This window comes from Streptomyces sp. CoH27 (assembly GCF_020181035.1).
GTDB classification, from domain to species: domain Bacteria; phylum Actinomycetota; class Actinomycetes; order Streptomycetales; family Streptomycetaceae; genus Streptomyces; species Streptomyces camelliae.
Genome location: NZ_JAIQYY010000006.1, coordinates 208909 through 264934, shown reverse-complemented (window position 1 = coordinate 264934; position 56026 = coordinate 208909). Strand labels below are relative to the sequence as shown.

Below are 56026 nucleotides of genomic sequence, written 5' to 3'. Positions count from 1 at the left end.
CCAAGACGCTCGATCTGGACCCCGCGCGGGTCGTCTGGATGAACCAGGTGCACGGCGCCGACGTGGCCGTCGTGGACGGGCCCTGGGGCGAGGACCCGGTGCCCGAGGTCGACGCGATCGTCACCGCCCGCCGCGGGCTCGCCCTCGCCGTCCTCACCGCCGACTGCGTGCCGGTGCTGCTGGCCGACCCGGTCGCCGGGATCGTCGCCGCGGCACACGCGGGCCGACCCGGCATGGTCAAGAGGGTCGTCCCCGCCGCCGTACGGGCCATGGCCGAACTCGGTGCCGAGCCGGGCCGGATCGTCGCCCGCACCGGGCCGGCCGTGTGCGGCCGGTGTTACGAGGTGCCGGAGGCGATGCGCGCCGAGGTGGCCGCCGTCGAGCCGGCGGCGCACGCCGAGACGAGCTGGGGTACACCGGCGGTCGACGTGAGCGCCGGGGTGCACGCGCAGCTCGACCGGCTCGGGGTGTGCGACCGGGCGCAGTCGCCGGTGTGCACGCTGGAGTCGGGGGATCACTTCTCGTACCGCCGTGACCGCACCACCGGGCGGCTCGCGGGCTATGTCTGGCTGGACTGATGGGGCATGACTGACCGTAAGACCGAACTCACCGCAAATCTGGCGCAAGTGGAGCAGCGCATCACCGCCGCGTGCGTCGCGGCCGGGCGTGAGCGGGAGGAGGTGACCCTGATCGTGGTCACCAAGACCTACCCGGCGAGCGATGTGCGGATCCTGTCGGAACTCGGTGTGCGCCATGTCGCCGAGAACCGCGACCAGGACGCGGCACCGAAGGCCGCCGCATGTGCGGATCTGCCCTTGAAATGGCATTTTGTCGGTCAGTTGCAGACCAACAAGGTGCGTTCCGTGGTCGGTTACGCCGATGTCGTGCAGTCCGTGGACCGTTCCCGGCTCGTCACGGCTCTGTCGAAGGAGGCGGTGCGGTCGGGGCGCGAGGTGGGCTGTCTGATCCAGGTCGCGCTGGACGCGGGCGCGAGCGGGCGGGGCGAGCGCGGCGGCGTGGCCCCGGAGGGAATCGAAGAGTTGGCCGACCTCGTCGCGGCGTCTCCAGGGCTGCGGCTCGACGGACTGATGACCGTTGCTCCGCTCACCGGGGAGTACGCGGGACGCGAACAGGCGGCGTTCGAGCGGCTCATGGATTTGTCGACCGACCTGCGCCGAGCTCATCCGGCTGCAACCATGGTGTCGGCAGGGATGAGTGCGGACCTCGAACAGGCCGTGGCAGCCGGGGCGACACACGTGCGCGTCGGCACCGCGGTACTCGGAGTCCGCCCCAGGCTCGGGTAACGTCGCCAGGAAGTCGGACCACAGCAGAAAATATGGTCAATGCCCGCGAAGGCGAGCACAACGACCGCGTGGATCGCGGGCACTTGGCAGTCGTCAGCCGATCCACCACAGAGCGGAGGACTCAGAGCATGGCCGGCGCGATGCGCAAGATGGCGGTCTACCTCGGCCTCGTGGAGGACGATGGGTACGACGGCCGCGGATTCGACCCCGACGACGACTTCGAGCCCGAGTTGGACCCGGAGCCCGAGCGGGATCACCGACGGCATGAATCGCCACATCAGTCGCACAGTGCACATCAGTCCCAAAGGGATGAAGAGGTGCGAATCGTCCAACCGCCCGCACCCCGCGAGCCGGTGGCCCGATCGACTTCGCTCGCCGCGGAATCCGGACGTCCGGCGCGCATCGCGCCCGTGGCATCCATCACACAAGAACGTCAGTCCCTGGAGAAGAACGCACCGGTGATCATGCCCAAGGTCGTGTCGGAACGAGAGCCTTACCGGATCACCACGCTTCACCCGCGGACCTACAACGAAGCCCGTACCATCGGGGAACACTTCCGTGAGGGCACCCCGGTGATCATGAATCTGACTGAGATGGATGACACAGACGCGAAGCGACTTGTCGACTTTGCGGCCGGTTTGGTGTTTGGTCTTCACGGCAGCATCGAGCGGGTGACGCAGAAGGTGTTCCTGTTGTCTCCTGCTAACGTCGATGTCACGGCGGAGGACAAGGCCCGCATCGCAGAGGGCGGGTTCTTCAACCAGAGCTGAGACGCACAACCAGATCGACGTTCGGAAGAGCACGGAACAGGGGAGAGGGAAGCGCAGGCCATGAGCGTGTTCGCACAGGTGGTCCACATCGCGCTATTGCTGTTTCTCGCCGTGCTCATCTTCCGGCTCGTCATGGATTACGTGTTCCAGTTCGCCCGCTCGTGGCAACCCGGCAAGGCGATGGTGGTCGTACTGGAGGCCACCTACACTGTCACCGATCCACCGCTGAAGCTTCTGCGGCGGTTCATCCCGCCGCTGCGTCTCGGGGGCGTGGCGCTCGACCTGTCCTTCTTCGTACTGATGATCATCGTCTACATCCTCATCTCCATCACGGGGAGCTTCGTGTAATGAGGGTGGACGATACGGTCTTGCCGACTGCCGATGACTACGCTGAGGTGAAGAGATGCCGTTGACCCCCGAGGACGTGCGGAACAAGCAGTTCACGACCGTCCGCCTCCGAGAAGGCTATGACGAGGACGAGGTCGATGCCTTCCTCGACGAGGTCGAAGCCGAACTGACCCGTCTGCTCCGCGAGAACGAGGACCTGCGTGCCAAGCTGGCCGCGGCGACCCGTGCGGCCGCGCAGAACCAGCAGAACATGCGCAAGGGCCCGCCGGAGCAGGATCAGCAGCATCCGCAGCAGCAGGGGATGCCTCAGCAGGGCATGCCTCAGCAGGGCATGCGAGGCCCCGGCGCGCCGGTGCCCGCCGGCATATCGGGCCCGCCGCAGCAGCAGATGGGCGGCCCCATGGGAGGCCCGCCCCAGCTGCCGAGCGGTGCCCCGCAGCTGCCCGCCGGCCCCGGCGGTCAGGGTGGCCCGCAGGGTCCCGGCCCGATGGGCCAGGGTCCGATGGGCCAGGGCCCCATGGGTCAGGGTCCGATGGGTCAGGGCCCGATGGGCGGCCAGCCCATGCAGCAGCAGATGGGTGGCCCCATGGGCGGTCCGATGGGCGGCCCCGGCATGCCCGGTCAGGGCCCCGGCGGCGACAGTGCCGCCCGTGTCCTCTCGCTGGCCCAGCAGACCGCCGACCAGGCGATCGCCGAGGCCCGCTCCGAGGCCAACAAGATCGTCGGCGAGGCCCGCAGCCGCGCCGAGGGTCTGGAGCGTGACGCCCGTGCCAAGGCCGACGCCCTGGAGCGGGACGCGCAGGAGAAGCACCGCGTCGCCATGGGCTCCCTGGAGTCCGCCCGCGCCACGCTGGAGCGCAAGGTCGAGGACCTGCGCGGCTTCGAGCGCGAGTACCGCACGCGCCTGAAGTCGTACCTTGAGTCCCAGCTGCGCCAGCTGGAGACCCAGGCCGACGACTCCCTGGCCCCGCCGCGCGCCTCGTCCGCCCCGTCCCTGCCCCCGTCCCCGGCGCCCTCCATGGCCCCGGCCGGCGCGAGCGCCCCGTCCTACGGCGGCAACCAGACGATGGGCGGCAACCCCGCTCCGTCCGCCCCGTCCTACGGCGGCCAGCAGCAGATGACCCCGGCCATGACCCAGCCCATGGCTCCGGTCCGCCCGCAGGGCCCGTCCCCGATGGGCCAGGCTCCCTCGCCGATGCGTGGGTTCCTGATCGACGAGGACGACAACTGAGCACCGGGCACGGTGGGTAGTACGCCGTAGGCGTCGGCAGCGTTCAAGGGCGCGGCTCTGGACTTCGGTCCGGGGCCGCGCCCTTTTTACGCGGGTTGCGGAGAACTCTTACGCGGGTTGCGGAGAACCGCGTACCGTACTCAGGCCGACCGAGCCAATGAAGAAGGGCCCGGCCTCCTGCGTGGAGACCGGGCCCTTCTCAGACCACTCGGCGCTTACGCCTTCCGCAGCCGGAACGTGAGAGACAGCCCCTCATCGGTGAACGCCTCGCCGTAGGTGCCGTCGGCCTCACCCTGGCCGAAGTCGGTCGACAAGACCTCGTCGGCGATCAGCTCGGCATGCTCAGCCAGCGCAGCGACCACCGTGGCATCCGTCGACACCCACCGCAGAGCGATCCGGTCGGCCACATCCAGCCCACTGTTCTTGCGGGCCTCCTGGATCAGCCGGATCGCGTCACGGGCCAGACCCGCCTGCCGCAGCTCCTCGGTGATCTCCAGGTCCAGCGCCACCGTGGCACCGGAGTCGGACGCCACCGACCAGCCCTCGCGCGGGGTCTCGGTGATGATCACCTCGTCCGGGGCGAGCGTGACCGTCTCGCCGTCGACGTCCACGGAGGCCGTGCCCGCACGCAGCGCCAGCGACAGCGCGGCGGCGTCGGCGTTCGCGATCGCCTTGGCCACGTCCTGCACCCGCTTGCCGAACCGCTTGCCCAGCGCCCGGAAGTTGGCCTTCGCGGTGGTGTCCACCAGCGAGCCGCCCACCTCGGAGAGCGAGGCCAGCGAGGAGACGTTCAGCTCCTCCGTGATCTGGGTGTGCAGCTCCGGGTCCAGCGTCTCGAAACCGGTCGCCGCGATCAGCGCGCGGGACAGCGGCTGACGCGTCTTGACGCCCGACTCCGCGCGCGTGGCACGGCCCAGCTCCACCAGCCGGCGCACCAGCACCATCTGCCTTGACAGCTCCGGGTCGATCGCCGACAGGTCCGCCTCCGGCCAGGCCGCCAGGTGCACGGACTCCGGGGCACCGGGGGTCACCGGCACGACCAGGTCCTGCCACACCCGCTCGGTGATGAACGGGACGATCGGCGCCAGCAGCCGGGTGACCGTCTCCAGCACCTCGTGCAGCGTGCGCAGCGCCGCCTTGTCGCCCTGCCAGAACCGGCGGCGCGAGCGGCGGACGTACCAGTTGGACAGGTCGTCGACGAACGCGGACAGCAGCTTGCCGGCGCGCTGGGTGTCGTACGCCTCCATCGCCTGCGTCACCTGGTCGGTGAGGGCGTGCAGTTCGGACAGCAGCCAGCGGTCGATCAGCGGGCGCTCGGCCGGGGCCGGGTCCGCCGCGCTCGGCGCCCACTGGGACGTACGGGCATACAGCGCCTGGAAGGCGACCGTGTTCCAGTACGTCAGCAGGGTCTTGCGGACAACCTCCTGGATGGTGCCGTGACCGACGCGGCGCGCCGCCCACGGGGAGCCGCCGGCCGCCATGAACCAGCGCACCGCGTCCGCGCCGTTGGCGTCCATGAGCGGGATCGGCTGCAGGATGTTGCCCAGGTGCTTGGACATCTTGCGGCCGTCCTCGGCCAGGATGTGGCCGAGGCAGACGACGTTCTCGTACGACGACTTGTCGAAGACCAGCGTGCCGACGGCCATCAGCGTGTAGAACCAGCCGCGGGTCTGGTCGATCGCCTCGGAGATGAACTGCGCCGGGTACCGGCTCTCGAACAGCTCCTTGTTCTTGTACGGGTAGCCCCACTGCGCGAACGGCATCGAACCCGAGTCGTACCAGGCGTCGATGACCTCGGGCACGCGCGTGGCCGTCTTGCCGCAGCCCTCGTGCGTGCAGGCGAAGGTGACCTCGTCGATGTACGGCCGGTGCGGGTCCAGGTCCGACTGGTCGGTGCCCGACAGCGCGGTCAGCTCCGCGCGGGAGCCGACGCAAGTGAGGTGGTCGTCCTCACAGCGCCAGATCGGCAGCGGGGTGCCCCAGTAGCGGTTGCGGGACAGCGCCCAGTCGATGTTGTTGTTCAGCCAGTCGCCGTAGCGGCCGTGCTTGACCGTCTCCGGGAACCAGTTGGTCTTCTCGTTCTCCTGGATCAGGCGGTCCTTGATCGCCGTCGTGCGGATGTACCAGGAGGGCTGTGCGTAGTACAGCAGCGCCGTGTGGCAGCGCCAGCAGTGCGGGTAGCTGTGCTCGTACGCCACGTGCTTGAAGAGGAGGCCGCGCTGCTGGAGGTCCTCGGTGAGCTTTTCGTCCGCCTTCTTGAAGAAGACGCCGCCGACCAGCGGGACGTCCTCCTCGAAGGTGCCGTCCGGGCGGACCGGGTTCACGACGGGCAGGCCGTAGGCGCGGCAGACTTTGAGGTCGTCCTCACCGAAGGCGGGGGACTGGTGGACCAGACCCGTACCGTCCTCGGTCGTGACGTAGTCCGCGTTCACCACGAAGTGCGCCGGAGCCGGGAACTCCACGAGCTCGAACGGACGTTGGTAGGTCCAGCGCTCCATCTCGGCGCCGGTGAAGGTCTGGCCCGTGGTCTCCCAGCCCTCGCCGAGCGCCTTGGCGACGAGCGGCTCGGCGACGACGAGCTTCTCCTCGCCGTTGGTGGCGACGACGTAGGTGACCTCCGGGTGCGCGGCGACCGCCGTGTTGGACACCAGGGTCCAGGGGGTCGTCGTCCACACCAGGAGCGCGGCCTCGCCGGCGAGCGGACCGGAGGTGAGCGGGAAACGGACGTACACGGACGGGTCGACGACCGTCTCGTAGCCCTGCGCCAGCTCATGGTCGGACAGGCCGGTGCCGCAGCGCGGGCACCAGGGGGCGACCCGGTGGTCCTGGACCAGCAGGCCCTTGTTGAAGATCTCCTTCAGCGACCACCACACGGACTCCACGTACTCGGGGTCCATGGTGCGGTAGGCGTCGTCCAGGTCGACCCAGTAGCCCATGCGGGTCGTCAGCTCGGCGAAGGCGTCGGTGTGCCGGGTCACGGACTCACGGCACTTGGCGTTGAACTCGGCGATGCCGTACGCCTCGATGTCCTGCTTGCCGGAGAAGCCCAGCTCCTTCTCGACGGCCAGCTCCACGGGCAGGCCGTGGCAGTCCCAGCCGGCCTTGCGGGCCACGTGATAGCCGCGCATCGTGCGGAAGCGGGGGAAGACGTCCTTGAAGACGCGGGCCTCGATGTGGTGGGCGCCGGGCATGCCGTTGGCGGTGGGCGGGCCCTCGTAGAACACCCATTCCGGGCGGCCCTCGGACTGCTCCAGGCTCTTGGCGAAGATCTTCTGCTCGCGCCAGAAGTCGAGCACGGCGTGCTCAAGAGCGGGCAGGTCGACCTGTGCGGGCACCTGGCGGTACGTCGGCGCTGTCATCTGCGAGCATCCTCCAACGGACTTGCTGCCTTCCGTCGGAGGGACGAGAGCCTTCGATCCTGTCTACGCCGTGTGCGGCGCGCTCCCGCGGTACCACCCTCCTTGGCTCTCCGGTGCGCCCTGTGCTCCGGTGAGCCCCCTCATTGGGGTCGCGAAGCCGGTTCTACTCGCCCGGTGCGGGCTTTCTTCCGGCGGCTCCGGGGTGATCTTCACGTCGCGCTCGCCCCCGGGCTCCCACCGTCCCCGGGTCGCTCTGGGCTGCGTACGCCGCTACTCGTCCCCATCCACGCTTCTCGCTCCGCCCAGTGTACGGCGCCGCGCGGACAGTGGCTGACCGGTTTTCTCCGGACCCGTGGTCCGCGGGGTGCCGCCGTGCGCCGGGCGACCGGGCGGGCTGACCCGAATGGCGAGGGCACGCGCGCGTGTGTCCGGCGGGGTCTGCCGGGGCGGATTACCCGGCGGGGAGCTGGGCACAACGGATGCAGGCCCGCTGCTCGGGGGGTGCGGGCGGGCGAATCGGGCGGTGTGCCCCGTTGCCGCGGGACTCAAGTCGATTTATCGTCCCAGCACGATTCGCGAGCAAGATCACAATATGTGAAGGGGCCGCGGCCATGGTGGCGAAAAAGACCGCCGTAGAGCATCCGGCGACCGGCCGGGCCAGGGGCGCGGCCGCCAAGAAGACGACTGCGAAGAAGACGACTGCGAAGAAGACGGCCACCGAGAAGACGGCCACCGAGAAGACGGCCACCAAGACGGCAGCCACCAAGAAGGCGGCCGCCAAGGAGACGGCCGCGAAGAAGACGGCTGTGCGGAAGGTCGACGCGAAGACCGCGACGAAGGCCGCGGACGCCAGGAAGCCGGCCGAGAAGGCAGCCAAGACGCCTGCCGAGAAGCCTGCCGGGAAGAAGACGGTGGCCAGGAAGCCGGCGGCCGGGAAGAAGGCGGCGGTGAAGGGGGTGGCGGTGGACAAGGCGGCCGTCAAGGCGGCTGCCGCCGGCGTCTCCTCGGAGACGGCCGGCAAGAGCACGGCCAAGAAAGCGGGCGCGGCGCGGGCCGCGAAGCAGACGGGAGCCACGACAGTGGTTGCGAAGAAGACTCCTGGCACGGCCACGGCCGCACAGACCGCCGTTCCCAAGGCACGGATCGCCGCGGCGGAGCCCGGCGAGCTGGCGGTGCGTCCCGGAGAGGAGCCCTGGACGCCGGAAGAGGTCGCGGAGGCCCGCGCCGAGCTGCTGTCCGAGGTGGAGCGGCTGCGCACCGAGATCAGCTCCGCCGAGGCCTCCCTCGTGGGCCTGATGCGCGACTCCGGGGACGGTGCGGGCGACGACCAGGCCGACACCGGGACGAAGAACATCACGCGCGAGCACGAGCTGGCGCTGGCCGCCAACGCGCGCGAGATGCTGATCCAGAACGAGCACGCCCTGGAACGGCTGGACGCGGGCACCTACGGTCTGTGCGAGAACTGCGGCAACCCCATCGGCAAAGCCCGGATGCAGGCCTTCCCGCGGGCCACCCTGTGCGTGGAGTGCAAACAGAAGCAGGAACGTCGCTCCTGAGCGTGAGGGGCCGGGCGGGCGTGCCGTAGTCTCGTCCTCAGTCAGGCACCTAGGTTGAGGGACTCACGTGGCAGAGGCGGAACGCATCATCGGTACGCCGGACACCCCGGACGACAGCGGCGAGCACACGGCGGCGGCCGGAGCACGGCAGGCCCCGGCGCAGGCGCGCGCCGGCCGGGGGCGCCGGATCGCCGTGCTGTTCGCGGTGGCCGCGTTCGCGTACGCCCTCGACCTGATCAGCAAGACGCTCGTGGTCGCCAAGCTGGAGGGCCACGAGCCGATCAAGCTGGTCGGGGACCTGCTGGAGCTGCACGCCATCCGCAACCCCGGCGCCGCCTTCGGCTTCGGGGGCGCGTTCACGGTGATCTTCACCCTGATCGCGGCGGCGGTGATCGTGGTGATCATGCGCCTGGCCCGCAAGCTGTACAGCTTCCCCTGGGCGGTCGCCCTCGGCCTGCTGCTCGGCGGCGCGCTCGGCAACCTGACCGACCGGATCTTCCGGGCCCCCGGGGTCTTCGAGGGCCAGGTCGTGGACTTCATCGCACCGAAGGGCTTCGCGGTGTTCAACCTGGCCGACTCGGCGATCGTGTGCGGCGGCATCCTGATCGTGCTGCTGTCCTTCCGCGGCCTGGACCCGGACGGCACGGTCCACAAGGACTGACCGCCCGGGGGTTCTCCCGAGTTGTCCACAGGCCCGTGCGGGGGCGTCCGGCCGGTCCGGCATACTCGACGGGTGAGCACGATTCCCGAGATCCGTACCCTGCCCGTGCCCGACGGCCTGGAGGGTGAGCGCGTCGACGCCGCCATCTCCCGGATGTTCGGCTTCTCCCGCACGAAGGCGGCCGAGCTGGCCGCGGCCGGCAAGGTGCAGGTCGACGGCGCGGTGGTCGGCAAGTCCGAGCGGGTGCGCGGCGGCGCCTGGCTGGAGGTCGAGATGCCGCAGGCGCCCGCGCCGGTGCAGGTGGTCGCCGAGCCGGTCGAGGGCATGGAGATCGTGTACGACGACGATGACGTGGTCGTGATCGTCAAGCCGGTCGGCGTGGCCGCGCACCCCTCGCCGGGCTGGAGCGGCCCCACCGTCATCGGCGGCCTCGCCGCGGCCGGCTACCGGATCTCCACCTCCGGTGCCGCCGAGCGCCAGGGCATCGTGCACCGCCTCGACGTCGGCACCTCGGGCCTGATGGTGGTCGCCAAGTCGGAGCGGGCGTACACCTCGCTCAAGCGCCAGTTCAAGGAGCGCACGGTCGACAAGCGCTACCACACACTGGTCCAGGGCCACCCGGACCCGACGAGCGGCACGATCGACGCCCCGATCGGCCGCCACCCCAACCACGACTACAAGTGGGCGGTCACGGCCGACGGCAAGCCCTCCGTGACCCACTACGACCTCATCGAGGCCTTCCGCGCCGCCTCGCTGCTGGACGTGAAGCTGGAGACCGGCCGCACCCACCAGATCCGCGTCCACATGTCCGCCCACCGCCACCCCTGCGTCGGCGACCTCACCTACGGCGCCGACCCGACCCTCGCCAAGCGGCTGCGCCTGACCCGCCAGTGGCTGCACGCCGTGCGGCTCGGCTTCGAGCACCCCGCGGACGGGCAGTGGGTGGAGTTCCGCAGCGACTACCCCGAGGACCTGCAGAAGGCCCTCGACCAGGTCCGTGAGGAGTCGTACGCGTGAGCGTGCCGCCGTACACCCTCCGGGTCGCCGAGGATCCCGCCGACCGCGAGGCCTGCTTCGCGGTCCGCAAGGAGGTCTTCGTCGTCGAGCAGGGCGTCGCCGAGGATCTGGAGTACGACGTCTACGACGCGGGCGCCGTGCATGTGCTCGCGGTCCGCGAGGACGGCGTGCCGCTCGGCACCGGGAGGCTGCTGCACGGCGCGGCGGCCCTGGCGAAGACCGGCGCGGACGCCTCGGTGGGCTCCCTGGGGCGGCTCGCCGTCTCCCGGGCGGCGCGTGGGCTCGGGGTCGGTGTGGCCCTGGTCCGGGCCATCGAGGACGCGGCACGCGCGCGTGGTCTCACCGCGATCGACCTGCACGCACAGACCCATGCGCTGGGTTTCTACGAGCGCCTCGGGTACGTGGTGTATGGCCCGGAGTTCCCGGACGCCGGGATACCCCACCGGGCGATGCGCCGCGCCCTGTAGCGCGGCGCGCGCTCCCGGCGGGCGGATGGCAGGCTTGAGGTCTGCCGTGTGAGCGTCGACCCCGGAGCGCCGGCCGTGGATCAGTTGGCCCTGCTGTTCATCCTGCTGCTCGGGGCCCTGGTGAGCGTGCCGGTGGGGGACAGGTTCGGGGTGCCGGCGCCGGTGCTGATGACGCTGTTCGGCGGGGCCCTCGCGGTGGCCGACTTCGTGCCGAACGTGAACATCCCGCCCGAGCTGATCCTGCCCGGGCTGCTGCCCCCGCTGCTCTACGCCGCCGTGCGCCGCACCTCCTGGCGGCAGTTCGCGGCCAACATCCGGCCGATCCTCCTGCTGGCCGTCGCCCTGGTCTTCGTGACGACGGTGTGCGTGGCGTACGTCGCCAACGCGATCGTGCCCGGGCTGTCGATCGCCGCCGCCGTCACCCTGGGCGCGCTGATCGCCCCGCCCGACCCGGTCGCCGCGACCAGCGTCGCCGGACAGCTCGGGCTGCCGCGCCGACTGGTGTCGATCCTGGAGGGCGAGGGGCTCTTCAACGACGTCACGGCCATCGTGCTGTACCACGTGGCCGTCGCCGCGGCGGTGAGCGGCAACTTCTCGGCCTGGGAGGCCGGGCTGGACCTGGTGCTGTCCGGCGTGGTCGCGGTGGTCGTCGGGTTGTTGCTCGGCTGGGGCGCGAACAAGCTGATGGACCTGCTGGGCGATCCGACCCTGCAGATCGGCATGACCCTGCTGGTGCCGTACGCCTCCTACGTGCTCGCGGAGAAGCTGCACGGTTCCGGGGTGCTCGCGGTGCTCACCACGGCGCTCTTCCTCTCCGAGTACGCCACCGGCGCCGACGACGTGATGACCCGGCTGGCCGGGCACACCTTCTGGGACATCATCGACACCCTCGTCACGGGGGTCGCCTTCGGGCTCATCGGTCTGGAGCTGCACAACGCCATCCGTACCGCCCAGGGCCGCTGGGGCGAACTGCTCGGCTGGGCCGCCGCCGTCGTGGGCGTGGTGATCGTCGTCCGGCTGGTGTGGCTGCTGCCCGCGACCTGGCTGACCAAACGGCTGCACGCCAGGCGGGACTACGACGAGGAGATCCCGGTCAGCTGGCGGGAGACCGTCGTGATGTGGTGGTCCGGGATGCGCGGGGTGGCCTCGGTGGCGCTGGCGCTGGCCATCCCGCTGAAGACCGACGACGGCTCGCCCTTTCCCGACCGTGACGAGATCATCTTCATCGCCTTCGGGGTCATCATCGTCACGCTGGTGCTCCAGGGACTCACCCTGCCGTCGCTGGTGAAGGGGCTCGGGGTGCGGGCCGACTCCGAGCGGGAGAAGGAGTTCGAGAAGGAACTGGCGGTGCGCGCGGCGAAGGCGGCGAAGCGCAGGCTGCGGGAGATCGAGCAGGTGGAGGACCTGCCCGAGGACCTGGCGGAGCAGATGCTGCGGCGCGCCTTCGACATCGGCATCCGGATCAGCCCGGACATGGGCGAGGAGGAACGGCGGGAGGCACAGCACCAGCGGGCCAAGCGGCTCAAGCGGATCCGGCGCATCCAGAACGAGATGATGAGCGCGGCCCGGCACGAGGTACTGGCGGCGCGCAGCGAGCCGGGGGCGGATCCGGAGATCGTCGACCGGGTGCTGCGGCATCTGGACGTACGGAGCCTGCGGTGAGCCGTTCCGAGTCCGAGGACAGCGGGCGCAAGCGCCTGCGCGCAGGGGTGGCGTATTCGTCGTACGAATGTGTGGCGCCTGTGGAAAACCCCGGCACCGCCCGGCGAGGCGTGCCTACTCTCGGATCATGACGCGCAACATCGTGATCAGCGGGGGCGGCACGGGCATCGGGCTGGCGACCGCCCAGGCCTTCGCGGCGGACGGGGACCGGGTGCTGATGCTCGGGCGGCGGGCCGAGGTGCTGGAGAAGGCAGGGGTGCCCGGTGCGCTCACGTATGCGGCTGACCTCTCCGAGCCCGATCAGGTCCGCGGGGTGGCCCGGTTCGTGGCAGCGGAGCTGGGCACGGTCGACGTCCTGGTGCACGGCGCGGGCGGCGCCGGACAGCTGGAGCCGCCGGCGGGCAGCGACGACCCCCTGGACCGCGTGGCCCATGACTGGACGGTCAACTTCAGACAGAACGCCCTGACGGCCGCGCTGCTCACCGAGGCTCTGAAGAGCCGGCTCGCCGAGCCCGGCGGACGGGTGCTGTTCGTCAGCTCCATCGCCGCCTACCGCGGTTCGGGCACCGGCGCCTACGCGGCGGCCAAGGCCGGGCTGCATCCGTACGCCCACGACCTGGCCCGGGAGCTGGGCCCGCGCGGCATCACCGTGAACGTGGTCGCGCCGGGCTATGTGGAGGACACCGAGTTCTTCGGGGACACCATGGACGAGGCCCGGCGGGCGCGGCTCATCGGTGACACGCTGACCGGCCGGGCCGGGAGACCGGGAGACGTGGTTTCGACCCTGCACTGGCTGGCCTCGCCCGGCGCCGGGCACGTCACCTCACAGGTGATCCAGGTCAACGGAGGCGCGGAGCGCGGGCACTGACGCGGCGCGGGCCCGGTGGGTACGGCGGCGCGGAGCAGGGGGCTGAGGCGGCTCGGGCGCGGTCGCACCGGCACCGGCTGGCACCATGGCCTCATGAACATCATGCTCTTTCATTCGACCTACGGTCTCAGGCCCGCGGTGCGCGAGGCCGCGGACCGGCTGCGCGCGGCGGGCCACGAGGTGTGGACGCCGGACCTCTTCGAGGGGCGCACGTTCGACACCGTCGAGGAGGGCATGGCGTACCGGGAGGAGATCGGCAAGGACGAGCTGCTGAAGCGGGCCGTGCTGGCGGCGGCGCCGTACTCCGAGCGCGGGCTCGTGTACGCGGGCTTCTCGCTCGGCGCCTCGATCGCCCAGACCCTGGCTCTCGGCGACGACAAGGCGCGCGGGCTGCTGCTCCTGCACGGCACGTCGGACATCGCGCCGAACGCGCAGGCGGACGAGCTGCCGGTGCAGCTGCACGTGGCGGAGCCGGACCCGTTCGAGACGGACGACTGGCTGAGCGCCTGGTATCTCCAGATGGGCCGGACCGGCGCGGACGTGGAGGTCTACCGGTACGCCGGCGCCGGGCACCTGTACACCGACCCCGAGCTGCCGGACTACGACGCCGAGGCCGCCGAGGCCACCTGGCGGGTGGCGCTCGGCTTCCTCGACAGCCTGGAGAACGCGTAGGGGATCACGCGTAGGGGATCACGCGTAGGCGTACGGCCCTACACGGGGTCGTAGGTCCGCTCGACCTTCTGGGTGCCGCTGCGGGTGCGGTACGAACGCTCCCACGCCGAGGTCGCGTCGGGGTCGGTGCGGTCGGACAGCACGTAGTAGTCCATCTGCGCGCGGTCGGCGGTGATGTCCAGCACGCCGTAGCCGTGCCGGTCGGTGTCGACCCAGTGGACGTGGCGGTTGGCCACCTCGATGAGCGGCGCGGCGACCGCGGAGACCGTGCCCTCGGGGACCTTGGCGATGTCGTCGAGGTTGTCGGAGGTCACCGAGGTGATCACGAACTCGGTGGCCGCCGACGGCGACAGCGGGTAGGTGCCCGCGTCCACCGGCACGTCGTTGGCCCAGGACATGTGGATGTCACCGGTCAGGAAGACGGTGTTGCCGATGGCGTTCGAGCGGAGGTGGTCGAGGAGTTCGCGGCGGTCGTGGGTGTAGCCGTCCCACTGGTCGGTGTTGACGCCTATGCCGTCCTGCGGCAGGCCGAGCAGCTTGGCGAGCGGCTTGAGGAGGTCGCCGGTGAGGGAGCCGACGACGAAGGGGGCGATCATCACCGAGTTGCCGACCAGCCGCCACTTCGTGTCGGAGGCCTTCAGACCCGCCTTCAGCCAGTCGAGCTGGGCGCGCCCGGTGATGGTCCGGTCCGGGTCGTCCACCGAGCCGCTGCCCGTGGACGCCTGCTGGGAGCGGAAGGAGCGCAGGTCCAGCAGGGACAGCTCGGCGAGCTTGCCGAAGTGCAGCCGCCGGTAGGTGGTGCCCTCGACGGCGGGGCGGACCGGCATCCACTCGAAGTAGGCCTGCTTGGCGGCCGCCTTGCGGGCGGTCCAGGTGCCCTCGGCGCCCTCGGTGTGGTTGACCGCGCCGCCCGACCAGGCGTTGTCCGCGAACTCATGGTCGTCCCAGATCGCGATGACCGGCGCCTTCAGATGCAGGGCCTGCAGATCGGGGTCGGTCTTGTACTCGCCGTGCCGCATCCGGTAGTCGGCGAGTGTGATGATCTCGTGGGCGGGTGCGTGCGGGCGGACGACCGTGCCGCGGGCCGCGTACTCGCCGGTCTTGTACTCGTAGATGTAGTCGCCGAGGTGCAGCCAGGCGTCCAGGTCGCTGCGGGCGGCGAGGTGGCGGTAGGCGGTGAAGTAGCCGGCCTCCCAGTTGGCGCAGGTGACCACGCCGAGCCGCAGCCCGGACACGGCCGCGTGCGCCGCCGGGGCGGTGCGGGTGCGGGCCACCGGGGAGTCGGTGCCGCCGGCCGAGAAGCGGAACCAGTAGTCGGTCGCCGGCTCCAGGCCGCGGATGTCGGCCTTCACGGTGTGGTCGCCGGCGGCGGTCGCCGTGACGGACCCCTTGGCGACGACGGCCGTCAGCGCCTGGTCCCTGGCGACGACCCAGCTCACCTCGGTGTCCGGACCGAGCCCGGAGCCCGGTACCGCCTCCGGGCTCGGGGTGACCCGGGTCCACAGCAGGATGCCGTCGGGCAGGGGGTCACCGGAGGCGACGCCGTGCAGGAAGGCGGGGGCCCGGTCGGCGGCGCGCGCCGGGAGGGCGGCGGCGAGCGGGCCGGCCAGCACAGCGGACGCCGCCGCGGCCTTGACGACCGTACGGCGGCGGGGAGAGCGGGAGCCGAGGCCTTCGGCGGCCGGAAATGATCTTGATCGACTGGTCACGACCGATCAGGTTACTGACCGGTATGAACGGCGGAGCGGGCGAACTCCCGATGTTCGCCCGCTCTTCATGTGAATGCCGGATTCCGCCCGGACGTCAGCCCTTGAGGGCTGCGTCGAGCGCCTTGTTGAACTCGGCCACGGTCATGGGCGGGTTCTTGCCGTCGGAGCCCGTCAGCGTCTTGCCGTCCATCTTCAGGGTCGGGGTGCCCTGGATGCCGTCCTTGTCGAAGATCTTGGACTCCTCCAGCGCCCACCGGTCGTAGGTGCCGTCCTTCACGTCCTTCTGGAACGCCGCGTTGCCCTTCAGGGCAGGCACCGTGTCGGCGATCTTGATCAGATAGGCGTCGTCCTTGAACTTGTCGTCCTGCTCGTCGGGGTGCCACTTCGTCGAGTACATCGCGGCCTTGTACTCAAGGAAGGCCTCGGGGCTGACGTTGAGCGCGGCGCCCAGGGCGCTGAGCCCGTTCTTGGAGCCCACACCCGGCAGGTTCTTGTCGAGGAAGGTGGCACCGACGTAGTGGAGCTTGAACGTGCCGTCGTCGATGTCCTTCTTCACCGTCGTGCCGACCGTCTGCTCGAACTGCGCGCAGACCGGGCAGCGCGGGTCCTCGTAGATGGTGAGGGTCTTCTTGGCGGTGCTCTTGCCTATGACGACGGTGGTGCCGTCCGAGCCCGTGGTGTTGGCCGGCTTCACGAGCGGCTTGGTCTTCGCGGCGTCCCACCCGGTGGGCTTGTTGGCCTGGACGACGGCGTAGCCGATGCCGCCGGCCGCGGCCAGCACGGCCACGACCGAGGCGGCCACGATGACCTGCCGCCTGGCCTTGTCGCGCTTGGCCTGCCGCTCGCGCTCCTGGCGCAGCCGCTCCCTTGCCGCCGTCTTCGCCGACTGGCTGTTCCGCTTGCTCATGGTGGTGATCTCCGTGTGGGACGCGCACATGCCGTACGCGGGATACGTGTGGGGGACTGGGTGTGCTCAGGTCTCGCCGCTCAGCCGGCGGCGAGGGCGGGGGAGCACGGCGGTCCACGCCGTCCCAGGGAGTGCACGAGAAGCCGGTCACGGGCGGCGGTCCGGCGCGGGGCCGGGCGCGGCAGCCGGCGGACCGGGGCCCGCCGTACGGCGACCGAGGCCACCGCCAGCAGCAGCGGCCGGAAGGTGGTGGCGGCGACCGCGCGCAGCAGCTGCACCAGCGCCCGCTCGCCCCGGCGCAGCCAGGCGGCGGCCAGCAGGCCCACGCCGACGTGCGCGGCGAGCAGCAGCCAGGCGGCCGCCGGGCTCGCGTGCGCAAGCAGCGCCTCGGGGCGGCCTTGAGCCCCGGCCATCCGGGCCAGCGGGCTGCCGACGGCACCGCCCTGGCACAGCACGTCGAAGCCGAAGGCGCGCAACGGGCCCGCGACCGGGCCGCCGGCCCGGCCGTAGCAGGCGTGCTGGCCCGTGGTGAACACCGTGTCGGCGGTCAGCTCCAGCGGGATCAGCAGGGCCGCGATCCGGCCGAAGCCGCGCTCGCGGCCCGCCAGCGCGTACGCGGCGGCGAACACACCGGCGAAGACCGCCAGCACCGTGCCCACCGGCAGCGGAGCCTGGGACAGCAGCACGTGCGACGCGGTGCTGAGCGTCACGACGAAGGCCGTGAACAGCGCCGCGCGCACGGCTCTGAGCTGGGTCCCGGATATGTCCATAGCGAGAGAAGAGTCTGTCACGTACGTGAGTAAGAGACCCCTAAAGAGTGCCTGTGAGTGCGCGAAGGTTACAGCCCCGGAATCCGGCCGTTGCGGAACAGGTCGACGAAGATCTGGTGGTCGGCACGCGCGCGTGCGCCGTAGCCGTGCGCGAAGTCCACCAGGAGCGGCGCGAAGCCCTCCTCGTCGGCGGCGATCGCCGCGTCGATGGCCCGCTCGGTGGAGAACGGCACGAGGGACTCGCCGGAGGTGTCGTCCGCCGCCGCGTGCATCGTCGCCGTGGCCCGGCCGAGGTCGGCGACGACCTGCGCGATCTCCTCGGGGTCGTCGATGTCGCCCCAGCCCAGGTCGACGGCGTACGGCGAGACCTCGGCGACCAGCTGGCCCGCGCCGTCCAGCTCGGTCCAGCCCAGCCACGGGTCGGCGTGCGCCTGCAGAGCGCGCTGGGAGATCACCGTGCGGTGGCCCTCGTGCTGGAAGTAGCCGGAGATGGCCGGATCCGTGATGTGCCGGGAGACGGCGGGGGTCTGGGCCTGCTTGACGTAGATCACGACATCGTTCTCCAGGGCGTCGCTGTGGCCCTCCAGAAGGATGTTGTACGACGGCAGCCCGGCCGACCCTATGCCGATGCCGCGGCGGCCGACGACGTCCTTCACGCGGTAGGAGTCGGGCCGGGCCAGCGAGGAGTCCGGCAGGGTCTCCAGATAGCCGTCGAAGGCGGCCAGCACCTTGTAGCGGGTCGCGGCGTCCAGCTCGATGGAGCCGCCGTCCGGCGCGAAGCGGCGCTCGAAGTCTCGGATCTCCGTCATCGACTCCAGCAGCCCGAAGCGGGTCAGCGAGCGGGCGTCACGCAGCGCGTCCAGCAGCGGACCCTCCGCGGTGTCCAGCGTGAACGGCGGCACCTCGTCGCTCTTGGCGCCCGTGGCCAGGGCGTGGATGCGCTCGCGGTACGCGCCCGCGTAGATCCGCACCAGCTCGGTGATCTGCTCGTCGCTCAGCGCCTTCGCGTACCCGATGAGCGCGATCGACGCCGAGAAGCGCTTCAGGTCCCAGGTGAACGGGCCGACGTAGGCCTCGTCGAAGTCGTTGACGTTGAAGACCAGGCGGCCGTTGGAGTCCATGTACGTGCCGAAGTTCTCCGCGTGCAGGTCGCCGTGGATCCACACGCGCGAGGTGCGGTCGTCCAGAAATGGACCGCTGAATATCCTCCCGCCACCCCGCCCGGCGTTCTCCGCGTCCAGGTCGTGGTAGAAGAGGCACGCCGTGCCCCGGTAGAACGCGAACGCCGAGGCCGCCATCTTCCGGAACTTCACCCGGAACGCGGCCGGGTCGGCGGCCAGGAGCCGGCCGAAGGCGGTGTCGAAGACGGCGAGGATCTCCTCGCCGCGCTGCTCGTCGTCGAGCGGGTGGACCGACATCGCGGGGTGCCTCCTGGAGCGATTATCTGTACGACAGCGTTTCTGTCGTCTTCAACGGGCGACGCCACGCGGGAGTGCCCGGTTCCCGCCTGAAGGTACGCGGGAGTGCCCGCCGAGTGTCAGTGGCGAGGCATAGACTTCCCGCTGACCCCAGAACTGTTCGCCCGCCCCATGCCCAGTGTTTCCGTCGGAGGCCATACCGTGTCAAAGCCGCCCTTCACGCACCTGCACGTCCACACGCAGTACTCGCTGCTGGACGGTGCCGCGCGGCTCAAGGACATGTTCAACGCGTGCAACGAGATGGGCATGACCCACATCGCCATGTCCGACCACGGCAACCTCCACGGGGCGTACGACTTCTTCCACTCCGCGAAGAAGGCCGGGATCACCCCGATCATCGGGATCGAGGCGTATGTCGCCCCCGAGTCCCGGCGCAACAAGCGCAAGATCCAGTGGGGCCAGCCGCACCAGAAGCGCGACGACGTCTCCGGTTCCGGCGGTTACACCCACAAGACGATGTGGGCGGTGAACAAGACCGGTCTGCACAACCTCTTCCGTCTTTCCTCCGACGCCTACGCCGAGGGCTGGCTGCAGAAGTGGCCGCGCATGGACAAGGAGACCATCGCGCAGTGGTCCGAGGGCATCGTCGCCTCCACCGGCTGCCCCTCCGGCGAGGTGCAGACCCGCCTGCGCCTCGGCCAGTTCGACGAGGCGCTCAAGGCCGCCGCCGACTACCAGGACATCTTCGGCAAGGACCGGTACTTCCTGGAGCTGATGGACCACGGCATCGACATCGAGCACCGGGTCCGCGACGGCCTGCTGGAGATCGGCAAGAAGCTCGGCATCCCCCCGCTGGTCACCAACGACTCGCACTACACGTACGCGCACGAGGCCGGCGCCCACGACGCCCTGCTGTGCATCCAGACCGGCAAGAACCTCTCCGACCCGGACCGCTTCAAGTTCGACGGCACCGGCTACTACCTGAAGTCCACGGACGAGATGTACGCCATCGACTCCTCGGACGCCTGGCAGGAGGGCTGCGCCAACACGCTCCTCGTCGCCGAGATGGTCGACACCGACGGCATGTTCGAGAAGCGCGACCTCATGCCCAAGTTCGACATCCCCGAGGGCTACACCGAGGTCACCTGGTTCAAGGAGGAGGTCCGCCGCGGCATGGAGCGCCGCTATCCCGGCGGCATCCCCGAGGACCGCCAGAAGCAGGCCGACTACGAGATGGACACCATCATCTCGATGGGCTTTCCCGGCTACTTCCTCGTCGTCGCCGACTTCATCATGTGGGCCAAGAAGCAGGGCATCGCGGTCGGCCCCGGCCGAGGCTCCGCGGCCGGCTCGATCGTCGCCTACGCCATGGGCATCACCGACCTCGACCCGATCCCGCACGGCCTGATCTTCGAGCGGTTCCTCAACCCCGAGCGCATCTCGATGCCCGATGTCGACATCGACTTCGACGAGCGCAGGCGCGTCGAGGTGATCCGGTACGTGACCGAGAAGTACGGCGCCGACAAGGTCGCCATGATCGGCACCTACGGCACCATCAAGGCCAAGAACGCGATCAAGGACTCCGCGCGCGTGCTGGGCTACCCGTACGCGATGGGCGACCGCATCACCAAGGCCATGCCCGCCGACGTCCTCGGCAAGGGCATCCCGCTGTCCGGCATCACCGACCCCAGCCACCCGCGCTACAGCGAGGCCGGCGAGGTCCGCGGGATGTACGAGAACGAGCCGGACGTGAAGAAGGTCATCGACACCGCGCGCGGTGTGGAGGGCCTGGTCCGGCAGATGGGCGTGCACGCCGCCGGCGTCATCATGTCCAGCGAGACCATCACCGAGCACGTCCCGGTGTGGGTGAGGCACACCGACGGCGTGACCATCACGCAGTGGGACTACCCGAGCTGTGAGTCGCTCGGCCTGCTGAAGATGGACTTCCTGGGCTTGCGCAACCTCACGATCATGGACGACGCGGTCAAGATGGTGAAGGCCAACAAGGGGATCGACATCGACCTCCTGGCCCTCCCGCTCGACGACCCGCAGACCTTCGATCTGCTCCAGCGCGGCGACACCCTCGGCGTCTTCCAGTTCGACGGCGGCCCCATGCGCTCGCTGCTGCGGTTGATGAAGCCCGACAACTTCGAAGACATCTCCGCCGTGTCGGCCCTGTACCGCCCGGGCCCGATGGGCATGAACTCCCACACGAACTACGCGCTGCGCAAGAACAAGCAGCAGGAGATCACGCCGATCCACAAGGAGCTGGAGGAGCCCCTCGAAGAGGTCCTGGCGGTCACCTACGGCCTGATCGTCTACCAGGAGCAGGTGCAGAAGGCCGCCCAGATCATCGCCGGCTACTCGCTCGGCGAGGCCGACATCCTCCGCCGCGTGATGGGTAAGAAGAAGCCGGAGGAGCTGGAGAAGAACTTCGTCATCTTCCAGGCCGGCGCCCGCAAGAACGGCTACAGCGACGAGGCCATCCAGGCCCTGTGGGACGTGCTGGTCCCCTTCGCCGGCTACGCGTTCAACAAGGCGCACTCCGCCGCGTACGGCCTGGTGTCGTACTGGACCGCCTACCTGAAGGCGAACCACCCCGCCGAGTACATGGCCGCCCTCCTCACGTCCGTCAAGGACGACAAGGACAAGTCGGCCGTCTACCTCAACGAGTGCCGCCGCATGGGCATCCGGGTGCTCCCGCCGAACGTCAACGAGTCCGAGGCCAACTTCGCCGCCCAGGGCGACGACGTGATCCTCTTCGGCCTCTCCGCCGTCCGCAACGTCGGCACCAACGTCGTCGAGTCGATCATCAAGTGCCGCAAGGCCAAGGGGAAGTACGCCTCCTTCCCCGACTACCTCGACAAGGTCGAGGCGGTGGTCTGCAACAAGCGCACCACCGAATCGCTGATCAAGGCCGGCGCCTTCGACACCATGAACCACACCCGCAAGGGCCTCATGGCGCAGTACGAGCCGATGATCGACAACGTCGTGGCGGTCAAGCGCAAGGAGGCCGAGGGGCAGTTCGACCTCTTCGGCGGCATGGGTGAGGAGACCAGCAGCGAGCCCGGCTTCGGACTCGACGTGCAGTTCACCGACGACGAGTGGGACAAGACCTATCTGCTCGCCCAGGAGCGGGAGATGCTCGGTCTGTACGTCTCCGACCACCCGCTCTTCGGCCTGGAGCACGTGCTGTCCGACAAGGCGGACGCCGGCATCGCCCAGCTGACGGGCGGCGAGCACGCCGACGGGGCCGTGGTGACGATCGGCGGCATCATCTCGGGCCTCCAGCGCAAGATGACCAAGCAGGGCAACGCCTGGGCGATCGCCACCGTCGAGGACCTCGCCGGCTCCATCGAGTGCATGTTCTTCCCGGCGACCTACCAGCTCGTCTCGACCCAACTCGTCGAGGACGCCGTGGTGTTCGTCAAGGGCCGGCTCGACAAGCGCGAGGACGTGCCCCGGCTCGTCGCCATGGAGCTGATGGTCCCGGACCTGTCCAACGCGGGCACCAACGCGCCGGTGATCCTCACCATCCCGGCCACCAGGGTCACTCCGCCCATGGTCAGCCGGCTCGGCGAGATCCTCAGCCACCACAAGGGCGACAGCGAGGTCCGGATCAAGCTCCAGGGCCCGCGCAAGACGACGGTGCTGCGCCTGGACCGGCACCGGGTCAAGCCCGACCCGGCGCTCTTCGGTGACCTGAAGGTGCTGCTCGGCCCCTCCTGCCTGGCGGGCTGAGGCGACAGAGACGGACAAGGGGCGCACCCGCAACGGGTGCGCCCCTCGTCATGTGCCTGGGCTCAATCGCCCTTTATGCAGATGTCAGTTGTGGCCGAACCGCTTCTGCCGGCCCTTGCGCGCCACGTCCGCAGGCGTCGACATGTGGGATATCCGCTGCTCCGCCTGCTGCTCCAGGGAGGAATGCTGGGCCTCCTGGTGGCTACGCTCGGCCTGCGGGGCCTGCTGCTTGCGGTCCTGCTTCTTGTTCTTGGCCATGGTGATCTGCCTCCTGTGGGGGATCTAGGGGCCAGGGCCGGAATCAGATTCACATACGCTGACATCCATCGCATGTCGGATAATTACCGTGTGTGACAGGGCAGCTGGAGGCGCACGTTCCGCCAGCGCCACGCCGAAGATCGAGTTCCGCCCGTTAACCTCCGCGTGGTCGGGCAGACTCGAAGGAAGTCACTGAGCAAAGCCTCCCGGGAAGAGGGTGAGTCGCGTGGACCGCTGCATCGTCCTGGTGGACGCCGGATATCTGCTGGGCGCAGCCGCCAGCCTCCTCGCCGGTGAGCCCTCGCGATCCCGGATCACCGTCGACCACACCGCGCTGATCCAGGCGCTGCGCGACCGCGCGGAGGCCGAGACCGAGCGCCCGCTGCTGCGGATCTACTGGTTCGACGGCGCCCCCGACCGCGTCCCCCAGCCGGAGCACCGCCGACTGCGCGTGATGCCCCGGGTCACCGTCCGGCTCGGCGCCCTCACCCGCAGCGACGGCCGCTGGGCGCAGAAGGGCGTGGACGCCGCCATGCACGCCGAGCTGACCGAGCTGGCCCGCAACCGCGCCTGCTCCGACATCGTCCTCGTCACCGGCGACGGCGACCTGCTGCCCGGCATGATGGCCGCCAAGGAGCACGGCGTCGCCGTCCACCTGTGGGCCGTCCAGGCCGCCGACGGCGACTACAACCAGTCCGAGGACCTGGTCGCCGAGGCCGACGAGCGGCGCGTGCTGGACCGGGCCTGGATCACCCAGGCCGTCCGCGCCAAGGAGCTGACCGGCGTCTGCGCCCCGCCGCCCGCGCCCCGCCCCGAGATCGCCGCGATCCTCTCCGCTCCGCTGCCCGAGTCCGCGCTCGCCGCGGCGGCCGAACGCCCGGCCGAGCAGGGCGCACCGCAGAACGCCGCCGGGTCGGCCAACGGCACCCAGGAGCGGGCCGCCGCACCCAAGGGCGTACCCACCCCCAAGGACCTCGCCGCCCTGCGCGCCCCCGGCGCCCAGCCCGTCCAGCACCCCGCGACCGCGACCCTGCGCTGGTCCTCCGACAAGGGCTGGGTGGACCGGCCCGGTGTGGTCCCCGAGCCGCCCGAGGCCGCCGCCATGCCGACGCTGGCCCAGCTCACCACGGCCGAGCAGCGCTGGGCCGACCGGGAGGAGGACATCACCACCGTCGGCGGCGACCCGTACGAGGTGGGCCAGGTCTTCGCCCGGCGCTGGATCTCCCGGCTCGGCGACCAGGGCCATCTGCAGAAGCTGTCGCAGATGTATCCGCGCGTCCCGCACCGCATCGACGGGGAGCTGCTGCGCTACGCGGCCCGGTTCGGACTGCTCGCCCACAAGGACGACCAGATCGACGAGCACGACCGTTACGCCATCCGGGCGGGCTTCTGGCGGGAGATCGACGTGCCCGCGGCCACCGAGAGTGCTTCGGCGGGGGAGTGAGCCGGGGGTCCGCTTACCGTTCACGTACGGAAGTGGCCCCAAAGGCGAGTAAAGGCCCCGGACCCCGTACCCTCGTCCTTTGTGAACACGCGCGCGGTACAGGCCCTTCGGCATGACGAGGTCGTACGCGTGCGCGGGCTCGCCAAGACCTATCCGGCCGTCAAGGGACGGCGCGGCACCCCGGGCACGCCCGAGGTCCGGGCCACCGACGAGGTCGAGCTGACGGTCCGGCGCGGCGAGGTCTTCGGGCTGCTCGGGCCGAACGGCGCCGGCAAGTCCACCCTCGTCCGGCAGCTCACCGGACTGCTGCGGCCGGACTCCGGCAGCGTCGAGATCCTCGGCCACGACATCGTGCGGCACCCCGAGCGCGCCGCGCGCCTGCTCGCCTACCTCGGTCAGGAGTCCTCCGCGCTGGACGAGCTCACCGTCTCCCTCGCCGCCGAGACCACCGGACGCCTGCGCGGCCTGGACGTGACGCGGGCGCGGGCCGAGCGGGACGCCGTACTGGAGGAGCTGGGGCTCACGCCGATCGCCGGGCGGGCGCTGAAGAAGCTGTCCGGCGGGCAGCGGCGGCTCGCCTGCTTCGCGGCCGCCCTCGTCGGGGAGCGCCCGCTGCTCGTGCTGGACGAGCCGACCACCGGCATGGACCCGGTGGCCCGTCGCGCGGTGTGGGCGGCCGTGGACCGGCGCCGCGCCGAGCGCGGCACGACCGTGCTGCTCGTCACCCACAACGTCATCGAGGCCGAGACCGTCCTCGACCGCGTCGCCGTCATCGACCGGGGCCGGGTCATCGCCTGCGACACCCCGGCCGGGCTGAAGGAACAGGTCGCCGGAGAGGTGCGGGTCGAGCTGGTGTGGCGGGAGCGGGCGCCGCTGGAGGTGCCCGAGGTGGCCGCGCTGCGCGAGCGCGCGGTGGAGTCCGGCCGGTGCTGGACGCTGCGGCTCGCGCCCGAGGAGGCCCGCGCCGCCGTCGCAACCGTGACCGGCGGGGCCGCCTTCGCCGCCCTGGACGACTTCACGCTCGCCACGCCCAGTCTGGAGGACGTCTACCTGGCGCTCGGCGGTGCGGCCCGGCAGGGGCTGGTGAAGGCATGAGCGCACGGGCCGCGGAATGCGTATCGGTCGTAGGGGTGTACGGGGTGTACGCCATGGCCGTGGCGAGGACGGCCGTGGGGAAGCCGGCTGTAGGGAAGAGGAGCAGCTCGACGTGAGTGTCGTACCCGCCGAGGTTCTGCCGGGCGGTGCCCCGGCCGTGCCCGAGACGGCACAGGACGCGGACGGACTCGGCCCGTCCGCGCGGCTGTGGCCGTCGCTGGCGGCCGTCTACCGGGCGCAGCTGTCCCGGGCCCGGGTGGCGCGGATCCCGCTGCTGTTCGTGGCGACCTTCCAGTCCGTCGGCATCACGGTGATGATGCGCGGGGTCGTCGGCAGCGGGAGCGAGGCCCAGTCCGTGGTGGCCGGGTCGTCGGTGCTGGTCGTCGCGTACGTCGCGCTGAACCTGCTCTCGCAGTACTTCGGGCAGTTGCGGGCCAGCGGCGGGCTCGACCACTACGCCACCCTGCCGGTGCCGCCGGCCGCGGTGGTGCTCGGCGCGGCGGCCGCCTACGCCTCCTTCACCGTGCCCGGGACCCTGGTGACGGCCGTCTTCGGGTGTGTGCTGTTCGGGCTGCCGCTGGCCAATCTGTGGATCCTGCTGGTCGTGATCCCGCTCGCCGGAGCCGCGCTGTCCGGGCTCGGCGCCGCCTGCGGGCTGCTCGCGCCCCGGCCCGAGCTGGCCACGCTGCTCGGGCAGCTGGGCATGTCGGCGGCGCTGCTGCTCGGGGTGCTGCCGGCCGACCGGATGCCGGAGATCGTCCGGCTCGCGCGCGATCTGCTGCCGTCGACGTACGGCGTGGAGGCGTACGCCCGCACGTTCGGCGACCATCCGGACTGGGCCGTCGTCCTCGCCGACCTGGGGGTGTGCGCCGGGGTCGGGGTGGTCACGCTGGCCGTGGCGACCTGGGCGTATCGCAGGGCCGCCGTCCGGTGACGCGGCGCGCAGCGCGACCTGGCACGATGTCAGGGTGACCGCACCGCTGACTCCGCCACCGCCACCGCACGACGACTCCGCGCACCAGGTCCGGCAGGCCCCGCCCGCCGGGGCGCCGGGCGTGGGCACGTACGAACAGGACGGCCCCGGGATGAAGACCGAGTTGCGGGACGCCGCCGTGATCACGGTGGCCGTGGCCCTGGGCGGTGTGCTGCTGGGGCTGCTGTGGTGGTGGCTGGCCCCGCATGTGCCGCTGGTCGGCGACGAGATCGACAAGAGCTGGGTGGTCTACCTCAAGGACAGCGAGGGTGAGCAGGCCATCGGGGTGGACGGCACGTTCACCCTCCTGGCACTGGGCTTCGGGCTGGTCAGCGGGCTGATCGTGTTTCTGCTGCGGCGGCGCGGCGGTGTGCCGCTCGTGGTGGCGCTGGGCGTCGGCGCGCTGCTCGGGTCGCTGCTGGCCTGGTGGCTCGGGGTGACGCTCGGTCCCACCTCCGACGTGATCGCGCACGCGAAGGCAGCGGGGAAGGGGGTCACCTTCTCGGCGCCGCTGAAGCTCGGAGCGAAGGGCGCGTTGCTGGCCTGGCCGCTTGCCGCGCTGGTCGTCCACCTGGGGCTCACGGCACTGTTCGGGCCTCGCGACCCCGAGCCGCCGTACCCGCCGGGACCGGTGGCCCGGGATTCTTACGGGGCACCGCCGGCGTAGCCCCGCCGAGAGGCCGTCAGCCTCGTCCGACCGGCGCCAGCACCGCCCCCGTCAGTGTCGCCAGGTCCTTCGGCGACACCTCCACCTCCAGCCCCCGCCTGCCCGCCGACACGCAGATGGTCTCGTGGGCCTCCGCCGAGTCGTCCAGGACGGTCGGCAGGCGTTTGCGCTGGCCCAGGGGGGAGATGCCGCCGCGGACGTAGCCGGTCGTCCGTTCCGCGAGGACCGGGTCGGCCATGGTCGCCCGCTTGCCGCCGACCGCCGCCGCGAGGGCCTTCAGGTCCAGCGAGCCGGAGACCGGGACGACGGCCACGGTCAGGGTGCCGTCCACGTCCGCGACCAGGGTCTTGAAGACACGGTCGGGAGAGACGCCCATCGCCTCGGCCGCCTCCTCGCCGTAGGACGGGTGGGCGGGGTCGTGGTCGTAGGCGTGGACCGTGAAGTCCACCCCGGCCGCGGTCAGGGCGACCGTCGCAGGGGTACCCCCGGACTGCTGCTGCTGCTTCTTCTGCTTCTTCGCCATCCGGCTTCCTCAGTTCAGGCTCGTCGGCGCCCGCGTCAGCTCGAACGCGGGCAGCGACGGCAGACTACGGATGATGGCCGTCTCGGCGCGCAGCAGTTTCAGCTCGTCGCGCAGGCGCGAGGCGGTGTCCGGGGCCTGCAGCAGCCGCTGCTTGGTCGGTGTGTCGTGGACCATCGCCGCCGCCACCAGATACGACACCACGCTCGGGTCGTCCGGCAGCTCCGCACCCGAGGACAGCGAGCGCTCCCGGGCGCCGGCCAGGCGCTTCTGGTACTGCCGGAAGGAGCGCAGGACCCCTTCGGCGAGCGCGCCCGCCTCGTCGCCCGGCTCCTCCGCCAGCTCCTCCAGCTCCGCCGTGAGGAACGGGCCCGACGCGTCGACGGAGAGCAGCCGTACCCGGGTCGTGCCCGTCGCCAGCACCTCGAAGGTGCCGTCGGCCCGCTCCCGGATCGTCGCCGCGTCCGCCACACAGGCCACCGAGTGGAAGGCCCCCCGCGGCTCCGGGCCGAAGCCCGCGGCCGGGCCGCGGTCGGGCTGTGCGGTGGGGTCCGGCATGCCGGGGGCGCTCGGCGCCACCTCGTAGCCGTCACGGATCGCCACGACGGCGAACCGGCGCGGCGTGTCCTCGGGGGTCTTCAGCAGCTCGCGCATCATGGCGCGATAGCGCTCCTCGAAGACGTTGAGCGGCAGCACGAGTCCCGGGAACAGCACCGTGTTCAGCGGGAAGAGCGGGAGACGGACGGTGGTCACGGCGCCCCAGCCTAGTGGTCACCGGCGTGAACGTGTCCGCCGTGCCCGCCGGGCAGCGCCGGGAGCAGGGCCGTGAGCCCCGCGGGGAGCGGAAACGGCCCCGGCGACAGCAGATGCTCGCGCAGCTGCAGGAAGTGGCCGAGCGGATCGTCGGAGAACCGGTCCCAGGGGAACGACGTGGCGTACGGGCCGATCAGCGCGAGCTGGGCGCGCGCGTCCTCCCAGCGCTCCAGGCGGATCAGGACGTACAGGAGCTTGTTGCGGATCCCGGCCGGCCACGGGTCGCCCGCGGGGAAGCGCGCCGACAGGGCGAGCGCGCGGTCGGCCGCGGCGTCCAGCCGGGCGCGCGGCACCTCGGGGCCGCAGCCGTCGGTCAGATAGCCGAAGGCCGCGCGGGCCGGCAGTGCCTGGAGCAGCGAGTCGGCCGGGGCGTCGTGCGCGGCCCGGTCGGCGAAGTCGAGGCACTCGCGGTGTGCGCCGTGCCAGGACGCGGCCAGATAGCGCAGGGCGGCCACATGGCAGCCGTGGTGGTGCGGGGCCCGCCGGACCGCCGCCTCCCACAGCTCCTCGACATAGCGGTGCCCGGCCCGGGAACCGCGCGCGTGGTCCAGCGCGATCCGCCAGGGGACCGGATCGCGGTCGTCGGCGCGGGCGGCGGCCGTGATGAGCGGGCTCACCTCGCGCAGCAGTTCGGCGCGGGCCGGCGAGGGCCAGACGCGGTCCACCGCCAGCTGCGCCCCGACCAGCAGCGCGCCGGGGTCCTGCGGGGCGGTCGTACGCCAGGCCTCGAACCACTCGGGGCGCGAGCGGGCGAAGGCGGCCAGGTGCCGTACGTACCGGTCGTGGTTCTCCCAGGCGGCCGTGGCGCGGGTGGCGGCCAGCAGGCCGGCCGCCGTGTCGTACTCGCCCCGGCCGGCCGCGACCAGTGCGGGGGAGAGGCGGTCGTCGGGCGCGTCGAGCACGACCTCGTCCCCGGCCGGGGTCCGTCCGGCCGGGCGCGCGAAGCGTTTGTTCATCCGGGCGCAGCGGATGAACGAGGGCAGCGGAACCATGGTGCCGACCATTGAAAGTCCGCAGGTCGGGGGCGCGCCAGGGGGTTCGGGCAAGTCGTGGAAAGTTGTACGGAGCGCGGTCAAGGAGCGGTAAAGGTGAAAGGCGCGGCAGCGCATCGGCCGTGCGCCGCAGCCCCACCCGGCCCGGCCGTGTCCTTCGCTCAGTTCCGCCGCAGCAGCCGCGTCGCCCCCGCCGCCACTGTCGTCGCGAGGATCCAGCCCAGCAGGATCATCGCGCTCTCCAGCCACTCCCAGACGCCGTGGAGCTGCCACGCGCCGGTCTGGCCCAGGTCGATGACGGGCAGCAGCAGGTCCAGTGTGAACAGGGCCGGGCTCCAGTACGGACGCTCGTCGTGGTTCGCCGGTGCGTGGTCCGCGTGGCTGAACGCGAGTGTGCCCGCCGCCCACAGCACCGCCATCCATACCGCGGCCCGGCCCGGACGGTAGCCGTAGGCGACCGTCCAGTCCTGGACATACCCCAGGACCTTGGCGGCCGGCGGCAGCGTCTCGCGGCGCCGGCGCTGCTTGGCGAGCAGCACCTCGCGCGCGTCCTCGTCCTCGCCGGCCGCGCGCAGCACCGCCGCCAGCCGCTCGTACGGCTCCGGGGCGTACTCCGCGGTGGCCGCCGTGATCCACTCCAGCCGCCGGGACAGCGGGAAGGGACCCTGTGGCACCAGGTTCTCGTAGGCGAAGCCGCCCATGTGCAGATTGCCGGCGTCCGGCCAGGCGCCCGCGCGGTCCACCAGGTTGACGATCCGCGCCCCGGACAGCACGACCTTGCCGCGCTGCGGCTTGTCCCCGAGGAAGCGCAGCTCGGGCGAGTGCACCCGGCGCAGCGACAGCTCCTGGTCGTCGGTGAGGGTGAACCGGGCCCGCTCCAGGTCGACGGCGTCCCCGAACCGCCCGTCGTCCAGGCGTATCCCGCCGCGGCACTCGAAGCGCTGGATCCGTGTCCCGCGCGCGGGAGTCGTGCCGCTCAGCAGCGGGCTGCCCACGCCGGCCGGGGTCAGGTACAGGGTGCGCTCGACGGTCAGCTGGGGTGCGTTCAGGGCGAGCCGGGCGTAGGGATTGGCGAGTTTCGCGCCCCGCAGGCTGAGCGACACGCCGACCTTGGCGCCGCGCAGGCTCAGCTCGCCGTGCGATTCCAGCAGCTCCGCCTGGAGGTCCTGGCCGACGGTCATACCGTCCCCCGCGATCGACCGTCCGCTGCGGTCGCGGTACACGATCGCCTGGTTGAGCAGCAGATCGGTGCCGATGTGCGCGTCGGTCAGCCGGATGCCGTTCTGGAAGCGGCAGCGCGGCAGATGCAGATCGCCCTCGGTGTGCACCCGGGCCGCCTCCAGCCGCGGGACCGCGCAGTCCACCAGCCGCAGGGTGGTGAACCGGGCCTCCGGCAGCCGTACCTCGTCGTCGAAGCGGCAGTCGCGCAACTCCACGTACGGCGTGACCGTGCCGCCCGCCAGCTCCATCGTGCCGGTGATCCGCACGCCGACGAGCTTCAGCGCGGACACCCGGCCCGCGAGCGCGGGCGGCCCGTCCAGCAGCAGCCAGCACACGATCCGCGCCCGCACGGTCCGCTCGGGACCCCACGGATGCCCGCCGTGCGGATCGTCCACGACGGCGTCCCCGCTGCTCAGGTCGTACACGCTGCCGTTGCGGAAGGCCTGCCACATGCCCGCCTCGGCCGCGGTCAGCTCGTCCGGCACGTCCCCGGCGTCCGCTGCGACGAAGCCGGCCCCCTCGGTCACCGCCGTACCCCTCCCCTCACCGATCAGGACTTTTCGTACAGCCGTTCATGCCCGTTCAGTGACGGATGGAACACCAGAGGTGAAGGGGATCTTCCGAATTCGGCCACGTTCTGTATCAGCCATTGATACGCGCGCACGGCTCCCGACCCCGGTCTGCGAGAATTGAGTCCGTGATCTCCCGAATCGATCTGCGCGGCGACGCCCTTCCCGAGGGCCCCGCCCTGCGCGACCTGCTGCCCCGAGCCGACTTCGACGTTCAGGCCGCCCTGGAGAAGGTGCGTCCGATCTGCGAGGCCGTGCATCATCGTGGCGACGCGGCGCTGATCGACTTCGCCGAGAAGTTCGACGGAGTACGGCTGGAATCCGTCCGTGTGCCGGCCCAGGCCCTCACCGACGCCCTCAAGGCTCTGGACCCCGCCGTGCGTGCCGCGCTGGAGGAGTCCATCCGCCGCGCCCGCCTGGTCCACCGCGAGCAGCGCCGCAGCACGCACACCACCCAGGTGGTGCCCGGCGGTTCGGTGACCGAGAAGTGGGTGCCGGTCGAGCGCGTCGGGCTGTACGCGCCCGGCGGCCGCTCGGTGTACCCGTCCTCCGTGATCATGAACGCCGTACCGGCCCAGGAGGCCGGCGTCGAGTCCATCGCGCTCGCCTCCCCGCCGCAGGCGGACTTCGGCGGCCTGCCGCACCCGACGATCCTGGCCGCGTGCGCCCTGCTCGGGGTGGACGAGGTCTACGCCGCGGGCGGCGCCACCGCCGTCGCGATGTTCGCGTACGGCACCGAGTCCTGCGCCCCCGCCACCATGGTCACCGGCCCCGGCAACATCTGGGTGGCGGCCGCCAAGCGCTTCTTCACCGGCAAGATCGGCATCGACGCCGAGGCCGGCCCGACCGAGATCGCGATCCTCGCCGACGACACCGCCGACCCGGTGCACGTGGCCGCGGACCTGATCAGCCAGGCCGAGCACGACCCGCTGGCCGCCGCCGTCCTCGTCACCGACTCCCCGGAGCTGGCGGACGCGGTGGAGAAGGAGCTGGAGCCGCAGGTGGCGGCCAGCAAGCACATCGAGGACCGGATCGTGCCCGCCCTCAAGGGCCGACAGTCCGCGATCGTCCTCGTGGACGGCCTGGAGGAGGGTCTGCGGGTGGTCGACGCGTACGGCGCCGAGCACCTGGAGATCCAGACCGCCGACGCCGTGGCGGTCGCCGACCGGGTCAGGAACGCGGGCGCGATCTTCATCGGCCCCTGGGCCCCCGTCTCGCTCGGCGACTACGCGGCCGGGTCCAACCACGTCCTGCCCACCGGCGGCTGCGCCTGCCACTCCTCGGGCCTGTCCGTCCAGTCCTTCCTGCGCGGCATCCACATCGTGGACTACACCAAGGACGCGCTCGCCGACGTCGCCCATCACGTGGTGACGCTGGCGGAGGCGGAGGACCTGCCGGCGCACGGCGCGGCGATCAAGGCACGTTTTGCCGGAGGCGAACAAATCGGACACAGCGGGTGGAAGGTTCCAGAGGGCAAGTGACACGCATCGACGATCTCCCCGTACGGGACGAGCTGCGCGGCAAGTCCCCTTACGGCGCGCCCCAGTTGGACGTCCCCGTACGGCTGAACACCAACGAGAACCCCTACCCGCTGCCCGAGCCGCTGGTCGAGCGGATCGCGGAGCGGGTCCGGGAGGCCGCCCGCGACCTGAACCGCTACCCCGACCGGGACGCGGTCCAGCTGCGCACCGAGCTGGCCGCGTACCTGACGAAGACGGGCAAGCACCCCCTCGGCGTCGAGAACGTCTGGGCCGCCAACGGCTCCAACGAGGTCATCCAGCAGCTGCTGCAGACCTTCGGCGGACCGGGCCGTACGGCGATCGGCTTCGAGCCGTCGTACTCGATGCACGCGCTCATCGCGCGCGGGACGGGCACCGGCTGGATCTCGGGTCCGCGGAACGAGGACTTCACGATCGACCTCGCGGCGGCCGTCGAGGCCATCGCCGAGCACAAGCCCGACGTCGTCTTCATCACCACCCCCAACAACCCCACCGGCAACGCGGTCCCGCCGGAGACGGTCCTCGCGCTGTACGAGGCGGCCCAGGCGGCCAAGCCGTCGATGGTGATCGTGGACGAGGCGTACATCGAGTTCAGCCACGGCGACTCGCTGCTGCCGCTGCTTGCGGGCCGGCCGCACCTCGTCATCTCCCGCACGATGTCGAAGGCGTTCGGCGCGGCGGGCCTGCGCCTCGGCTACCTCGCCGCCGACCCGGCGGTCGTGGACGCCGTCCAGCTCGTCCGGCTGCCGTACCACCTGTCGGCGATCACCCAGGCGACCGCCCTGGCCGCCCTGGAGCACACCGACACCCTGCTCAAGTACGTCGAGCAGCTGAAGGCGGAGCGGGACCGGCTGGTCGCCGAGCTGCGCGCGATCGGCTACGACGTCACCGAGTCCGACGCCAACTTCGTGCAGTTCGGCCGGTTCGAGAACGCCCACGAGGCCTGGCGGAAGATCCTCGACCGGGGCGTCCTGGTCCGGGACAACGGCGTACCGGGATGGCTGCGGGTGTCCGCCGGCACCCCGGAGGAGAACGACGCGTTCCTCGACGCGGTCCGTGAAGTCAAGAAGGAGCTTGAGGCATGAGCCGCGTTGGACGCGTGGAGCGCATCACCAAGGAGACCTCCGTTCTGGTCGAGATCGACCTCGACGGCACCGGGAGAACCGACATCGCCACCGGCGTCGGCTTCTACGACCACATGCTCGACCAACTCGGCCGGCACGGTCTGTTCGACCTGACCGTGAAGACCGACGGCGACCTGCACATCGACTCCCACCACACCATCGAGGACACCGCCCTCGCGCTGGGCGCCGCCTTCAAGCAGGCGCTCGGCGACAAGGTGGGGATCTACCGCTTCGGCAACTGCACGGTCCCGCTGGACGAGTCCCTCGCCCAGGTGACCGTCGACCTGTCCGGCCGCCCGTACCTCGTGCACACCGAGCCCGAGAACATGGCGCCGATGATCGGCGAGTACGACACCACGATGACCCGGCACATCCTGGAGTCCTTCGTCGCCCAGGCGCAGATAGCGCTGCACGTGCACGTGCCGTACGGGCGCAACGCGCACCACATCGTGGAGTGCCAGTTCAAGGCCCTCGCCCGGGCGCTGCGCTACGCCTCCGAGCGCGACCCGCGCGCGGCCGGCATCCTCCCCTCCACGAAGGGCGCGCTGTAAACCCATGAACGGTCTGTCCACGATCCTGATCGTCGTCGGCCTCTTCCTGGTCGGCGGCATCATCTCCTTCGTCAAGCAGAAGATGCCCACGAGCCTGATCGTGCTGCTCTCCATCGGCGCGGCCATGTGCCTCGTCGCGGGCGTCCTGCGGCTGGGGGTGTGGAATTGAGCGCTCCCAAGCGAGTGGTCGTCTTCGACTACGGCTTCGGCAACGTCCGCTCCGCCGAACGCGCCCTCGCGCGCGTGGGCGCCGATGTCGAGATCACGCGTGACTTCGACAAGGCGATGAACGCCGACGGGCTCCTCGTGCCCGGCGTCGGTGCCTTCGCCGCCTGCATGCAGGGCCTGCGGGCCGCCCGCGGTGACTGGGTGATCGACCGGCGGCTGTCCGGCGGGCGCCCGGTGATGGGCATCTGCGTCGGCATGCAGATTCTCTTCGCGCGCGGCATCGAGCACGGCGTGGAGGCCGAGGGCCTGGACGAGTGGCCCGGCACGGTCGAGCCGCTCCAGGCCGAGATCGTGCCCCACATGGGCTGGAACACCGTCGACGCCCCCGCCGGCTCGGAGCTGTTCGCCGGCCTCGACGCCGACGCCCGCTTCTACTTCGTGCACTCGTACGCCGTCCACGACTGGCAGCTGGAGACGAACAACCCGCTGATCGAGGCCCCCAGGATCACCTGGTCGACACACGGCAAGCCGTTCGTGGCCGCGGTGGAGAACGGCGCCCTGTGGGCCACCCAGTTCCACCCCGAGAAGTCCGGCGACGCCGGCGCCCAGCTCCTCACCAACTGGATCGGAACCCTGTAGACCATGGCCAAGCTCGAACTGCTCCCCGCCGTCGACGTCCGGGACGGCCAGGCCGTCCGCCTCGTGCACGGCGAGTCCGGCACGGAGACCTCGTACGGCTCCCCGCTGGAGGCCGCCCTCGCCTGGCAGCGTTCCGGCGCCGAGTGGCTGCACCTGGTCGACCTGGACGCCGCGTTCGGCACCGGTGACAACCGCGAGCTGATCGCCGAGGTCGCGAAGGCGATGGACATCAAGGTGGAGCTGTCCGGCGGCATCCGCGACGACGCCTCGCTGGCCGCCGCCCTCGCCACCGGCTGCACCCGGGTGAACCTCGGCACGGCCGCCCTGGAGACCCCCGAGTGGGTCGCCAAGGTCATCGCCGAGCACGGCGACAAGATCGCGGTCGGCCTGGACGTGCGCGGCACGACCCTGCGCGGCCGCGGCTGGACCCGCGACGGCGGCGACCTCTACGAGACGCTGGACCGCCTCAACCGCGAGGGCTGCGCCCGCTACGTGGTCACCGACATCGCCAAGGACGGCACGCTCCAGGGCCCCAACCTGGAGCTGCTGCGCAATGTGTGTGCCGCCACCGACCGCCCGGTCGTGGCCTCCGGCGGCGTGTCGTCGCTGGACGACCTGCGCGCCATCGCCGAGCTGGTACCCCTCGGTGTCGAGGGCTCCATCGTCGGGAAGGCCCTCTACGCGAAGGCGTTCACCCTGGAAGAGGCCTTGGAGGCTGTGTCGTCATGACGTCCGATGCCGTACGGCGCGTGCAGAGCGGAAGTCCCTGGGAAGAGAGCTTCGGATTCGCGCGCGCCGTCGCGGCGGGGGACCGGGTGTCCGTCGGTGGCACCACGTCCTTCAAGGGCACGGTGCTGTACGGCGAGGGCGATCCGTACGAGCAGACCAGGGTCGCTTTCGGCAACGCCCTGGACGCGCTGAAGGAGTTCGGGCTCGGCGTCGAGTCCGTGATCCGCACCCGTATGTACCTGAGCCATGTGCGCGACGTCGACGAGGCGGGACGGGCCCACAAGGAGCTGTTCGACTCCGTGCGCCCGTGCACGACCCTTCTCGTGGTCGAGGGCTTCGTCGACCCGCGCATCCTGGTCGAAGTAGAGCTTGAAGCATTCAGAGGAGCCTGAGCAGTCATGACCCTGGCGGTCCGAGTCATCCCCTGCCTGGACGTCGACAACGGCCGGGTCGTCAAGGGCGTCAACTTCCAGAACCTGCGCGACGCGGGCGACCCCGTCGAGATGGCGAAGGTGTACGACGCCGAAGGCGCCGACGAACTGACGTTCCTGGACATCACCGCGTCCTCGGGCAACCGGGAGACGACGTACGACGTGGTGCGCCGCACCGCCGAGCAGGTGTTCATCCCGCTGACGGTCGGCGGCGGCGTCCGTACGGCCGAGGACGTGGACAAGCTGCTGCGGGCGGGCGCCGACAAGGTGGGCGTGAACACCGCCGCGATCGCCCGGCCCGACCTGATCCGGGAGATCGCCGAGCGGTTCGGCCGCCAGGTCCTGGTGCTGTCGGTCGACGCCCGCCGCACCGAGTCGGGGTCCTTCGAGGTCACCACCCACGGCGGCCGCAAGGGCACCGGCATCGACGCGGTCGAGTGGGCGCATCGGGCTGCCGAGCTGGGCGCCGGCGAGATCCTGCTGAACTCCATGGACGCCGACGGCACCAAGGACGGCTACGACCTGGAGATGATCGCCGCTGTCCGCAAGCACGTCACGGTCCCGGTCATCGCCTCGGGCGGCGCCGGCAAGCTGGCCGACTTCCCGCCGGCCGTCGCTGCGGGCGCGGACGCGGTGCTCGCGGCCTCCGTCTTCCACTTCGGCGACCTGCGGATCGGCCAGGTGAAGCAGACCCTGCGGGAAGCGGGGCACCCCGTTCGGTAGTTCGAGCAGGCACTCTTGGTAGTGAATGCGGTAGTGATCATGGTTGCGCGATAGTTAGGCTGCTCGTATGCCTGGCATCACGATCGAGTTCACCGAGGAAGAGCTGGCCGAGCTGCGCGCGGAGGCCAAGGAACAGGGCGTCGCGATCAAGCGGCTCGCGCACGACATACTGACCGAGGACGTGGTGCGCAGGCGGCAGAAGCAGCGGTTCGTCGAGGGGGCCTCGAAGAAGGCCCGGGAGATCATGGCCGACTTCGAGGAGCGATTCCCGGCGGGCCTGCGGTGACGCTCTATGTAGACGCCGGCTGGATCCTCAACGTTCAGGTCAACGTCTCGCCGCAGAACACGCCGATCCGTGACTGGGGTGCACTGCACTGCATGGTCGAGCGCCACAGGTACGAACGTGTCGCCGGTGACCCGTACTACGAGGAGATTCCCTCGCGTGCGGCGACCTTCCTGCACACGGCCCTGAGACTGCGGCCCTTCACCGACTACAACGCCTCCATCGGCATCGCCTGCGCGTGGGAGTACATGGAACAGTCCGGGGTGCAATTCGATCTGCCCTACGGCGAGGTCGCGAAACTCGTCGCAGACATCCGCAGCGACGAGGCCGACTTGGCGGAAATCGCCCGGCTGCTGCGCGAGTGGGCCGCCTGACCGTGACCCGCTCCGGCATAGCCGCCTCCCGGGCGGGAACGGCGTCTGCGCTGCCCGCCCACCGCGACGGCAACGTCCGGCGCTGGCTCGCCGCCTACACGTCCTCGATGCTGGGTGACAGCGTCTACTACCTCGCCCTGTCCTGAGCCGCTGTCCGCTCCGGCACCCCGGCGCAGGCCGGGCTCGTGATGTCGGCGAGCGCGCTGCCCCGGGCCGTGCTGTACCGGGTTGAGCGGAGTGATGTCTGGCGCGCTGCTCCACACCCAGGCCGACCCCGCCTGCCTCGGCCGGGTCACCGCCGTGTCCAGCCTGGTCAGCCTCGGTCAAGCCTCGGTCTCACGCCGCTCAGCATGCCGTTCGCGGCCGCCGCGACCGGAGCCTGGGGGCTGCGCCCGGTCTACGTCGTCAGCGCCGCCGTCTGCGGACTCGGCGGGGTCGTCGCCCTCGCCGTGCCGGCCCTGCGCACCGTCGAACTGCCCTGGTGAGGGTCACCCTTCCGACTGGATCAGCTGCACCAGATTGCCGCAGGTGTCGTCGAACACCGCCGCGAGCACCGGACCCTGCCGCTGCGGCGGGTGGGTGAACCGGACGCCCAGGCCGCGCAGCCGGTGGTACTCCGCCCGGAGGTCGTCCACGGAGAAGACGATGCACGGGATGCCCGCGTCGTACAGCGCTCCCCGGTACGACTGTGCGATCGGGCCCCGCCCGGGCTCCAGCACCAACTGCAGCTCCGGCTGGGCCCCGCCGGGCGCGCCGACCGTGACCAACAGGGTGTCGTCGCCCAGGTCCATGTGGAGCCGCGTCTCGAAGCCCAGGACGTCCGTGTAGAAGGCGTGCGCCGCCGCCACGTCGTCCACGTACACACCCGTCATCGCGACCTTGATCACGGCGTGGCTCCCGTCCCGGACGAGCTGGGTCAGAAGCCCAGCTGCTTGGTCTCGTGCAGCTTCTCGACGGCGTCCGCGTCGCCCTCCAGCTCCACCCGGGCCGCGCTCTGCCGGCCGAAGGCGAACAACAGCAGCTCCGACGGCTCACCGGTCACCGTGACCACCGGCGTGCCCCGGTGCGCCACCGCCGTCTGCCCGTCCGGGCGGCGCAGCACCAGACCCGTCGGAATCCCCCGGCCCAGCAGCCGCGCGGTGCGCTCCAGCCGGGACCACAGGGTGTCCTGGAACACCGGGTCCAGCTCGCGCGGGCTCCAGTCCGGCTGGGCGCGGCGGACGTCCTCGGTGTGGACGTAGAACTCGACGATGTTGGCCGCCTCGTCCACCTGCTTCAGCTGGAACGGTGAGAAGCGCGGCGGGCCGGTGCGGATCAGCTGGATCAGCTCGTCGTACGGCTTCGCCGTGTACTCGGCCATCACCTTCTCCAGGCGCGGCACCAGCTGCTTGATCAGCGTGCCCCCGGCCGCGTCCGGGCGGCGCTCGCGCACGATCACATGCGCGGCCAGATCCCGGGCCCGCCACCCCTCGCAGAGGGTCTCGGCGTCCGGTCCGACGGTCTCCAGCAGGTCTGCGAGCAGCAGCCGTTCACGCTTGGCGAAGGTCGACATGGAGTCAGCGTACGACCAGGCGCGCAGTCCGCCCACCCGTCACCCGGCCACCACCCCTCACCGAGGCTCCCCCAGAGGGGGCACCCCCATCGCGCCGAAGCGCTCAATCGATGGACGGTCCGTTCGGACTGTCACTGCCGCGCGGCACAATGGCCCCATGACCAGCACGACCGGCACGCCCCGGCCCAGCAGCCTCGACGCGGAGATCGCCGCGCGCCTCAAGCGCAGCCCCGACGGACTCGTCCCCGCCATCGCCCAGCAGTACGACACCGGAGAGGTGCTCATGCTCGGCTGGATGGACGACGAGGCGCTGCACCGCACGCTGACCACCGGCCGCTGCACCTACTGGTCGCGCAGCCGCCAGGAGTACTGGGTCAAGGGCGACACCTCGGGCCACTTCCAGTGGGTGAAGTCGGTCGCGCTGGACTGCGACGCCGACACCGTGCTGGTCCAGGTCGACCAGGTCGGCGCCGCCTGCCACACCGGCGCGCGCACCTGCTTCGACGAGGACGTGCTGCTCAAGGACGCCGATGCGGGCGCCCCGGGCGCGGATCAGTAAGGTCAGCGGCCATGGACCTTGAGACCTTCCGCAAGCTCGCCGCCGACCGGCGCGTCATCCCGGTCACGCGCAAGCTCCTCGCCGACGGCGACACCCCGGTCGCGCTCTACCGCAAGCTCGCGGCCGAGCGCCCCGGCACCTTCCTCCTGGAGTCCGCGGAGAACGGCCGCTCCTGGTCCCGGTACTCCTTCGTGGGCGTCCGCAGTGCCGCCACCCTCACCACGCGCGACGGCCAGGCCCACTGGCAGGGCACCCCGCCCGTCGGCGTCCCGGTCGACGGCGACCCGCTGGAGGTGCTGCGCGCCGCGCTGCAGACCCTGCACACCCCGCACCAGGAGGGCCTGCCGCCCTTCACCGGCGGCATGGTGGGCTACCTCGGCTACGACATCGTCCGCCGCCTGGAGAAGATCGGCCCCGGCGAGCGCGACGACCTGGGTCTGCCCGAGCTGACCATGCTCCTGACCAGCGACCTCGCCGTGATGGACCACTGGGAGGGCTCGGTCCTGCTGATCGCCAACGCGATCAATCACAACGACCTCGACACCGGGGTGGACGAGGCCTACGCGGACGCCGTGGCCCGGCTCGACGCGATGGAGGCCGACCTCACGCGCGCGGTGGCCCAGCCGCCCGCCGTGCTGCCGCCCTCGGAGCTGCCCGAGTACACCGCGCTGTGGGGCGGCCCCGACTTCCAGACCGCGGTCGAGGACATCAAGGAGCGCATCCGCGCGGGCGAGGCCTTCCAGGTCGTGCCCTCCCAGCGCTTCGAGACCCCGTGCACGGCGAGCGCGCTGGACGTCTACCGCGTCCTGCGGGCCACCAACCCCTCGCCGTACATGTACCTGTTCCGCTTCGACGGGTTCGACGTCGTCGGCTCGTCCCCCGAGGCCCTGGTGAAGGTCGAGGACGGGCAGGCCATGGTCCACCCCATCGCCGGCACCCGTCCGCGCGGGGCCACCCCGCAGGAGGACCAGGCCCTCGCCGAGGAGCTGCTCGCCGACCCCAAGGAGCGGGCCGAGCACCTGATGCTGGTGGACCTCGGCCGCAACGACCTCGGCCGGGTCTGCCGGCCGGGCACGGTCGAGGTGGTCGACTTCATGTCCATCGAGCGCTACTCGCACGTGATGCACATCGTCTCGACCGTCACCGGCACGGTCGCCCCGGGCCGCACAGCCTTCGACGTGCTCACCGCCTGCTTCCCCGCGGGCACCCTCTCCGGCGCCCCCAAGCCGCGTGCGATGCAGATCATCGACGAGCTGGAGCCGTCCCGCCGCGGTCTGTACGGCGGCTGCGTCGGCTACCTCGACTTCGCGGGCGACTCCGACACGGCCATCGCCATCCGTACGGCCCTGCTGCGCGACGGCACGGCCTACGTCCAGGCCGGAGCCGGCATCGTCGCCGACTCCGACCCGGTGGCGGAGGACCAGGAGTGCCGCAACAAGGCGGCGGCGGTCCTCCGCGCGGTGCACACGGCCAACCGGCTTACCTCATAGGGAGGTTCAGCCGGTGAACGCGGCGGTGCCGTTCGGCGTGCCGAGCCCGGACGGCCCGTCGTACCCGGTGGTGCCGGTGCACAGGTACGAGCCGGAGCAGCTGCCGTTGGAGCCGCTGGTGACGTCGTTCAGCGCCGAGGTGTGGGCGTACGGGAACGACGACGGGTAGGAGCCGGAGGACGGGGCGCCGGCCAGCGCGTACGTCGCCGCGATCAGCGGCGAGGAGGCGCTGGTGCCGCCGAAGACCATCCAGCCGCTGCCCTGGCCGTAGGTGTCGTACACCGCGACACCGGTGTTGGGGTCGGCCACGGCCGAGACGTCCGCGACCGTGCGGTTCGCACAGCCGGAGTCCTTCTGCCAGCTGGGCTTGGCGTCGTCCGCGGAGCAGCCGGAGCCGGCCCCGCTCCACACCGTGTCGGTCCAGCCGCGCGTGTTGGAGGCCGTCTTCAGGGACGTACCGCCCACCGCCGTCACGTACTTGGAGGCCGCCGGGTACTGGACGCCGTAGCCGTTGTCACCGGAGGAGACGGTGATGGCGACGCCCGGGTGGTTGAAGTAGGTGGAGTCGTACGACGCGTCACTCGATGACTCGGAGCCGCCGTAGCTGTTGGAGACGAACTTCGCGCCCAGCTTGACGGCGGTGTTCACGCCCGTGCCCAGGTTGGTCATGCTGGCCGAACTGGCCTCCACCAGCAGGATCTTGCAGTTCGGGCAGGCGGCGCTGACCATGTCGAGGTCGAGGGAGATCTCCTCGGCCCAGCCGGAGTTGCCGCGCGGGTACTTGGTGCCGCCGCTCTGGTCGACCTTCTTGAAGCAGCCGTTGGCCGTGGTGCAGGCGGACAGGCCGTACTGGGAGCGGTAGGCGGCGAGGTCGGACTCGGCGTTGGGGTCGTCGTAGGCGTCGACGATCGCCACGGTCTGGCCCGAACCGCCGGTCGCGGAGGGCAGGTTGTACGCCGACTGGAGTGAGGCGGGGCCGAAGCCGGAGGGGGCGGCGGCGGCCGTCAGGGCGCTCTCGGCGTGCGCCGACGCCGGGGTGCCGGCGGTGACCTGAAGAGCGTTGCAGGCCATCACGTCCTTCTGCGTCGGGGCCGCGCAGGCGCGGGCGACGCTGAGGCCGGGGGAGTGGGTGGCCTGCGCGGCCTGGCCGACGGGGGCGGCCAGGGCGAGGGCGGCCGTGGCGAGCGTGGCCACGGCGGTGAGGGAAGCGGTTCTGCGCAACGTACGTCCTCCACGAAGTGGGTGACCGGGAAGGGCTGTGGGGGGTGCGCGGTGCCACCCCGGCGCGTGGTGCACGCCAGGGACGCGGAGAACGTACGGATGTCGGGATCACGTCAACAAGGTCGTTGTTGAAGCAGGAACGTTGCTTTGCCTTTCATGAGGAATTCATATGCCATTCCTGGCATGGCCATGATGGAAATCTGGGCGGCTCATGGGTTGACGGACCCGGGTGAGGGTTCGCCCGGGGTTCAGGCGATAGTGGAGTACATGACTGCTGCCGTACCTCACCCCCGCCCGGCCGGACCCGCCCGGTCCGGCCGGCGGAGCCTCGCCCTCGCTCTTCTGTGCGGTGCGCTCGGCTCGGCCGTGACGCTGCTCGCGACCCGGCAGCGCTGGGCGGAGGGCACCGCGACGGTGGCCGGCGGCTCCTTCCCGCTCACCGCCAAGGGCAGCGACGTCACGGGCGTCCCCGCGGCCCTCGCGATAGTGGGCCTCGCCGCGCTCGTCGCCGTCTTCGCCGTCCGCAGGGCCGGCCGCCTCGTCGTCGCCGGGCTGCTCGCGCTGTCCGGCGCCGGGATCGCGGCCGCCGCCCTGGTGTCCGCCTCCGACAGCTCCGCGCTGGACGACAAGGCGGCCCAGGCGAGCGGCGACACCTCCGCCACGGTCGCCTCGCTCAGCCACACCGGCTGGCCCTACGTGGCGGTCGCCGGCGGTGCGCTGATCCTGCTGGCCGGCCTGCTCGCGCTGCGCTACGGAAGCCTGTGGCCCGCCATGTCCGGCCGCTACGAGCGCGGCACCGACCGCCCGCGCCGCAAGGCCCGGCCGGCCGACCCGGAGCGGCCCGAGGAGATCTGGAAGGCCCTGGACCGGGGCGAGGACCCGACCGGCTCCTGAGCCGCCGCCCAGGGCCGGTCAAGTACCGGTCAAGCCGCAGCGGGTGTGGCGAACCAGACGCCACCCCCGCGTCCGGCACGCGCGTGCGTACGGGACAATGGACGGCGAGCGTCCGGCTCGGACAGTGACGGGCGGGCTCGGAGCCGTACGACACGTACGCCGCTCTCCTGGGACACGTACACAGCAACGAGGAGCACAGACATGGCGGGCAGCAGCCACGGCCACGGTCACACCCCGGCCGCCTGGACCGGCGTCATCATTTCCTTCATCGGTTTCCTGGTCGCGGGCGCCTTCATGGTGATGGCCAACTCCGTCGGCTTCTGGGCCGGCATGGTGCTCATCGGTGCCGGCGCGGTGGTCGGTGGGATCATGCGCGCCATGGGTCTCGGCCAGAACCCCAAGCCCCTCAAGATGGTCGGCGCGCCCGTCGCGACCCGTGAGCCGGCGACCGCGGAGAGCTGAGCGCCACCACACCGCCCGCGAGGGGCGGCCCGGCACCCGGACAGGTGCGGGCCGCCCCTCGGGTTTTCCCCGCTTCTTCCGCCGCCTGCGGCGCCGCGCGGACGCCCGGGCCGCGTTGCACAATGCCAGGGTGAATGCCGACAGCCGTGTGGCCCCGCCCGCGCCCGCGCCGACCGCCCCCGTCCTGCGGCGGCTCGCCGTCCCGGGCGCGCTGTTCGCGGTCGTCGCGGGCGCCTTCGCGTACGTCGGTGCCGTCGACCCGAACGAATCCGGCCACTACCCCGTCTGCCCGCTGTACCGCCTCACCGGCCTGTACTGCCCCGGCTGCGGCGGGCTGCGCAGCGCGCACGCCTTCGTCCACGGCGACCTGCTCACCGCGCTGCGCGACAACGCGCCGGCCGTGGCCGGCTACCTGGGCTTCGCGGTGCTGTGGGCCGTCTGGGTGGTCCGCACGGTGCGCGGCCTGCCGCTGCGACCGGACCTCGGACGGGCCCACCTCTGGGGGATCGGCGTGTTGCTGCTGGTGTTCACGACTGTCCGGAACCTGCCCTGGGGCGGCTGGTTGCATCCTTGATCACGTGGGGAACGTCCAGGTAGTGGGACTGGCGTCCACCGGATGCGAGGGCACCGGCCCGCTGCGGATACCATCGCATTGACCACGGGTTTTCAGACCTGAAGAACCTGGAACCCGGAACCTGAAGGAACCACCGTCTGGAAGGGGGCCGCTCGCGTGAGTGTGCTCGACGAGATCATCGACGGAGTCCGTGCCGACCTCGCGGAGCGGCAGGCACGCGTCAGCCTCGACGAGCTCAAGGAGCGCGCGGCCAAGGCACCCGCCGCGAAGGACGGGGTGGCCGCGCTCAAGGGCGACGGCGTCAAGGTGATCTGCGAGGTCAAGCGCTCCAGCCCCTCCAAGGGCGCGCTGGCCGCCATCGCCGACCCGGCGGGGCTCGCCGCGGACTACGAGGCCGGCGGTGCGGCCGTCATCTCCGTCCTCACCGAACAGCGCCGCTTCGGCGGCTCGCTGGCCGACCTGGAGGCCGTCCGCGCGCGCGTGGACATCCCGGTGCTGCGCAAGGACTTCATCGTCACGTCGTACCAGCTGTGGGAGGCCCGCGCGTACGGCGCCGACCTCGCGCTGCTGATCGTCGCCGCCCTGGAGCAGTCGGCCCTGGAGTCGCTGATCGAGCGCGCGGTCTCCATCGGCCTCACCCCGCTCGTCGAGGTCCACGACGAGGACGAGGCCGAGCGGGCCGTGGACGCGGGCGCCAAGGTGATCGGCGTCAACGCGCGCAACCTGAAGACGCTTGAGGTCGACCGCACCACCTTCGAGCGGGTCGCCCCGGAGATCCCGGACCACATCGTCAAGGTCGCCGAGTCCGGCGTCCGCGGCCCGCACGACCTGATCGCCTACGCCAACGCGGGCGCCGACGCGGTCCTGGTCGGCGAGTCCCTCGTCACCGGCCGCGACCCGAAGACCGCCGTCGCCGACCTGGTCGCCGCGGGCGAACACCCCGCACTGCGCCACGGCCGGAGCTGATCACCCGGTAGGCTGGCACCGATGACTCTCACCGTGACGACCGTGGACCGCTACGCCCGTTTGGCGCGCGGCTGCCGCCCAAGAGGCTGCCGAGCGCCGGCGAGGCGCGTCCACGGCCGTCGCGTGCGTTATGTCATCGGTGACGAGCCTGGGCAGGTGAACGGACGTCGATGGCAGCGCGCCCTGAAGGGGCGCGGGGCTGTATCCGACCATGCGACTCCGTCGTGTGGGCGCGACCAGCCGCACACGGCCTGAGGTCGTACGACAAGCTCCGCCCCCACGGCGAACAGTGTCTTTTCACGCACACTCACCGTGAGGTTCTGGCATGCCCAGCAATTTCTTCTTCCCTGACCCCACCGGCCAGGTGCCGAGCGCCGAGGGCTACTTCGGCGTGTTCGGCGGCAAGTTCATCCCGGAGGCCCTCGTCGCCGCCGTGGACGAGGTCGCCGTCGAGTACGACAAGGCCAAGCACGATCCCGAGTTCGCCCGAGAGCTCGACGACCTGATGGTCAACTACACCGGCCGCCCGTCGGCACTCACCGAGGTCCCCCGTTTCGCCGAGCACGCCGGCGGCGCCCGGATCTTCCTCAAGCGCGAGGACCTCAACCACACCGGCTCCCACAAGATCAACAACGTCCTCGGCCAGGCCCTGCTCACCAAGCGGATGGGCAAGACCCGAGTGATCGCGGAGACCGGCGCCGGCCAGCACGGCGTCGCGACCGCCACCGCCTGCGCCCTGTTCGGCCTCGACTGCACCATCTACATGGGCGAGGTCGACACCAAGCGCCAGGCCCTGAACGTGGCCCGCATGCGCATGCTCGGCGCCGAGGTCGTCGCGGTGAAGTCCGGCAGCCGCACTCTGAAGGACGCCATCAACGAGGCGTTCCGCGACTGGGTCGCCAACGTCGACCACACCCACTACCTCTTCGGTACCGTCGCCGGCCCGCACCCCTTCCCGGCCATGGTCCGCGACTTCCACCGCGTGATCGGTGTGGAGGCCCGCCGTCAGCTCCTGGAGCGCGCCGGCCGGCTGCCCGACGCCGCGATCGCCTGCGTCGGCGGCGGCTCCAACGCCATCGGCCTCTTCCACGCCTTCATCCCGGACGCCTCCGTCCGCCTCATCGGCTGCGAGCCCGCGGGGCACGGCATCGAGACCGGCGAGCACGCGGCCACCCTGACCGCCGGCGAGCCCGGCATCCTGCACGGCTCCCGGTCCTACGTGCTCCAGGACGAGGAAGGCCAGATCACCGAGCCGTACTCGATCTCGGCGGGCCTGGACTACCCGGGCATCGGCCCCGAGCACTCCTACCTGAAGGACTCGGGCCGCGGCGAGTACCGCGCGGTCACCGACGACGCGGCCATGCAGGCCCTGCGCCTGCTGTCGCGCACCGAGGGCATCATCCCGGCCATCGAGAGCGCCCACGCCCTGGCCGGCGCCCTGGAGGTCGGCAAGGAGCTGGGCAAGGACGGCCTGATCGTCGTCAACCTCTCCGGCCGCGGCGACAAGGACATGGACACCGCCGCGCGCTACTTCGGGCTGTACGACACCGACGCCGCGGTCGCCGCCGACGCGGCCGACACCGCCGAGATCGAGGGGGACGCCAAGTGAGCGGGAAGATCCAGCTGCTGTCGGACACCCTCGCGGCTGCCAAGGCCGAGGGCCGCTCCGCGCTCATCGCCTACCTCCCGGCCGGGTTCCCGACCGTGGACGGCGGCATCGAGGCGATCAAGGCCGTCTTCGACGGCGGGGCGGACGTCGTGGAGGTCGGTCTGCCGCACAGCGACCCCGTCCTCGACGGCCCCGTCATCCAGACCGCCGACGACATCGCCCTGCGCGGCGGCGTCAAGATCGCGGACGTCATGCGGACGGTCAAGGAGGCCCACGAGGCCACCGGCAAGCCCGTCCTCGTCATGACGTACTGGAACCCCATCGACCGCTACGGCGTCGAGCGCTTCACCGCCGAGCTGGCGGAGGCGGGCGGCGCGGGCTGCATCCTGCCCGACCTGCCCGTGCAGGAGTCGGCGCTGTGGAGGGAGCACGCCGACAAGCACGGCCTCGCGACGGTCTTCGTCGTGGCGCCGAGCAGCAAGGACGAGCGGCTCGCCCAGATCACCGCGGCGGGCAGCGGCTTCGTCTACGCCGCCTCGCTGATGGGCGTCACCGGCACCCGCGAGTCGGTCGGTGCGCAGGCCCAGAACCTGGTCGAGCGCACCCGCGCCACCGGCACCGAGCTGCCCGTCTGCGTCGGCCTCGGCGTCTCCAACGCGGCCCAGGCCGCCGAGGTGGCCGGCTTCGCCGACGGTGTCATCGTCGGCTCGGCGTTCGTGAAGCGGATGCTGGACGCCCCCGACCACGCGGCGGGCCTCACGGCGGTCCGCGAGTTGGCCGGGGAGCTGGCGAAGGGCGTGCGCGGACAGGCGTAACCGTCGGTGAGCCTTTCGTGAACCGTCAGTAATACGGAACATTCGGTCACTCGAACGGGTGGACCTCAGGCCGGGGAGGCGCGCTGCGCCTCCCCGGTTCGTTCTGGGGGTGTGAGCCAGAAGAACCATGACGGAAAGCGCAGCGCCCGGGAGCGGCTGGCGGTCGAGCGCGAGAAGCAGAAGGCCTCGGAGAGGCGGCGGCGCACGCTGATCGTGAGCGCGAGCGTGGTCTGCGTCCTCGGCCTCGCGGCGGTGATCGGCGTGCTCGCCGCGAACGCCGGCAAGAACAAGGGCGGCGAGAAGGCGGGCCCGGTCGTGGCGCCCTCGGGCGCGCAGGGCAAGGACAGCCTCGCGATCCCGGTCGGCAAGGACAGCGCCAAGTCGACGCTCACCGTCTGGGAGGACATGCGCTGCCCGGCCTGCCAGGCCTTCGAGATCGCCTACCGCCCGACGCTCCACGAACTGGTCGACGCGGGCAAGCTCAGAATCGAGTACCACCTCGTCCGCCTGATCGACGGCAACCTCGGCGGCACCGGCTCCCTGCGCGGCGCCAACGCCGTGGCCTGCGCCCAGGACGCCGGAAAGTTCCGCGACTACCACGACGTGCTGTACACGAACCAGCCGAAAGAGACCGACGACGCGTTCAGCGACAACGCCAAGCTGATCGATCTCGCCGGCAAGGTGGGCGGTCTCGACACGTCCGCCTTCCAGAAGTGCGTGAACGACGGCACCCACGACGCCTGGGTGGACAAGTCCCACAAGGCCTTCCAGTCCGCCGGCCTGACCGGCACGCCCACGGTCCTGTTCGGCGGGAAGAACATCGCCCAGGACCAGAGCATGACCCCGGCCAAGCTCAAGCAGATGGTGGAGGCGGCCGACCGCAAATAGGCGCCCCACCGGCCCTTTCCGGGCGCCCCCGTTATGGACCCGTAGCCGGGCTGCTTGCCGTCCCCACGGCCCGGCACGGTAGCGTCGGACTTGCCATGGAACTTGCCTACATTCCCAGCCCGTCGCGCGGGGTGCTGTACCTCGGCCCCATCCCGCTGCGCGGCTACGCCTTCTGCATCATCATCGGCGTCTTCGTCGCCGTCTGGCTCGGCAACAAGCGCTGGATCGCCCGGGGCGGGCGGGCCGGCACGGTCGCCGACATCGCGGTCTGGGCCGTACCGTTCGGCCTGGTCGGCGGTCGGCTGTACCACGTGATCACGGACTACGAGCTGTACTTCAGCCAGGGCCGGGACTGGGTGGACGCCTTCAAGGTGTGGCAGGGCGGCCTGGGGATCTGGGGCGCCATCGCGCTCGGCGCGCTCGGCGCGTGGATCGGCGCGCGCCGCCGGGGCGTCCCGATGCCCGCGTACGCCGACGCCGTCGCGCCCGGCATCGCGTTCGCGCAGGCCATCGGCCGCTGGGGGAACTGGTTCAACCAGGAGCTGTACGGCCGCGAGACGCACGTTCCGTGGGCACTGCACATCACCTCCGCCGAGGGCGGCCGGGTGCCGGGCTACTACCACCCGACCTTCCTGTACGAGTCCCTGTGGTGCATCGGCGTGGGCTTCCTGGTGATCTGGGCCGACCGCCGCTTCAAGCTGGGCCATGGCCGGGCGTTCGCCCTGTACGTCGCCGCGTACTGCGTGGGCCGCGGCTGGATCGAGTACATGCGCGTGGACGACGCCCACCACATCCTGGGCCTCCGCCTCAACGACTGGACCGCGATGATCGTGTTCCTGCTGGCGGTGACGTACATGGTGGTGTCGTCGAGGATGCGGCCCGGCAGGGAAGCCGTGGTCGAACCCGAGGCTCCCGAGGCTGTTGCCGAGACACCCGGTTCTGAGGCGGACGCTGCTGCCTCCGAGGGCGAGGGCGAGGACAAGGCCGAGCCCGATGCCGTGGAGACGAAGGACGAGGCCGAGTCGGGGACGACGAAGACCTGACGGCTGCTTGTGCGACACGAGGGCGCCCGGATCTTCCGGGCGCCCTCGGTATATGTGCTCAGCTCTCGCGGGCCGGCGCCGGCGTCCGCCGGCACCGGGAGTTCTGCATGCGCAGCGGGCCCAGTTCGGGATCGGGGACCGTGGTGATCGCGTCCAGCACCTGGTACCGGGGTTCGGCCCGGACCTCCCGGATGTCCTGGACCGGGGCGACGGCGGCCTCCGCCTGCTCGAAGCCGCCGGCACCTCGCCGTGGAGGCGGACGGCGATCCAGGAGCCGACCGCCTCGTCCAGGACGCCGGCCTGGGCGGCCCGGCCCGCGCCGGTCGCGAACCACGGTTCCTCCGGGTCTCGTGACGTCCGGGGGCTGGGTCAGCCGTTCGGTCGGGCCGACCGTGGGCCGGCGGCCGGCAGTTCGTCCCGGCCCAGGTTCCACTTCTCCAGGGTCCCCCGGCGGAAGTTCTCGATCACCACGTCGGCGCTCTGGGCGAGGCGGAGCAGCGTGGCCCGGCCGCCGGGCGTGGACGGGTCGAGGGTGATGGCACGCTTGGTGCGACCGAGCAGCTTCCACCACATCCCGACCCCGTGCCGGGCCGGACCGTGTCCCCGGGACGGGTCGGGCCGGCGCACAGGGCCGCAAGGTCCAGCACCCGCGGACCGGTCAGCGGCGAAGTCGTCGTGCTCATGCGTGGTACTGGGCCTCGATCTCCGGGCGGTACGGCATCGACGCCGACGCCCCTTCCCGCTGGACGGAGATCGCCGCGGCGGCGGCCGCCCAGGACAGGGCCTCGCGCACCGGTTTCTCCTCGGCGAGGGCCACCGCGAGCGCGCCGACGAAGGTGTCCCCGGCCCCCGTGGAGTCGACGGCGGTCACCCGCGGCGCCGGGACCACGAGCGGCTCGGCACCCCGGGCCCGGTACAGGCTGCCGGTCGCGCCCAGGGTGACGACGACCTCCGGCACCAGGTCCAGCAGGGCGGCGGCGGCCTCGCGCGGGTCGGTGCGGCCGGTGAGGGTGATCGCCTCGTACTCGTTGGCCACCAACAGCTCGGTCGCGGCGAGGAGTTCGGGCGGCAGCGGCTGGGCGGGGGACGGGGTGAGGACCGTACGGACCCCGTGCCGGCGGGCCGCCTGCGCGCCCGCGACGACGGCGGCCATCGGGATCTCCAGTTGCAGCAGCAGCGCGTCGGCGGAGGCGATCACGCCCTCGTCGCCGGGGGAGAGATGGTCGACGGTGCCGTTCGCGCCGGGGATCACGACGATGGCGTTGCCGCCCTCGTCGTCCACCACGATGTGCGCGGTCCCGGAGTGGCCCTCGACCGTGCGCAGGAAGTCGGTGTCCACGCCGGAGTGTTCGAGGGCCTCGCGCATCCGCTGGCCGAAGGCGTCGTTGCCGACCGCGCCGATCATCGAGACGGTGGCACCGGCGCGGGCCGCGGCGATCGCCTGGTTGGCGCCCTTGCCGCCGGGGATCGTACGGAACTCCCGTCCCGTCACGGTCTCGCCGCGTTGCGGGGCCTTCATGACGTAGGTGACGAGGTCCATGTTGGTGCTGCCGAGGACGACGATGTGGGTCATGGGCGGGCCGTCTCCAGATGGGTGAGGTGGGCGAGAGTGTCGAAGCCGGTGCCGTCGAAGTCGGCGACGGTGCTGGCGAGCCGGTTCTTCAGCGGGGCCCGCCAGTGCTCGGGGAGCGCCGCCGGGCCGCCCGCGAGCAGACCGGCGACGCTGCCGGCCGTGGCACCGTTCGAGTCGGTGTCCCAACCCCCCGACACCGCACGGCAGATGGACCCTCCGAAGTCGCCGTCCGCGTGGGTGAGGGCGGCGACGGTCACGGCGGTGTTGGGAATCGCGTGGACCCAGTGATGGGCGGGGGCGTAGGTGGCGTGGAGTTCATCGACGACGTCGGTGAAGTCGCCGTGATGCGCGGCCAGTTGAACGGCGTGGTCGATCGCCTTCGCGAGCCGGGAGCGGGGCGGGATCACCCTGCGGCCGGCGCGCAGGCAGGCGTGGACATCATGGCTGCCGGTGGCCGCGACGGCGATGACGGCGGCCGTGAACATCGCCGCGTAGACGCCGTTGGCGGTGTGGGTCAACACCGCGTCGCGGTACGCCTGTTCGGCCGCCGCAGCCGGGTCACCGGGGTTGGTCCAGCCGTGCACGTCGGCGCGGATCAGGGCGCCGATCCACTCGCGGAAGGGGTTGCGGTGCCGGGCCGTGTGCGGGGGCTCGATGCCGGTCAGGAGATTGCGGTAGGCGATGCGCTCGGCCGTGAAGACGCGGCCGGGCGGGAGCTCGTCCAGCCAGAGCCGGGCCACGTCCATGGTCGTGAAGGACCTTCCGTGGCGCTGGAGGAGCAGGAGGTTGAGGAGGGGGTAGTTGAGGTCGTCGTCCTCCGGCATCCCGTCGATGTTCTCGGCGAGGGAGCTGGCGGCCGAGCGGCGGTTCCAGGGGTGGGCGGCGAGGAGGTCTCCGGGTACGCCGACGGCGGTGAAGTAGGTGGTGAGCGGCCAGTTGCCGGCGGCCCCCGCGAGGGCACGGATGCCGTCGAGGGGGAGTTTCTCGACGGGCTTGCCGAGCAGACAGCCGATGGCCCGGCCGAGCCAGGCGGCTTCGAGGGCGGTCGGGTCGGGGCAGCGGCGGCGCACAGGGGTGGCCGGCCAGTGTGCGCACAGGGACTTGATCTTCTCCAGGTCCGTCGGCTCGTCCTCCGCCAGCCTGCTCGGCAGATCGGCCAGTTCGTCCAGCAGATCCTCCGCCAGCAGACGCAGATAGCGGGACGCGCGGTGCGGGGAGGCCCCCGCCCGCTCGGGCGCGTCCGGGCCGCCCGCCGCGCGCCAGCGGGCCTCGATCGCCGACGGCTCGCGGCCGTCCAGACGGGCCTGGCGGAGCTCGTGCCCCAGCAGGTCCTCCGGCTGGACCCAGGTCAGTCGGAGCATGCGGTGCCTCCGAGTGCCGCGAAGGCCCGCTCGTGGGTGCGGCGGCGGCGCACGTCCGCCGCGAAGATCTCCCGCGTGACCTCGGTGAGCGTGCGGGCCGGCGCCCACAGGTCCAGGCGACTGGCCTCGGCCACCGTCTTCGCCCACTCCTCCGGTACAGGGGAACCGAGGGCGCCCGCGAGGGCACCGGCCATCGTGGCGATCGAGTCGCAGTCCCGGCCGTAGTTGACCGCGCCGAGCACGGCGTGCCGGTAGTCGCCGCCGGCGACCAGCACCATGCCGAGCGCGACGGGCAGTTCCTCGACGGCGTGCAGCCGGGAGGGGCGGCGGGCGGCGAGGGAGGGCGCGCGGTAGTCCGGGCCGACCGTGTCGTACGGGGCGACCGCCGCGCGCAGGGGTCGTAGCGCCGACTCGAAGTCCCGGTGCCGCACGGCGACTTCGCACACCTTCTCGATCGCCTCGCGCGTGCCGTCCTTCGCCAGGCTCAGACAGGCGGCGACGACCGAGTCGGGGGTCGCGCCCGGGGCGGCCGCGGCGGCGACGGCCGCGGCGAGGACTCCGGCCGCCTCCCGGCCGTACGACGACTGGTGCGCACCGGCGATGTCCAGCGCCTCGGCGTACGCGGCGGCCGGGTGGGCCGCGTTGACCAGGCCGACGGGGGCCATGTACATCGCCGCACCGCAGTTGACGATGTTGCCGACGCCGGCCTCCCGGGGGTCGGCGTGACCGTAGGCGAGCCGGGCGACCAGCCACTTCTCGGCGAGGAAGAGGCGGTGCAGGGGCAGGGCCTCGGCCTGGAGCTCCGGAATCCAGCGGGGGTTGGTCATCAGGTCCGGGACCAGGTGCTCGGCGACGGCGTAGGCGTCGAGATGATCGCGGACATGGCCGTACACCCGGACCAGCGCATGGGTCATCAGGGTGTCGTCGGTGACGTGGCCGTCGCCCTTGTGGTACGGCGCGATCGGGCGGGCGGTGCGCCAGTCGTCGCCGTGCCAGGGGCCGACGATGCCGTGGACGCGGCCGCCGTGGCGCTCGGCGATCTGCTCGGGGGAGTACCCCTCGACCGGGCCGCCGAGGGCGTCGCCGACGGCGGCTCCGACGAGGGCGCGGGTGATGCGTTCGTCGAGGCCGACGGGGCAGCTTTCGCTGCTTGCGGCTGTTTTGCGGCTCAGCTCATCTTCTGTGGGCGCATGGGGACCCTTGGGCGTCATGCCCCGAATCATCCTCCTGGGCGGGCCGGTTGTGCGGCTTCCAGGAGCCCGGCGAGTTCCACGAGGTCGGTGCCGGTGAGGCGGGGCAGGACGCAGCCGGAGAGGGTGCGGCAGGCGTCCCGCCAGGTCTGCGGGATGGCGGCGGCGCCGCCGAGCGCTCCGGTGAGCGCGCCGGCGAGGGCGGGGGCGGAGTCGGCGACGCGGGACAGGCAGGCGGCGGCGGGTACGGCCGCCTCGACCCGGCCACCGGCCGCGGTGGCCAGGGCGAGGGCGACCGGGACGGTCTCGGCGGCGGCGATGCCGTAGCTGTAGACGTGGTCGACGATCTGGTGCTCCAGGAGCGGGACGAGGGCGAAGGCGGAGTCGGTGTCCTCGGCGAGGGCGAGCGCGTGGCGGGTGTTGCGGCCGATCTCGGTGTCGGCCGGGAGTTCGGCGAGCGCGGCGGTCACGCAGGTGTCGGTGCCGGCGCCGGTGAGAGCGAGCGCGAGCGCCGCGGCCATCGCGCGGGCGCCGTGCACACCGTCGCCGTCCTGGGTGTAGCGGGCGTCGAACTCGGCGAGGGCGGCGGCACGTTCGGGGTCGCCGGGGTGGGCGACGGCGAGTACACAGGCGCGCACGCAGGCCGCGTCGTCGAAGTAGTGCGGGTTGTCGTCGCCGGCCCGCAGCACCGCCTCCGCGGCGAAGGCGGCCCACTCGGCGTCGTCGGAGGGGCCGAGGCGGGGGGCGGTGGGTTGGGAACTGTTGCCCGCTGACTGCGGATGAGCGTGTTCTGGCGTGCATGGGTGAGTGTCCGGGCCACGGGGCTTGCGGGGCCAGGAGATGGATGTGCGTTTGTTCGTCGAATGCGTGACCTTTACCGGTGATGGCCGTTGGGTGTGGTGAGCAAGGCTTCGGCCGACACGGGGACGGGGGTGAATGCGTGGGCGGGCTGCGGGAGATGGCGGCATCGTTCGTCGCCCTGGGTCCGTCCGGTGTGGCGATCCGTACCCGACTCAAGCACCTGACCCCCGAGGATGAGGAGGTGCTGCGGCTGGTCGGTGATCTGCTCGGCAGTCTCGCCTGTCGTGACCTCAAAGCGCGGTGCGTGGCGGGGCTGGGTCATGACAGCGAGCGGTGGGCCGAGCGCAAGCGCGTGCTGACGCAGGAGTCCTCCTCCCGGTGGGCGGGTTCGATCACGAAGGCCACCCACGATCAGTGGGCGCTTGCCCGGCGCGGCCAGCTCGCCCACATCCACAGCCTCGAAGCCGGAATCGACACGATCAAGCATCGGTTGTCCCTGCCGGTTGGGGAGAAGGGCTCGAAGAGGGCGCCTGGCGGTTACCGCAGCAGGCGGGAGTGGCATGCGAAGGCGCGCCGCCTGCAGGTGCTGGCCGACCGGCTGGATGCGGCGCGGGCGGAGTGGCAGGCCGGTGTCGTGCGCGTGGTGCGCGGCGGGAAGCGGCTGCTGAACACCCGCCACCACCTGGAAGCTGCTGATCTGACCGAGGAGCGGTGGCGTGCGCGGTGGCAGGCCGAGCGCCGGTTCCTTGCGGCGGACGGCGAGTCAGGCAAGCGGTTCGGCAACGAGACCATCCGTGTCACCCCCGACGGCGAGGTGAGCATCAAGCTCCCGGCCCCTTTGGCGCACCTTGCCAACGCCCCGCACGGCCGGTATGTGCTCGCCGCGAAGGTGGCGTTCGCACACCGGGGTGAGCAGTGGGCCGACCGCGTCGCCGCCAACCGGGCGGTCGCCTACCGCATCCACGAAGACACAGCCCGCGACCGCTGGTACCTCACCGCGTCGTGGACCATCCCCCCGGTCAAGACCGTGCCGCTGGCGGCGGCCCGCGCGAACGGGCTGGTCGGCGTGGACACCAACGCCGACCACCTCGCCGCCTGGCGCCTCGACACCCACGGCAACCCCGTCGGCGAACCCCACCGGTTCGGCTACGACCTCACCGGCACCGCAAGCCATCGCGACGCCCAGGTCCGCCACGCCCTGATCCGGCTGCTGCACTGGGCCAAACGCCACGGGCTGTCGATCGCGGTCGAGAACCTCGACTTCCAGGCTGAGAAGACCCGAGAGAAGCACGGCCACCGCAAGAAGTTCCGCCACCTCATCTCCGGCATGCCAGTGTCCAGGCTGCGGGCCCGACTGGTCAGCATGGCGGCCGAACTCGGCATCCCCGTGATCGCCGTCGACCCCGCCTACACCTCCAAGTGGGGCGCCGAACACTGGCAGAAACCCCTCACCAGCACAACCAGGAAGACCACCCGCCACGACGCGGCCGCGGTG

At 71.4% G+C, this 56026-nt stretch carries 57 protein-coding genes and 2 pseudogenes (1 of these 59 cut by a window edge); 41 read left to right on the top strand and 18 right to left on the bottom strand.

The annotated features are described in order from the left end of the window. From pgeF to LE548_RS11850, 5 genes are all read left to right on the top strand, one after another. Positions 1 to 578, top strand: partial view of a peptidoglycan editing factor PgeF gene (gene pgeF / locus LE548_RS11870; RefSeq protein ID WP_225096697.1) — the 3' portion only. The gene continues 151 nt to the left of window position 1, outside the view; only the last 578 of its 729 coding nucleotides appear in the window; its start codon lies off the left edge, out of view; the stop codon is at positions 576 to 578. Between the two features lie 6 nt (positions 579 to 584). Then, positions 585 to 1304, top strand: a complete 720-nt coding sequence (locus tag LE548_RS11865) for a YggS family pyridoxal phosphate-dependent enzyme (protein WP_225096695.1) — start codon at positions 585 to 587, stop codon at positions 1302 to 1304. Between the two features lie 128 nt (positions 1305 to 1432). Then, a complete protein-coding gene (locus LE548_RS11860; protein WP_225096693.1) occupies positions 1433 to 2074 on the top strand; it encodes a cell division protein SepF in 642 nt (213 codons plus the stop codon). 60 nt (positions 2075 to 2134) lie between these two features. After that, complete coding sequence (locus tag LE548_RS11855; RefSeq protein WP_225096692.1) at positions 2135 to 2422, top strand: YggT family protein; 288 nt, start codon at positions 2135 to 2137, stop codon at positions 2420 to 2422. Between the two features lie 55 nt (positions 2423 to 2477). Further along, complete coding sequence (locus LE548_RS11850) at positions 2478 to 3653, top strand: DivIVA domain-containing protein (protein ID WP_225096691.1); 1176 nt, start codon at positions 2478 to 2480, stop codon at positions 3651 to 3653. Positions 3654 to 3868: 215 nt separating this feature from the next. Here LE548_RS11850 and ileS read toward each other — a convergent pair whose 3' ends face one another. Then, entirely contained in the window at positions 3869 to 7012 is a 3144-nt protein-coding gene (gene ileS, locus LE548_RS11845; protein WP_225096689.1) for an isoleucine--tRNA ligase, read from the bottom strand. Positions 7013 to 7623: 611 nt separating this feature from the next. On the opposite strand from ileS, the gene LE548_RS11840 reads away from it, so the two are divergent. From LE548_RS11840 to LE548_RS11810, 7 genes are all read left to right on the top strand, one after another. Further along, entirely contained in the window at positions 7624 to 8568 is a 945-nt protein-coding gene (locus LE548_RS11840) for a TraR/DksA family transcriptional regulator (RefSeq protein WP_225096688.1), read from the top strand. Between the two features lie 67 nt (positions 8569 to 8635). Continuing rightward, complete coding sequence (gene lspA, locus LE548_RS11835; RefSeq protein WP_225096687.1) at positions 8636 to 9229, top strand: signal peptidase II; 594 nt, start codon at positions 8636 to 8638, stop codon at positions 9227 to 9229. Between the two features lie 72 nt (positions 9230 to 9301). Then, positions 9302 to 10246 (top strand): RluA family pseudouridine synthase, encoded by a 945-nt coding sequence (locus LE548_RS11830; RefSeq protein ID WP_225096686.1) that lies wholly within the window; start codon positions 9302 to 9304, stop codon positions 10244 to 10246. Then, positions 10243 to 10713: a GNAT family N-acetyltransferase gene (locus tag LE548_RS11825; RefSeq protein WP_225096685.1), complete on the top strand. Its 471-nt coding sequence runs from the start codon at positions 10243 to 10245 to the stop codon at positions 10711 to 10713. Before LE548_RS11830 ends, LE548_RS11825 begins: the two co-directional genes overlap by 4 nt. A 75-nt stretch (positions 10714 to 10788) precedes the next feature. Next, positions 10789 to 12375, top strand: coding sequence for a Na+/H+ antiporter (locus LE548_RS11820; protein WP_225096826.1), 1587 nt, complete (start codon positions 10789 to 10791; stop codon positions 12373 to 12375). Positions 12376 to 12502: 127 nt separating this feature from the next. Next, positions 12503 to 13243, top strand: coding sequence for an SDR family NAD(P)-dependent oxidoreductase (locus LE548_RS11815; RefSeq protein WP_225096684.1), 741 nt, complete (start codon positions 12503 to 12505; stop codon positions 13241 to 13243). Between the two features lie 93 nt (positions 13244 to 13336). Beyond that, positions 13337 to 13915, top strand: a complete 579-nt coding sequence (locus tag LE548_RS11810; protein ID WP_225096682.1) for a dienelactone hydrolase family protein — start codon at positions 13337 to 13339, stop codon at positions 13913 to 13915. Between the two features lie 38 nt (positions 13916 to 13953). Here LE548_RS11810 and LE548_RS11805 read toward each other — a convergent pair whose 3' ends face one another. From LE548_RS11805 to LE548_RS11790, 4 genes are all read right to left on the bottom strand, one after another. After that, complete coding sequence (locus LE548_RS11805) at positions 13954 to 15624, bottom strand: alkaline phosphatase (RefSeq protein WP_225096681.1); 1671 nt, start codon at positions 15622 to 15624, stop codon at positions 13954 to 13956. A gap of 94 nt (positions 15625 to 15718) precedes the next feature. Then, positions 15719 to 16531, bottom strand: coding sequence for a DsbA family protein (locus LE548_RS11800; protein ID WP_225096680.1), 813 nt, complete (start codon positions 16529 to 16531; stop codon positions 15719 to 15721). Positions 16532 to 16611: 80 nt separating this feature from the next. Continuing rightward, the gene (locus LE548_RS11795) at positions 16612 to 17301 is read right to left on the bottom strand and encodes a hypothetical protein (protein ID WP_225096679.1); all 690 of its coding nucleotides are present in this window, start codon (positions 17299 to 17301) and stop codon (positions 16612 to 16614) included. Between the two features lie 68 nt (positions 17302 to 17369). Beyond that, positions 17370 to 18719 carry a DUF2252 domain-containing protein gene (locus LE548_RS11790; protein WP_225096678.1) on the bottom strand — a complete coding sequence of 450 codons (1350 nt, stop codon included), beginning with the start codon at positions 18717 to 18719 and terminating at the stop codon, positions 17370 to 17372. Positions 18720 to 18920: 201 nt separating this feature from the next. Between LE548_RS11790 and dnaE the strand changes: the two genes are divergently transcribed. Continuing rightward, positions 18921 to 22460, top strand: coding sequence for a DNA polymerase III subunit alpha (gene dnaE, locus LE548_RS11785; RefSeq protein WP_225096676.1), 3540 nt, complete (start codon positions 18921 to 18923; stop codon positions 22458 to 22460). 84 nt (positions 22461 to 22544) lie between these two features. Here the strand turns inward: dnaE and LE548_RS11780 are convergent, their stop codons facing one another. After that, positions 22545 to 22718, bottom strand: coding sequence for a hypothetical protein (locus LE548_RS11780; RefSeq protein WP_225096675.1), 174 nt, complete (start codon positions 22716 to 22718; stop codon positions 22545 to 22547). Between the two features lie 226 nt (positions 22719 to 22944). Here LE548_RS11780 and LE548_RS11775 point away from each other — a divergent pair, with 226 nt between their 5' ends. From LE548_RS11775 to LE548_RS11760, 4 genes are all read left to right on the top strand, one after another. Next, entirely contained in the window at positions 22945 to 24162 is a 1218-nt protein-coding gene (locus LE548_RS11775) for an NYN domain-containing protein (RefSeq protein ID WP_225096674.1), read from the top strand. 81 nt (positions 24163 to 24243) lie between these two features. Beyond that, the gene (locus tag LE548_RS11770) at positions 24244 to 25257 is read left to right on the top strand and encodes an ABC transporter ATP-binding protein (protein WP_225096672.1); all 1014 of its coding nucleotides are present in this window, start codon (positions 24244 to 24246) and stop codon (positions 25255 to 25257) included. 112 nt (positions 25258 to 25369) lie between these two features. Next, positions 25370 to 26191, top strand: coding sequence for an ABC transporter permease (locus tag LE548_RS11765; protein ID WP_225096671.1), 822 nt, complete (start codon positions 25370 to 25372; stop codon positions 26189 to 26191). Positions 26192 to 26225: 34 nt separating this feature from the next. After that, complete coding sequence (locus LE548_RS11760) at positions 26226 to 26897, top strand: AAA family ATPase (RefSeq protein WP_225096670.1); 672 nt, start codon at positions 26226 to 26228, stop codon at positions 26895 to 26897. A 16-nt stretch (positions 26898 to 26913) separates the two neighbouring features. Here LE548_RS11760 and ybaK read toward each other — a convergent pair whose 3' ends face one another. The 4 genes from ybaK to LE548_RS11740 all read right to left on the bottom strand — a co-directional run bounded on the left by ybaK (position 26914) and on the right by LE548_RS11740 (position 30970). Continuing rightward, positions 26914 to 27420 carry a Cys-tRNA(Pro) deacylase gene (gene ybaK / locus LE548_RS11755; protein ID WP_225096668.1) on the bottom strand — a complete coding sequence of 169 codons (507 nt, stop codon included), beginning with the start codon at positions 27418 to 27420 and terminating at the stop codon, positions 26914 to 26916. A gap of 9 nt (positions 27421 to 27429) precedes the next feature. Continuing rightward, positions 27430 to 28170: an LON peptidase substrate-binding domain-containing protein gene (locus tag LE548_RS11750; protein WP_225096667.1), complete on the bottom strand. Its 741-nt coding sequence runs from the start codon at positions 28168 to 28170 to the stop codon at positions 27430 to 27432. A gap of 11 nt (positions 28171 to 28181) precedes the next feature. Beyond that, on the bottom strand, positions 28182 to 29234 hold the full coding sequence (locus LE548_RS11745; protein WP_225096666.1) for a hypothetical protein: 1053 nt from the start codon (positions 29232 to 29234) through the stop codon (positions 28182 to 28184). 149 nt (positions 29235 to 29383) lie between these two features. Further along, positions 29384 to 30970: an oxidoreductase gene (locus LE548_RS11740; protein WP_225096664.1), complete on the bottom strand. Its 1587-nt coding sequence runs from the start codon at positions 30968 to 30970 to the stop codon at positions 29384 to 29386. Between the two features lie 170 nt (positions 30971 to 31140). Between LE548_RS11740 and hisD the strand changes: the two genes are divergently transcribed. The 12 genes from hisD to LE548_RS46455 all read left to right on the top strand — a co-directional run bounded on the left by hisD (position 31141) and on the right by LE548_RS46455 (position 38018). After that, the gene (gene hisD / locus LE548_RS11735; protein WP_225096662.1) at positions 31141 to 32493 is read left to right on the top strand and encodes a histidinol dehydrogenase; all 1353 of its coding nucleotides are present in this window, start codon (positions 31141 to 31143) and stop codon (positions 32491 to 32493) included. Then, entirely contained in the window at positions 32490 to 33596 is a 1107-nt protein-coding gene (locus tag LE548_RS11730; protein WP_225096661.1) for a histidinol-phosphate transaminase, read from the top strand. Before hisD ends, LE548_RS11730 begins: the two co-directional genes overlap by 4 nt. Further along, positions 33593 to 34186, top strand: coding sequence for an imidazoleglycerol-phosphate dehydratase HisB (gene hisB, locus LE548_RS11725; RefSeq protein ID WP_225096660.1), 594 nt, complete (start codon positions 33593 to 33595; stop codon positions 34184 to 34186). The genes LE548_RS11730 and hisB overlap by 4 nt, the downstream gene beginning before the upstream one ends. 4 nt (positions 34187 to 34190) lie before the next feature. Then, positions 34191 to 34355: a hypothetical protein gene (locus tag LE548_RS11720; RefSeq protein WP_225096658.1), complete on the top strand. Its 165-nt coding sequence runs from the start codon at positions 34191 to 34193 to the stop codon at positions 34353 to 34355. Then, complete coding sequence (hisH, locus tag LE548_RS11715) at positions 34352 to 34993, top strand: imidazole glycerol phosphate synthase subunit HisH (RefSeq protein ID WP_225096657.1); 642 nt, start codon at positions 34352 to 34354, stop codon at positions 34991 to 34993. The genes LE548_RS11720 and hisH overlap by 4 nt, the downstream gene beginning before the upstream one ends. Before the next feature lie 3 nt (positions 34994 to 34996). After that, positions 34997 to 35722, top strand: a complete 726-nt coding sequence (priA, locus tag LE548_RS11710; protein WP_225096656.1) for a bifunctional 1-(5-phosphoribosyl)-5-((5-phosphoribosylamino)methylideneamino)imidazole-4-carboxamide isomerase/phosphoribosylanthranilate isomerase PriA — start codon at positions 34997 to 34999, stop codon at positions 35720 to 35722. Further along, positions 35719 to 36114, top strand: coding sequence for a RidA family protein (locus LE548_RS11705; RefSeq protein WP_225096655.1), 396 nt, complete (start codon positions 35719 to 35721; stop codon positions 36112 to 36114). The genes priA and LE548_RS11705 overlap by 4 nt, the downstream gene beginning before the upstream one ends. A gap of 6 nt (positions 36115 to 36120) precedes the next feature. Beyond that, positions 36121 to 36876, top strand: coding sequence for an imidazole glycerol phosphate synthase subunit HisF (gene hisF / locus LE548_RS11700; RefSeq protein ID WP_225096654.1), 756 nt, complete (start codon positions 36121 to 36123; stop codon positions 36874 to 36876). A 67-nt stretch (positions 36877 to 36943) separates the two neighbouring features. Further along, positions 36944 to 37162 carry a hypothetical protein gene (locus LE548_RS11695; protein WP_225096653.1) on the top strand — a complete coding sequence of 73 codons (219 nt, stop codon included), beginning with the start codon at positions 36944 to 36946 and terminating at the stop codon, positions 37160 to 37162. Further along, positions 37159 to 37533 carry a hypothetical protein gene (locus tag LE548_RS11690; protein ID WP_225096651.1) on the top strand — a complete coding sequence of 125 codons (375 nt, stop codon included), beginning with the start codon at positions 37159 to 37161 and terminating at the stop codon, positions 37531 to 37533. Before LE548_RS11695 ends, LE548_RS11690 begins: the two co-directional genes overlap by 4 nt. After that, positions 37521 to 37679 (top strand): hypothetical protein, encoded by a 159-nt coding sequence (locus tag LE548_RS11685; RefSeq protein WP_225096650.1) that lies wholly within the window; start codon positions 37521 to 37523, stop codon positions 37677 to 37679. The genes LE548_RS11690 and LE548_RS11685 overlap by 13 nt, the downstream gene beginning before the upstream one ends. Before the next feature lie 204 nt (positions 37680 to 37883). Further along, a complete protein-coding gene (locus LE548_RS46455) occupies positions 37884 to 38018 on the top strand; it encodes a hypothetical protein (protein ID WP_374116063.1) in 135 nt (44 codons plus the stop codon). 3 nt (positions 38019 to 38021) lie between these two features. On the opposite strand, the gene LE548_RS11675 is transcribed toward LE548_RS46455, so the two are convergent. Together LE548_RS11675 and LE548_RS11670 are read right to left on the bottom strand one after the other, a co-directional pair. Next, positions 38022 to 38420, bottom strand: a complete 399-nt coding sequence (locus tag LE548_RS11675; protein ID WP_225096649.1) for a VOC family protein — start codon at positions 38418 to 38420, stop codon at positions 38022 to 38024. Between the two features lie 29 nt (positions 38421 to 38449). Next, the gene (locus LE548_RS11670; protein ID WP_225096647.1) at positions 38450 to 39085 is read right to left on the bottom strand and encodes a TIGR03085 family metal-binding protein; all 636 of its coding nucleotides are present in this window, start codon (positions 39083 to 39085) and stop codon (positions 38450 to 38452) included. 157 nt (positions 39086 to 39242) lie between these two features. Here LE548_RS11670 and hisI point away from each other — a divergent pair, with 157 nt between their 5' ends. Both hisI and LE548_RS11660 read left to right on the top strand, forming a co-directional pair. After that, positions 39243 to 39644, top strand: coding sequence for a phosphoribosyl-AMP cyclohydrolase (gene hisI, locus LE548_RS11665; RefSeq protein WP_225096645.1), 402 nt, complete (start codon positions 39243 to 39245; stop codon positions 39642 to 39644). A gap of 11 nt (positions 39645 to 39655) precedes the next feature. Then, on the top strand, positions 39656 to 41134 hold the full coding sequence (locus LE548_RS11660; protein WP_225096643.1) for an anthranilate synthase component I: 1479 nt from the start codon (positions 39656 to 39658) through the stop codon (positions 41132 to 41134). A 6-nt stretch (positions 41135 to 41140) separates the two neighbouring features. Here LE548_RS11660 and LE548_RS11655 read toward each other — a convergent pair whose 3' ends face one another. Beyond that, positions 41141 to 42355, bottom strand: a complete 1215-nt coding sequence (locus LE548_RS11655; RefSeq protein WP_225096642.1) for a S53 family peptidase — start codon at positions 42353 to 42355, stop codon at positions 41141 to 41143. Positions 42356 to 42613: 258 nt separating this feature from the next. Here LE548_RS11655 and LE548_RS11650 point away from each other — a divergent pair, with 258 nt between their 5' ends. The 9 genes from LE548_RS11650 to lgt all read left to right on the top strand — a co-directional run bounded on the left by LE548_RS11650 (position 42614) and on the right by lgt (position 49606). Beyond that, on the top strand, positions 42614 to 43249 hold the full coding sequence (locus LE548_RS11650; RefSeq protein ID WP_225096825.1) for a TIGR02234 family membrane protein: 636 nt from the start codon (positions 42614 to 42616) through the stop codon (positions 43247 to 43249). Between the two features lie 201 nt (positions 43250 to 43450). Next, positions 43451 to 43711 carry an HGxxPAAW family protein gene (locus LE548_RS11645; protein WP_225096641.1) on the top strand — a complete coding sequence of 87 codons (261 nt, stop codon included), beginning with the start codon at positions 43451 to 43453 and terminating at the stop codon, positions 43709 to 43711. Between the two features lie 130 nt (positions 43712 to 43841). Continuing rightward, the gene (locus LE548_RS11640; protein ID WP_225096640.1) at positions 43842 to 44285 is read left to right on the top strand and encodes a DUF2752 domain-containing protein; all 444 of its coding nucleotides are present in this window, start codon (positions 43842 to 43844) and stop codon (positions 44283 to 44285) included. 156 nt (positions 44286 to 44441) lie between these two features. Then, positions 44442 to 45251, top strand: coding sequence for an indole-3-glycerol phosphate synthase TrpC (gene trpC / locus LE548_RS11635; RefSeq protein WP_225096639.1), 810 nt, complete (start codon positions 44442 to 44444; stop codon positions 45249 to 45251). Positions 45252 to 45272: 21 nt separating this feature from the next. After that, entirely contained in the window at positions 45273 to 45506 is a 234-nt protein-coding gene (gene trpM, locus LE548_RS46450; RefSeq protein WP_374116061.1) for a tryptophan biosynthesis modulator TrpM, read from the top strand. A 70-nt stretch (positions 45507 to 45576) separates the two neighbouring features. Continuing rightward, positions 45577 to 46860 (top strand): tryptophan synthase subunit beta, encoded by a 1284-nt coding sequence (trpB, locus tag LE548_RS11630; RefSeq protein ID WP_225096637.1) that lies wholly within the window; start codon positions 45577 to 45579, stop codon positions 46858 to 46860. Further along, positions 46857 to 47675, top strand: a complete 819-nt coding sequence (gene trpA / locus LE548_RS11625) for a tryptophan synthase subunit alpha (RefSeq protein WP_225096636.1) — start codon at positions 46857 to 46859, stop codon at positions 47673 to 47675. Before trpB ends, trpA begins: the two co-directional genes overlap by 4 nt. A gap of 111 nt (positions 47676 to 47786) precedes the next feature. Then, entirely contained in the window at positions 47787 to 48563 is a 777-nt protein-coding gene (locus LE548_RS11620) for a thioredoxin domain-containing protein (protein ID WP_225096634.1), read from the top strand. 95 nt (positions 48564 to 48658) lie between these two features. Beyond that, a complete protein-coding gene (lgt, locus tag LE548_RS11615) occupies positions 48659 to 49606 on the top strand; it encodes a prolipoprotein diacylglyceryl transferase (RefSeq protein ID WP_225096633.1) in 948 nt (315 codons plus the stop codon). Positions 49607 to 49679: 73 nt separating this feature from the next. On the opposite strand, the pseudogene LE548_RS11610 reads toward lgt, so the two are convergent. The 5 genes and pseudogenes from LE548_RS11610 to LE548_RS11590 form a co-directional block, all read right to left on the bottom strand. Further along, positions 49680 to 50289: pseudogene (locus tag LE548_RS11610) on the bottom strand (CoA transferase); the annotation flags it as partial. Beyond that, on the bottom strand, positions 50286 to 51179 hold the full coding sequence (rbsK, locus tag LE548_RS11605; RefSeq protein WP_225096632.1) for a ribokinase: 894 nt from the start codon (positions 51177 to 51179) through the stop codon (positions 50286 to 50288). The gene rbsK and the pseudogene LE548_RS11610, both read right to left, overlap by 4 nt. Next, the gene (locus tag LE548_RS11600) at positions 51176 to 52540 is read right to left on the bottom strand and encodes an ADP-ribosylglycohydrolase family protein (protein ID WP_225096631.1); all 1365 of its coding nucleotides are present in this window, start codon (positions 52538 to 52540) and stop codon (positions 51176 to 51178) included. Before LE548_RS11600 ends, rbsK begins: the two co-directional genes overlap by 4 nt. Beyond that, entirely contained in the window at positions 52528 to 53751 is a 1224-nt protein-coding gene (locus LE548_RS11595; RefSeq protein WP_225096630.1) for an ADP-ribosylglycohydrolase family protein, read from the bottom strand. The genes LE548_RS11600 and LE548_RS11595 overlap by 13 nt, the downstream gene beginning before the upstream one ends. An 8-nt stretch (positions 53752 to 53759) precedes the next feature. Next, positions 53760 to 54488: pseudogene (locus LE548_RS11590) on the bottom strand (ADP-ribosylglycohydrolase family protein); the annotation flags it as partial. 182 nt (positions 54489 to 54670) lie between these two features. Between LE548_RS11590 and LE548_RS11585 the strand changes: the two are divergent. Then, positions 54671 to 56026 (top strand): IS200/IS605 family accessory protein TnpB-related protein (locus tag LE548_RS11585; RefSeq protein WP_225096629.1); only part of this gene is annotated, 1356 nt, incomplete at its 3' end.

What these genes read in the sequence shown, in the direction of transcription:
- LE548_RS11865 (WP_225096695.1), top strand. Translation starts at nt 585, where the DNA reads ATGACTGACCGTAAGACCGAACTCACCGCAAATCTGGCGCAAGTGGAG.
- LE548_RS11860 (WP_225096693.1), top strand. Translation starts at nt 1,433, where the DNA reads ATGGCCGGCGCGATGCGCAAGATGGCGGTCTACCTCGGCCTCGTGGAG.
- LE548_RS11855 (WP_225096692.1), top strand. Translation starts at nt 2,135, where the DNA reads ATGAGCGTGTTCGCACAGGTGGTCCACATCGCGCTATTGCTGTTTCTC.
- LE548_RS11850 (WP_225096691.1), top strand. Translation starts at nt 2,478, where the DNA reads ATGCCGTTGACCCCCGAGGACGTGCGGAACAAGCAGTTCACGACCGTC.
- ileS (WP_225096689.1), bottom strand. Translation starts at nt 7,012, where the DNA reads ATGACAGCGCCGACGTACCGCCAGGTGCCCGCACAGGTCGACCTGCCC.
- LE548_RS11840 (WP_225096688.1), top strand. Translation starts at nt 7,624, where the DNA reads ATGGTGGCGAAAAAGACCGCCGTAGAGCATCCGGCGACCGGCCGGGCC.
- LE548_RS11815 (WP_225096684.1), top strand. Translation starts at nt 12,503, where the DNA reads ATGACGCGCAACATCGTGATCAGCGGGGGCGGCACGGGCATCGGGCTG.
- LE548_RS11810 (WP_225096682.1), top strand. Translation starts at nt 13,337, where the DNA reads ATGAACATCATGCTCTTTCATTCGACCTACGGTCTCAGGCCCGCGGTG.
- LE548_RS11800 (WP_225096680.1), bottom strand. Translation starts at nt 16,531, where the DNA reads ATGAGCAAGCGGAACAGCCAGTCGGCGAAGACGGCGGCAAGGGAGCGG.
- LE548_RS11795 (WP_225096679.1), bottom strand. Translation starts at nt 17,301, where the DNA reads ATGGACATATCCGGGACCCAGCTCAGAGCCGTGCGCGCGGCGCTGTTC.
- LE548_RS11790 (WP_225096678.1), bottom strand. Translation starts at nt 18,719, where the DNA reads ATGTCGGTCCACCCGCTCGACGACGAGCAGCGCGGCGAGGAGATCCTC.
- LE548_RS11780 (WP_225096675.1), bottom strand. Translation starts at nt 22,718, where the DNA reads ATGGCCAAGAACAAGAAGCAGGACCGCAAGCAGCAGGCCCCGCAGGCC.
- ybaK (WP_225096668.1), bottom strand. Translation starts at nt 27,420, where the DNA reads ATGGCGAAGAAGCAGAAGAAGCAGCAGCAGCAGTCCGGGGGTACCCCT.
- LE548_RS11745 (WP_225096666.1), bottom strand. Translation starts at nt 29,234, where the DNA reads ATGGTCGGCACCATGGTTCCGCTGCCCTCGTTCATCCGCTGCGCCCGG.
- hisB (WP_225096660.1), top strand. Translation starts at nt 33,593, where the DNA reads ATGAGCCGCGTTGGACGCGTGGAGCGCATCACCAAGGAGACCTCCGTT.
- LE548_RS11720 (WP_225096658.1), top strand. Translation starts at nt 34,191, where the DNA reads ATGAACGGTCTGTCCACGATCCTGATCGTCGTCGGCCTCTTCCTGGTC.
- priA (WP_225096656.1), top strand. Translation starts at nt 34,997, where the DNA reads ATGGCCAAGCTCGAACTGCTCCCCGCCGTCGACGTCCGGGACGGCCAG.
- LE548_RS11705 (WP_225096655.1), top strand. Translation starts at nt 35,719, where the DNA reads ATGACGTCCGATGCCGTACGGCGCGTGCAGAGCGGAAGTCCCTGGGAA.
- hisF (WP_225096654.1), top strand. Translation starts at nt 36,121, where the DNA reads ATGACCCTGGCGGTCCGAGTCATCCCCTGCCTGGACGTCGACAACGGC.
- LE548_RS11695 (WP_225096653.1), top strand. Translation starts at nt 36,944, where the DNA reads ATGCCTGGCATCACGATCGAGTTCACCGAGGAAGAGCTGGCCGAGCTG.
- LE548_RS46455 (WP_374116063.1), top strand. Translation starts at nt 37,884, where the DNA reads ATGCCGTTCGCGGCCGCCGCGACCGGAGCCTGGGGGCTGCGCCCGGTC.
- LE548_RS11670 (WP_225096647.1), bottom strand. Translation starts at nt 39,085, where the DNA reads ATGTCGACCTTCGCCAAGCGTGAACGGCTGCTGCTCGCAGACCTGCTG.
- hisI (WP_225096645.1), top strand. Translation starts at nt 39,243, where the DNA reads ATGACCAGCACGACCGGCACGCCCCGGCCCAGCAGCCTCGACGCGGAG.
- LE548_RS11660 (WP_225096643.1), top strand. Translation starts at nt 39,656, where the DNA reads ATGGACCTTGAGACCTTCCGCAAGCTCGCCGCCGACCGGCGCGTCATC.
- LE548_RS11645 (WP_225096641.1), top strand. Translation starts at nt 43,451, where the DNA reads ATGGCGGGCAGCAGCCACGGCCACGGTCACACCCCGGCCGCCTGGACC.
- trpM (WP_374116061.1), top strand. Translation starts at nt 45,273, where the DNA reads ATGACTCTCACCGTGACGACCGTGGACCGCTACGCCCGTTTGGCGCGC.
- trpB (WP_225096637.1), top strand. Translation starts at nt 45,577, where the DNA reads ATGCCCAGCAATTTCTTCTTCCCTGACCCCACCGGCCAGGTGCCGAGC.
- lgt (WP_225096633.1), top strand. Translation starts at nt 48,659, where the DNA reads ATGGAACTTGCCTACATTCCCAGCCCGTCGCGCGGGGTGCTGTACCTC.
- rbsK (WP_225096632.1), bottom strand. Translation starts at nt 51,179, where the DNA reads ATGACCCACATCGTCGTCCTCGGCAGCACCAACATGGACCTCGTCACC.
- LE548_RS11600 (WP_225096631.1), bottom strand. Translation starts at nt 52,540, where the DNA reads ATGCTCCGACTGACCTGGGTCCAGCCGGAGGACCTGCTGGGGCACGAG.
- LE548_RS11595 (WP_225096630.1), bottom strand. Translation starts at nt 53,751, where the DNA reads ATGACGCCCAAGGGTCCCCATGCGCCCACAGAAGATGAGCTGAGCCGC.